The organism is Micrococcus sp. 63XJN7_6_ISO-PGPR-S23-444, assembly GCF_058072765.1.
The window spans coordinates 1,978,003-2,035,673 of sequence record NZ_CM176516.1 but is presented as its reverse complement, the minus strand read 5'-3'; the positions used below and the strand labels follow the sequence as shown (position 1 = coordinate 2,035,673).

General features: G+C 71.8%; 45 protein-coding genes and 2 riboswitches (2 of these 47 only partly in view). Of the genes, 24 read left to right on the top strand and 21 right to left on the bottom strand.

Annotation, left to right across the window (positions count from 1 at the left end):
* The 4 genes from AC3RJ9_RS09310 to AC3RJ9_RS09295 form a co-directional block, all read left to right on the top strand.
* Positions 1–1,037, top strand: the 3' portion of a protein-coding gene (locus AC3RJ9_RS09310) for a glycosyltransferase family protein (protein ID WP_489727649.1). Its footprint begins 76 nt before the window's first position; the window shows 1,037 of its 1,113 coding nt (coding positions 77–1,113); its start codon lies beyond the left edge, outside the window; it ends in the stop codon at positions 1,035–1,037.
* The gene (locus tag AC3RJ9_RS09305; RefSeq protein WP_489727648.1) at positions 1,034–2,413 is read left to right on the top strand and encodes a glycosyltransferase; all 1,380 of its coding nucleotides are present in this window, start codon (positions 1,034–1,036) and stop codon (positions 2,411–2,413) included. Before AC3RJ9_RS09310 ends, AC3RJ9_RS09305 begins: the two co-directional genes overlap by 4 nt.
* A 178-nt stretch (positions 2,414–2,591) precedes the next feature.
* The gene (locus AC3RJ9_RS09300) at positions 2,592–3,545 is read left to right on the top strand and encodes a WcbI family polysaccharide biosynthesis putative acetyltransferase (RefSeq protein WP_036313433.1); all 954 of its coding nucleotides are present in this window, start codon (positions 2,592–2,594) and stop codon (positions 3,543–3,545) included.
* A 112-nt stretch (positions 3,546–3,657) separates the two neighbouring features.
* The gene (locus tag AC3RJ9_RS09295) at positions 3,658–4,839 is read left to right on the top strand and encodes an NAD(P)/FAD-dependent oxidoreductase (protein WP_144919295.1); all 1,182 of its coding nucleotides are present in this window, start codon (positions 3,658–3,660) and stop codon (positions 4,837–4,839) included.
* 170 nt (positions 4,840–5,009) lie between these two features.
* Here the strand turns inward: AC3RJ9_RS09295 and AC3RJ9_RS09290 are convergent, their stop codons facing one another.
* On the bottom strand, positions 5,010–5,771 hold the full coding sequence (locus AC3RJ9_RS09290; RefSeq protein WP_170747984.1) for an OBAP family protein: 762 nt from the start codon (positions 5,769–5,771) through the stop codon (positions 5,010–5,012).
* A gap of 327 nt (positions 5,772–6,098) precedes the next feature.
* On the opposite strand from AC3RJ9_RS09290, the gene AC3RJ9_RS09285 reads away from it, so the two are divergent.
* A complete protein-coding gene (locus tag AC3RJ9_RS09285; RefSeq protein WP_020624892.1) occupies positions 6,099–6,374 on the top strand; it encodes a DUF1540 domain-containing protein in 276 nt (91 codons plus the stop codon).
* 9 nt (positions 6,375–6,383) lie between these two features.
* Here AC3RJ9_RS09285 and AC3RJ9_RS09280 read toward each other — a convergent pair whose 3' ends face one another.
* Positions 6,384–7,211: a hypothetical protein gene (locus AC3RJ9_RS09280; RefSeq protein WP_336647143.1), complete on the bottom strand. Its 828-nt coding sequence runs from the start codon at positions 7,209–7,211 to the stop codon at positions 6,384–6,386.
* 261 nt (positions 7,212–7,472) lie between these two features.
* Between AC3RJ9_RS09280 and AC3RJ9_RS09275 the strand changes: the two genes are divergently transcribed.
* A protein-coding gene (locus AC3RJ9_RS09275; protein ID WP_489727647.1) for an IS3 family transposase occupies positions 7,473–8,623 on the top strand; the annotation gives its coding sequence in 2 pieces (ribosomal slippage) (positions 7,473–7,743 and positions 7,743–8,623; 1,152 coding nt in all).
* Between the two features lie 211 nt (positions 8,624–8,834).
* Here the strand turns inward: AC3RJ9_RS09275 and AC3RJ9_RS09270 are convergent.
* Complete coding sequence (locus AC3RJ9_RS09270; RefSeq protein ID WP_134377537.1) at positions 8,835–12,344, bottom strand: AAA family ATPase; 3,510 nt, start codon at positions 12,342–12,344, stop codon at positions 8,835–8,837.
* A gap of 132 nt (positions 12,345–12,476) precedes the next feature.
* The gene (locus AC3RJ9_RS09265) at positions 12,477–13,379 is read right to left on the bottom strand and encodes a DUF3800 domain-containing protein (RefSeq protein WP_127435070.1); all 903 of its coding nucleotides are present in this window, start codon (positions 13,377–13,379) and stop codon (positions 12,477–12,479) included.
* 237 nt (positions 13,380–13,616) lie between these two features.
* Here AC3RJ9_RS09265 and AC3RJ9_RS09260 point away from each other — a divergent pair, with 237 nt between their 5' ends.
* From AC3RJ9_RS09260 to AC3RJ9_RS09225, 8 genes are all read left to right on the top strand, one after another.
* Positions 13,617–15,617: a type I restriction-modification system subunit M gene (locus AC3RJ9_RS09260; protein WP_216880420.1), complete on the top strand. Its 2,001-nt coding sequence runs from the start codon at positions 13,617–13,619 to the stop codon at positions 15,615–15,617.
* A complete protein-coding gene (locus AC3RJ9_RS09255) occupies positions 15,614–16,765 on the top strand; it encodes a restriction endonuclease subunit S (RefSeq protein ID WP_489727646.1) in 1,152 nt (383 codons plus the stop codon). Before AC3RJ9_RS09260 ends, AC3RJ9_RS09255 begins: the two co-directional genes overlap by 4 nt.
* A gap of 5 nt (positions 16,766–16,770) precedes the next feature.
* A complete protein-coding gene (locus AC3RJ9_RS09250) occupies positions 16,771–20,040 on the top strand; it encodes a type I restriction endonuclease subunit R (RefSeq protein ID WP_489727645.1) in 3,270 nt (1,089 codons plus the stop codon).
* Between the two features lies 1 nt (position 20,041).
* A complete protein-coding gene (locus AC3RJ9_RS09245; RefSeq protein ID WP_060973626.1) occupies positions 20,042–20,968 on the top strand; it encodes a GIY-YIG nuclease family protein in 927 nt (308 codons plus the stop codon).
* Between the two features lie 95 nt (positions 20,969–21,063).
* Entirely contained in the window at positions 21,064–22,509 is a 1,446-nt protein-coding gene (locus tag AC3RJ9_RS09240) for a DUF262 domain-containing protein (RefSeq protein ID WP_170748087.1), read from the top strand.
* A complete protein-coding gene (locus AC3RJ9_RS09235; RefSeq protein WP_170748086.1) occupies positions 22,499–24,556 on the top strand; it encodes a GmrSD restriction endonuclease domain-containing protein in 2,058 nt (685 codons plus the stop codon). Before AC3RJ9_RS09240 ends, AC3RJ9_RS09235 begins: the two co-directional genes overlap by 11 nt.
* Positions 24,557–24,602: 46 nt before the next feature.
* Positions 24,603–27,143 carry a GmrSD restriction endonuclease domain-containing protein gene (locus AC3RJ9_RS09230; RefSeq protein WP_170748085.1) on the top strand — a complete coding sequence of 847 codons (2,541 nt, stop codon included), beginning with the start codon at positions 24,603–24,605 and terminating at the stop codon, positions 27,141–27,143.
* A gap of 75 nt (positions 27,144–27,218) precedes the next feature.
* The gene (locus AC3RJ9_RS09225) at positions 27,219–27,428 is read left to right on the top strand and encodes a hypothetical protein (RefSeq protein WP_489727644.1); all 210 of its coding nucleotides are present in this window, start codon (positions 27,219–27,221) and stop codon (positions 27,426–27,428) included.
* A gap of 74 nt (positions 27,429–27,502) precedes the next feature.
* On the opposite strand, the gene AC3RJ9_RS09220 is transcribed toward AC3RJ9_RS09225, so the two are convergent.
* Positions 27,503–28,303, bottom strand: a complete 801-nt coding sequence (locus AC3RJ9_RS09220; protein WP_489727643.1) for an enoyl-CoA hydratase/isomerase family protein — start codon at positions 28,301–28,303, stop codon at positions 27,503–27,505.
* A gap of 21 nt (positions 28,304–28,324) precedes the next feature.
* Here AC3RJ9_RS09220 and AC3RJ9_RS09215 point away from each other — a divergent pair, with 21 nt between their 5' ends.
* Entirely contained in the window at positions 28,325–28,453 is a 129-nt protein-coding gene (locus AC3RJ9_RS09215) for a hypothetical protein (protein WP_255351296.1), read from the top strand.
* Positions 28,454–28,462: 9 nt separating this feature from the next.
* Here AC3RJ9_RS09215 and AC3RJ9_RS09210 read toward each other — a convergent pair whose 3' ends face one another.
* The gene (locus AC3RJ9_RS09210) at positions 28,463–29,005 is read right to left on the bottom strand and encodes a MarR family winged helix-turn-helix transcriptional regulator (RefSeq protein WP_002857975.1); all 543 of its coding nucleotides are present in this window, start codon (positions 29,003–29,005) and stop codon (positions 28,463–28,465) included.
* Positions 29,006–29,137: 132 nt separating this feature from the next.
* Here AC3RJ9_RS09210 and AC3RJ9_RS09205 point away from each other — a divergent pair, with 132 nt between their 5' ends.
* A complete protein-coding gene (locus tag AC3RJ9_RS09205; protein WP_170748082.1) occupies positions 29,138–29,524 on the top strand; it encodes a hypothetical protein in 387 nt (128 codons plus the stop codon).
* A gap of 9 nt (positions 29,525–29,533) precedes the next feature.
* On the opposite strand, the gene AC3RJ9_RS09200 is transcribed toward AC3RJ9_RS09205, so the two are convergent.
* From AC3RJ9_RS09200 to AC3RJ9_RS09190, 3 genes are read right to left on the bottom strand one after another with little or no spacing between them, the layout of a single operon-like run.
* Positions 29,534–30,736 carry an acyl-CoA dehydrogenase family protein gene (locus AC3RJ9_RS09200; RefSeq protein ID WP_135019279.1) on the bottom strand — a complete coding sequence of 401 codons (1,203 nt, stop codon included), beginning with the start codon at positions 30,734–30,736 and terminating at the stop codon, positions 29,534–29,536.
* The gene (locus AC3RJ9_RS09195) at positions 30,733–32,331 is read right to left on the bottom strand and encodes a fatty acyl-CoA synthetase (protein WP_489727642.1); all 1,599 of its coding nucleotides are present in this window, start codon (positions 32,329–32,331) and stop codon (positions 30,733–30,735) included. The genes AC3RJ9_RS09200 and AC3RJ9_RS09195 overlap by 4 nt, the downstream gene beginning before the upstream one ends.
* A 20-nt stretch (positions 32,332–32,351) precedes the next feature.
* On the bottom strand, positions 32,352–33,500 hold the full coding sequence (locus AC3RJ9_RS09190) for an acetyl-CoA C-acetyltransferase (protein ID WP_489727641.1): 1,149 nt from the start codon (positions 33,498–33,500) through the stop codon (positions 32,352–32,354).
* Between the two features lie 258 nt (positions 33,501–33,758).
* Here AC3RJ9_RS09190 and AC3RJ9_RS09185 point away from each other — a divergent pair, with 258 nt between their 5' ends.
* Complete coding sequence (locus tag AC3RJ9_RS09185) at positions 33,759–34,013, top strand: DUF6480 family protein (protein WP_010080161.1); 255 nt, start codon at positions 33,759–33,761, stop codon at positions 34,011–34,013.
* Between the two features lie 138 nt (positions 34,014–34,151).
* Here AC3RJ9_RS09185 and AC3RJ9_RS09180 read toward each other — a convergent pair whose 3' ends face one another.
* From AC3RJ9_RS09180 to AC3RJ9_RS09150, 7 genes are all read right to left on the bottom strand, one after another.
* Complete coding sequence (locus AC3RJ9_RS09180) at positions 34,152–34,547, bottom strand: hypothetical protein (RefSeq protein WP_119217967.1); 396 nt, start codon at positions 34,545–34,547, stop codon at positions 34,152–34,154.
* A gap of 190 nt (positions 34,548–34,737) precedes the next feature.
* On the bottom strand, positions 34,738–36,180 hold the full coding sequence (locus AC3RJ9_RS09175) for an alanine/glycine:cation symporter family protein (RefSeq protein ID WP_489727640.1): 1,443 nt from the start codon (positions 36,178–36,180) through the stop codon (positions 34,738–34,740).
* 61 nt (positions 36,181–36,241) lie between these two features.
* Positions 36,242–37,594: an RNase H family protein gene (locus AC3RJ9_RS09170; protein ID WP_113913859.1), complete on the bottom strand. Its 1,353-nt coding sequence runs from the start codon at positions 37,592–37,594 to the stop codon at positions 36,242–36,244.
* A 212-nt stretch (positions 37,595–37,806) separates the two neighbouring features.
* On the bottom strand, positions 37,807–38,313 hold the full coding sequence (locus AC3RJ9_RS09165; protein WP_002857997.1) for a TetR family transcriptional regulator: 507 nt from the start codon (positions 38,311–38,313) through the stop codon (positions 37,807–37,809).
* On the bottom strand, positions 38,310–39,011 hold the full coding sequence (locus tag AC3RJ9_RS09160) for an ABC transporter ATP-binding protein (RefSeq protein WP_036316162.1): 702 nt from the start codon (positions 39,009–39,011) through the stop codon (positions 38,310–38,312). The genes AC3RJ9_RS09165 and AC3RJ9_RS09160 overlap by 4 nt, the downstream gene beginning before the upstream one ends.
* On the bottom strand, positions 39,011–40,741 hold the full coding sequence (locus tag AC3RJ9_RS09155) for an ABC transporter permease (RefSeq protein WP_489727639.1): 1,731 nt from the start codon (positions 40,739–40,741) through the stop codon (positions 39,011–39,013). Before AC3RJ9_RS09155 ends, AC3RJ9_RS09160 begins: the two co-directional genes overlap by 1 nt.
* Positions 40,741–41,808, bottom strand: coding sequence for a thiamine ABC transporter substrate-binding protein (locus AC3RJ9_RS09150; protein ID WP_069941405.1), 1,068 nt, complete (start codon positions 41,806–41,808; stop codon positions 40,741–40,743). Before AC3RJ9_RS09150 ends, AC3RJ9_RS09155 begins: the two co-directional genes overlap by 1 nt.
* A gap of 66 nt (positions 41,809–41,874) precedes the next feature.
* Positions 41,875–41,980, bottom strand: a riboswitch (TPP riboswitch).
* A 46-nt stretch (positions 41,981–42,026) separates the two neighbouring features.
* Here AC3RJ9_RS09150 and AC3RJ9_RS09145 point away from each other — a divergent pair.
* Complete coding sequence (locus tag AC3RJ9_RS09145; RefSeq protein WP_489727638.1) at positions 42,027–43,313, top strand: AI-2E family transporter; 1,287 nt, start codon at positions 42,027–42,029, stop codon at positions 43,311–43,313.
* Here the strand turns inward: AC3RJ9_RS09145 and AC3RJ9_RS09140 are convergent.
* A complete protein-coding gene (locus AC3RJ9_RS09140) occupies positions 43,279–44,328 on the bottom strand; it encodes an agmatine deiminase family protein (RefSeq protein WP_166437459.1) in 1,050 nt (349 codons plus the stop codon). The two genes, AC3RJ9_RS09145 and AC3RJ9_RS09140, sit on opposite strands and share 35 nt — an antisense overlap.
* A 131-nt stretch (positions 44,329–44,459) precedes the next feature.
* On the opposite strand from AC3RJ9_RS09140, the gene AC3RJ9_RS09135 reads away from it, so the two are divergent.
* The 4 genes from AC3RJ9_RS09135 (at position 44,460) to AC3RJ9_RS09120 (ending at position 52,068) form a co-directional block, all read left to right on the top strand.
* Positions 44,460–48,104 carry a bifunctional proline dehydrogenase/L-glutamate gamma-semialdehyde dehydrogenase gene (locus AC3RJ9_RS09135; protein WP_123244319.1) on the top strand — a complete coding sequence of 1,215 codons (3,645 nt, stop codon included), beginning with the start codon at positions 44,460–44,462 and terminating at the stop codon, positions 48,102–48,104.
* Between the two features lie 19 nt (positions 48,105–48,123).
* The gene (locus AC3RJ9_RS09130) at positions 48,124–48,705 is read left to right on the top strand and encodes an acyl-CoA thioesterase (RefSeq protein WP_002858008.1); all 582 of its coding nucleotides are present in this window, start codon (positions 48,124–48,126) and stop codon (positions 48,703–48,705) included.
* Positions 48,706–48,736: 31 nt separating this feature from the next.
* A complete protein-coding gene (locus tag AC3RJ9_RS09125; RefSeq protein ID WP_199727634.1) occupies positions 48,737–50,731 on the top strand; it encodes an FMN-binding glutamate synthase family protein in 1,995 nt (664 codons plus the stop codon).
* A 116-nt stretch (positions 50,732–50,847) separates the two neighbouring features.
* Complete coding sequence (locus AC3RJ9_RS09120) at positions 50,848–52,068, top strand: MFS transporter (protein ID WP_123244317.1); 1,221 nt, start codon at positions 50,848–50,850, stop codon at positions 52,066–52,068.
* A gap of 210 nt (positions 52,069–52,278) precedes the next feature.
* Here the strand turns inward: AC3RJ9_RS09120 and AC3RJ9_RS09115 are convergent, their stop codons facing one another.
* Both AC3RJ9_RS09115 and AC3RJ9_RS09110 read right to left on the bottom strand, forming a co-directional pair.
* On the bottom strand, positions 52,279–52,482 hold the full coding sequence (locus AC3RJ9_RS09115; RefSeq protein WP_020628179.1) for a cold-shock protein: 204 nt from the start codon (positions 52,480–52,482) through the stop codon (positions 52,279–52,281).
* 238 nt (positions 52,483–52,720) lie between these two features.
* Positions 52,721–53,245 carry a flavin reductase family protein gene (locus tag AC3RJ9_RS09110; RefSeq protein WP_100058010.1) on the bottom strand — a complete coding sequence of 175 codons (525 nt, stop codon included), beginning with the start codon at positions 53,243–53,245 and terminating at the stop codon, positions 52,721–52,723.
* Between the two features lie 73 nt (positions 53,246–53,318).
* Positions 53,319–53,438: riboswitch (SAM riboswitch) on the bottom strand.
* Between the two features lie 193 nt (positions 53,439–53,631).
* Here AC3RJ9_RS09110 and AC3RJ9_RS09105 point away from each other — a divergent pair.
* Entirely contained in the window at positions 53,632–54,246 is a 615-nt protein-coding gene (locus AC3RJ9_RS09105) for a hypothetical protein (RefSeq protein WP_233569954.1), read from the top strand.
* A 47-nt stretch (positions 54,247–54,293) separates the two neighbouring features.
* Here AC3RJ9_RS09105 and AC3RJ9_RS09100 read toward each other — a convergent pair whose 3' ends face one another.
* Positions 54,294–54,662, bottom strand: coding sequence for an RNA-binding S4 domain-containing protein (locus AC3RJ9_RS09100; RefSeq protein WP_095347005.1), 369 nt, complete (start codon positions 54,660–54,662; stop codon positions 54,294–54,296).
* 10 nt (positions 54,663–54,672) lie between these two features.
* On the bottom strand, positions 54,673–55,989 hold the full coding sequence (gene hisD, locus AC3RJ9_RS09095; RefSeq protein WP_123244316.1) for a histidinol dehydrogenase: 1,317 nt from the start codon (positions 55,987–55,989) through the stop codon (positions 54,673–54,675).
* Positions 55,990–56,123: 134 nt separating this feature from the next.
* Here hisD and AC3RJ9_RS09090 point away from each other — a divergent pair, with 134 nt between their 5' ends.
* A protein-coding gene (locus tag AC3RJ9_RS09090) for a mechanosensitive ion channel family protein (protein WP_233569953.1) crosses the window boundary here: on the top strand, positions 56,124–57,671 show its 5' portion. 30 nt of this gene lie beyond the right edge of the window; the window shows 1,548 of its 1,578 coding nt (coding positions 1–1,548); the start codon lies at positions 56,124–56,126; its stop codon lies off the right edge, out of view.

Below are 57,671 nucleotides of genomic sequence, written 5' to 3'. Positions count from 1 at the left end.
GCGTGGTGCGCCATGGCCGGCAGACCGCCGCCGCCCTCCGTCGGGTGGGCGCCGAGGTGGAGCTGCTCACGGCGGAGGACGTCGCGGCGTTCCGGGGCCTCGTGCCCGTGCTGGAGGAGGCGCGCGCGCTGGGCGCCGCCGTGCACCTGGACGTCACGGACGCGCTGTTCGGCCCCACCGCGACCGCCGCCGCGGACCTGCTCGTCGACGTCCTGCCCGAGGGCACCACGCTCACCCTGCACGACATCCCGCAGCCCACCGAGGGCGACGGCCGCTACCGCCGCCGCGGCGAGGCATACGCGCGGCTCGCCCAGGCGGTGGACGGCGTCGTGGTCTCCTCGCAGCACGAGCGGGCGCTGCTGGCGGACCTGGTGGACGTGGCCGCGGACGTGGTCCCGCTGCCCGTGGAGGACCGCCGGGCCGCGGCCGCCCGCGCCGAGCCGGTGGTGCCGGAGAGCATGGCCGGCCTCGACCGGGACCTCGTGCTCTTCGGCTTCGTCTACCCGGGCAAGGGGCACGCCCTCGCCCTGGAGGCCCTCACCGAGCTGCACCGCCAGTGGGGCCCGGACTCCGGGGCGCCGCGCCGGCTGACGGCGCTCGGACCCGTCAGCGCCGGGCATGACGACCTCGTGGCGGAGCTGACCCGCGACGCCGAGGCGCGCGGCCTGGAGTTCCGCGTCACCGGGTTCGTGCCGGACGAGTTCGCGGACGCGGCCCTGCTCTCGGCGGGCATCCCGTTCGCGGCGCACCGCAACGTGTCCGCGTCCGGGTCCCTGGCGGCGTGGACCTCGGTGGGGCGGCGGGCGATCGCCTCCGCGGGCCGCTACACGGAGGAGATGGAGCGCCTGCGCCCGGGCACTCTGCGGCTCGTGCACCCGAACGGGTCGCCGGCCTTCGCGATGGCCGAGGCGATCGCCGAGGCGGTCGAGGACCCCGAGCGCACGTGGCTCGACCCCGCCGTGGACCTCTCGCCCGGGGCCGAGGACTGCGCGCGGATGCTCTTCGACGTGCTCCGCCGCGTGCACAGGTGGACGTGAGCGCCGCCGTCTCCGTGGTGGTGCCCTACTACCGGGCCCAGGCGGACCTCGACCGGCTCACGGCCGCGCTCGCGGCCCAGCGCGGCCTGACCGGCGGGCTGCAGCTCGTGGTGGCCGACGACGGCTCGCCCGTCCCGCCCCGGGTGGACCCGGGCCTGCCGTTCGACGTGGTGACCGTGCGCCAGCCGGACCGCGGGTTCCGCGCCTCGGCGGCCCGGGCGCTCGGGGCGGAGGCGGCCGACGGCGACGTGCTCGCCTTCCTCGACGGGGACATGCTCCCCGAGCCCGGGTACCTCGCCGCGGCCCTGGCGGCGGTGGCCGAGGCGCCCCGGGACGCCGCGGTGGTGGGTCGGCGGCGGCACCTGGCCGAGGCCTGGCTGGAACGGGCCTGGGCGCACGGATGGCAGCCCGGGCACGAGGTGCCCGCGGACGCCCGCCTGGCCGAGCCGGCCTGGCTGCGCGAGGGGTACCGCGCCACGGACGACCTGCGCCGCGCCGACTCCACCGGCTACCGGTACGTCATCTCGGCCGTGTTCACGGTGGCGCGCGAGGTCTACGAGGACGCCGGCGGCTTCGACCCCGCCTTCGTGGGCTACGGCGGGGAGGACTGGGAGCTGGCGCACCGGCTGTGGCGCGTGGGGGCGGCCCTGCGCCACGCGCCGGACGCCGTGGCGTGGCAGGCCGGCGCCGACTTCGGCGGACGCGGCGACGCCGCCGAGGCCGCCCGGGTGAAGGCCCGCGAGGCGCTCGTGCTGGCCTCCCGCATCCCCGCGACGACGGCCCGCGGCCACGGCCTGTCCCTGGCCGGCCCGCTGCGGGTCGAGGCGCGCGTGCGGGTGCCGGAGGGCGCGGACGGCGCGGCGGCGGCCGTGGTGGCGGTGGACGCCGTGCTGTGCGCGGCACCGGGGGCGCGGGTCGGCGTCGTGGGCGGCCTCGACGGGGCGGCGACGCGCGCGCTCGGCGACCCCCGCGTGCGGCTGCTGGGCGAGCCCGACGGCGGCCCGGCGGTGGCCGAGGACCTGCCGCCGACGCCGGCGCGCGGCGACCTCGACGCCGTGCGGTCGGTGCCCGACTGGTCCGTGGACGTGCGCGTGCCGCTGCGGCCCGCCGCGGCCGGAGCCCGGCCTGACGCGGACGCCGTCGCCGCGTGGCTGCTGCGCCTGGAACGGGCCGGCGTCGAGCGCGTGGAGGTGCTGGGTGAGCCGGGCGAGCGGGGCGAGCGGGCCGTGCTCGCCGTGCTGACGTGTGCGCGGGCGCGGTGGCGGCGTCGGCGGGGCGGGACGGCGCGGGTGTGGCGGGTGCCCGCCTCCCGGCTGGGCTGGGCGCCCGTGGCCGCCGTGCCGGACCTCGAGGCGTGGTGGGGCGGCTGGGGCTGAGCGGGCCGGTGCCCGCGGGGCTGGCACAATCGCGGACAGGACGGAACACGGGAGGGCCGATGAGCGAGCTGGACGAGCTGGACTTCGCGGCGCTCTCCGCGTTCCTGGCCTGGTGGTTCGGGAAGACGGGCGTCGACTGGATCCGGCGCGAGGACGGCTGAGGAGAGAGGACGCAGGCGTGCACGAGGACGAGGGACGACGCCGGCACTACGGCCACTTCTACGGGCTCGAGGACCTGCCCGAGGGCGACCTGCTGCTGGTGTGGGGCAACTGCCAGGGCGAGTCGTATCGGCGGCTGCTCGGCGGGGAGCCCGGCACACCGCTGCACGGGGCGGACCTGGTGAGCGTGCGCGTGCCGCCCGCCTTCGAGGCCCAGCCGGACGAGGTCGAGCACCTGGAGCGGCTGCTGCCGCGCGTGAAGGCGCTCGTCACCCAGCCGATCCCGCACGACTACCGGGGCATGCCCATCGGCACGGACCAGCTCGTGGCCCGGCTGCCCGAGGACGCCGCCGTGGTGCGGATCCCCGTGGTGTACGACGTCTCGCGCTTCCCCTGGCAGGTCACCCTCCGCAACTGGAAGTTCGCGCCCGGGGCGGCCGAGCGGCCGGGGGAGGACCCGCCCGTCGTGCCATACCACGACCTGCGCGTGCTGGCCGAGGCGGCGACGGGCCGTCGCCGGGAGGTGGCGCCCGCGGCGATCCGCGAGGCCGCGGCCGCGTCCGTGCAGGCGCTGCGGGCGCGGGAGGAGGCGAAGGGGACGCTGTCCATGGCGGATCTGGTGGCGGCGGAGCGGGGCGTCGGCTTCTACACCGTGAACCACCCGACCAACACGCTGCTGACCCGCGTGGCCGAGCGCGTGGCCGAGCGCCTGCCGGGCGACGTCGCCGTCCAGCCCGTGCCCGCCTCCCGCGTGCTCCTCGGCGGGGTGCGTGCGCCCCTCGAGGCGGTCGTGGTCGAGGCCCTCGACCTCGACGCCGAGCCGACCGAGGACTGGACCGTGGCCGGACAGACCGTCCCGGCCGAGCAGCTGCGACAGACCCACCTGGACTGGTACGCGCAGAACCCGCAGGCTATGGAGGTGGGGCTGCGCAAGTACGCCGACCAGCTGCGACTGCTGGGCCTTGCGGCCTAGCGCCAGCTCCGGCCCCCAGTGGAGGATAGGCGGCACGTCCCGTCCGCCGCGGAACACGTCTGCGGGGGCGGACGTACCGTTCCTTTGACCCCGTCACCCCACGGAGGACCACGTGACCGAGCAGTACGACATCCTGATCGTCGGCGGCGGCAACGCCGGCGTGTCCCTGGCCGCCGCACTGCGGCGGAAGCGGCAGGGGCGGTTCGCCATCGCCGACGGCCAACAGCTGCACCGCTACCGGCCGATGCTGAACTACGCGGCGGGCGGGCAGGCGGACATGGCCCGGTTCGAACGGCCGATGCGGGCCGTCATCCCGGACGGGGTCGAATGGATCCCGGACCACGTCGTGGCCGTGGACGCCGAGGAACGGACCGCGGTGACGACCACCGGGCTGACCGTGGGCTTCCGCCACCTCGTGCTCTGCCCGGGGCTGACCCCGTGGTGGGGTGCGATCGACGGGCTGCGTGAGGCCTACGCCGCCGGATGGGCGGCGAGTGCGCACGTGCCCGAGCACGTGGACGCCGCCCGGGCGCTGCTGTCGCGTGTGGCCGCGGGGGACCGTGTGGTGGCGAATGTGCCGGCTGAGCCCTCCTCGTGCGGCGGCACCGTGCTCAAGGCGCTGTTCCTGGCCTGCGCGGCGTGGGAGCGCACGGGGATCCTGCCGGACGTGGACGTCCACCTGGTGACCCCGTACGGCCGGATCCTGGACCGGCAGACCATCGACCCCGCTCTGGCCGAGGCCGTGGCGAGGTACGGCATCCATGTGCACGCCGGCGCAGAGGTGAACGCCGTGGACCACGAGGCCCGCGAGGTGGTGCTCAACACCGGTGAGCGGATCACCGACGTCGCGGCCGCGTACATCACGCCCGTGGTGCGGGCCCCGGAGTTCATCGCCGAGGCGGGCCTGGCGGACGACGGCGAGGCCGGCCTGGCGGCCGCGGATCCCGCGACCCTGCGGCATCCCGTGCACCCGCACGTGTGGGCGCTGGGCGACGCCGCCGCCCTGGGCACACGGCCCTCCGGCGGAGCCCTGCGCCGGCAGGTCAAGATCCTGACCCAGAACATCCAGGCCGCGGACGCGGGGAAGCCGCTCCAGAAGTACGACGGCTACACCGTGATCCCCGTGATGGTCAGCCGGGACGAGCTGGTCCTGGACGAGCACGTCCGCGACGGCTCCGAGGACCGGTCGATCCCCGGCGTGGACCTGACGAAGCCGCGGAAGAGCACGGCGGCCTTCGACCGCTTCGGCCAGCCCCGGATCTACTGGCACCGACTGCTCAAGGGCAAGGTCTGAGCCCAGCGTTCTCGCTGTCGCGACACGTGCGGCGGACGTGCTGTCCCTCGCGGGGCGCGCCCGCCCGATCCGGACGACGGCGCCGGCCCGCCGAGCGTTTTCGTTCGGGAAACGGCGGCGTGTCGCACCGCTGTCGTTTGGGAAACGGCGCCCTGCCGACGACGCCGCCCTCAGTCGTCGCGGCCCCGCACCGGGCGCTCCTCGAGCGTGGTCTGCACGACCCGCCCGCGCTCCCAGCTGTTCGCGCCCGGCACCACGTCCGGGACCGGGATGTCCGCGCGGTTGCGTCGCTTGGCCGCGGTGTCCACGCCCACGCGCTCGTCGCGGGCGCGCAGGAGGGCCTCGTCCACCTGGCCGTCGCCGGTGAGGCCCATCATCAGCTGGGGGATGCCGTACGGGAAGTCGTCCCGGTCGTACTGCCAGGTGTGGAACGTCTTCCCGTAGGTGTGGATGAGGTCTTCGAAGTAACTGTGCTCGGCCAGCTCGGGCACCCCGGGGGCCGTGAGGGCGCCGGAGCTCACCTCGTAGTGGTGGCTGTGCCACAGGCGCCGCTCCTCGTCGGGGAGGCTGCGGAACCGCTCCTCGCTGATGATGTACTCGATGCCGATCAGCCGTGCGTCCGGCGCGTTGCGGTCGAAGATCACGCACTGGTGCAGGTCGTGGCGCAGGTGGATGCAGAAGTGGCTGGCTTCGACCTGCCGGCCGAGGTCGTCGGCGTAGAAGTGCAGTCCGTTGAGGTAGGTGCTCATCGCGCCCATGGGGTACTTCGGCTGGACCAGGCCGGATGCCGCGTCCAGGAGGCGGTGCTTGAGCGGGTGGCCCTTCCCGACGGCGGCCATGAGGGCGATCCTGCGGGCTGCGGTGACAGCGGCCGCGGTGCCCAGTCCGGCGGCGAACCCGAGGGCGGTGGAGGACAGGCGATGGGTGCTCATGGCCTCACGCTAGGAGTGCGGGGCGGACTCGGCCAGAGTGCCGGGGCTGCCGGGGCTGCTCAGGAGGCGGGGACGGCGGATCGTCTGCGCATCTGACCCTTCTGAGTGGGCGCGTGGTCGCCAGAAGGGCCAGAGATGCAGAAGATTCCGGGCGGCCGGCGGGCACGACGTCGGTCCATACGACACGCGACAATGCGCAAAATACATTTGCGCTAATCGCCTATCGACTAAGGCTAGCCCCTCTTGTGCTATTCGCGGGCGGGAGTAATCTCGATTCCAGCAGCACCGCCCCGGCCCGGGGCGGGCCCGAACCGGGAGGATCACGCCATGACCACCGCCGTCCGCACCTGCGCCGCCAGTGCCTGCGCCTTCAATGCCGAGACGTCCTGCAACGCCCTGGCCATCACCGTCGCCGGCTCCGACCGCACGCCCGGCTGCGGCACCTTCGTCCAGCTGGACGTCCGCCGCCCGGTGACCGAGGGCGCCTCGACCGTCGGTGCGTGCCACCGCCTCGAGTGCACGTACAACGCCGACCTCGCCTGCACCGCCGAGGGCATCGAGGTCACGGACGTGGCCACCTGCGCCACCTACACGATCGACTGACGCCGCCCCTCAGGGGTGGGCGACCCGCGCCGGGATCGCGTCCAGCAGTCGCCGCCAGGCGTGTCGGGGGCTGTGATCGAGCCGGCCCGCACCGGGCAGGGCCACGTGCACCGCTGTGGCCTCGCCGTCGCGGACGCGCAGCAGGGTCACTCCAGCTTCGTCCGCGTCGAGGGCGTGGGCGGGCGACTCGGGCAGGGGCCCGGTGCCGACCTGCAACGGGGTGCTCTCGCCCGGCAACAGGCCCAGGGCGACGGCGTCGGCCAGGTCCGCGAGCACCTCGGGGGCGGTGCCCAGCACGTCGTCCGCCAGGTCTGCGAGCTCGGCCTGGTCGACGAGTCCGTGCGACGCGAGCGGCAGGGTGTGGCGGCAGAACACGGCGACGCCGTCGACGTCGTGCAGCAGGATCCGCTGGGTCTCGACGACGCCCACGCGCACCCGCGGGCCGACGTCGTCCACGAGGTCCGCGACGCGGCCGCGCAGCCCCAGCTCCGCGACCTCGGCCGAGTCCCGGCACCAGCGCAGGGTGCCGAGTAGATGCACGGACGCCAGGCGGGTGGGGACCGTGAGGTCCAGGGCGTCGCGCAGGACGTCCACGCGCACGTCCAGCGGCGCGGGCGTGTGGAACGCGCCGAGCGAACCGAGGAGGTTGGGGACGTGGGCGGCCACGAGGCGGCCGTCCGCGCTCACACCGTGGACGGCCGTGGTGAGCGTCTCGCCGGCGCGGAAGGCCGTGACCTCGACGGAGCCCTCGCCGCGGAGCAGTCGCTGGGCCAGCAGCAGGCGACGGGGCGCCACGGGCGGCAGCGGATGAGCGGGGTGCGTGGAGGCGTGGGCCATGGGGGTCCTTCCGGCGGGGGTCCGAGAACCAGTAAGGCACACCTCAGTGAGATACGCAAGGAGAGTGTTGTGTATTTGTCGTACGCGGGGCGGTGGGGGCGTGTGGTGCTGGGCTACGGTGACGGGACTCACATGCCGTCGTCGAGGGAGCCAGCCGATCATGACCTTCCGCCCCACCTGGGCTGACCCCGTTTCGTAGGTCCAGTCGTTATGAGAGTCGTCCTGTTGCCCGCGGTCGCGGGCAGGGAGACTGGTCAGATCATGACGAACAGCAGGAAGCGTCACACCCCCGAGCAGGTCGTCCGTAAGCTCGGGCAGGCCGACAGGATGCTCGCCGATGGTCAGGACGTCGCGGCGGTGTGCCGGGAGCTCGGGGTGTCCGAGCAGACGTACTACCGGTGGCGGAACCAGTACGGCGGCCTCAAGGCCGAGGACGCAAAGCGCCTGAAGGAGCTGGAGAAGCAGAACGCGACCCTGAAGCGTCTGCTCGCGGAAGCGGAGCTGGAGAAGGCCGCGCTCAAGGAGCTGGCTGAGGGAAACTTCTAAGCCCGGACAGGCGCCGCGCCGCCGTCGATCACCTCAAGCGCAAGTTGCGGGTGAGCGAACGGATGGCGTGCCGTCTGGTCGGGCTGAGCCGCTCCGCGTACCGGCGACCGCTCAAGGGCGACACGGTCGCGGACCCGGATCGGGCGCTCAGGGAGTGGCTGCGCGCCTGGGCGAAGGACCATCCCCGCTACGGGTATCGGCGGGCGTATCACGACGCCCGCGCCGAGGGGTGGGTGGTGAACCACAAGAAGATCCAACGCCTGTGGCGTGACGAAGGGCTCCGGGTCCCGCAGCGGCGTCGACGCAAGCGCGTCGGGTCCTCGACCGTCGACGCGCCGACGGCGGACGCGCCGAACGTGGTGTGGGCGGTGGACTTCCAGCTCGACGCCGACGAGCACGGACGACCGATCAAGATCTGCTCGATCGTCGACGAACACACCCGGGAGTGCATCGGCGGGCTCGTGGAGCGCTCGATTGCCGCCGGCCGACTCACCGCCCACCTCGGGGACCTCGTCGCCGCCCGGGGCGCCCCGGCGGTGCTCAGGTCGGACAACGGGCCGGAGTTCATCAGCGAGGCGGTGGCCGACTGGGCCGGCACCCGCACCGGCCTGTCCTACATCCCTCCGGGCTCGCCGTGGCGCAACGGGTACGTCGAGTCGTTCAACAGCCGGATCCGCGACGAGTGCCTCAACATCAACAGCTTCTACTCGCTGCTGCACGCACAGGTCATCATCGGCGACTGGAAGGACGAGTACAACCACCACCGCCGGCACTCCTCGCTCGGCTACCTAACCCCAGCCGAGTACGCTCGGCAGTGCACCCATCAAATGGAAACCGACGACTCACAGAACGTCCGGACCGAATGAAGGGGGCGGCTCAGTGGGTGCGCCGGACGCGCGAACTCCTGATGCTTTCGTTCGGGAAACGGCGCTCCCCAGCGCACTGTTGTTCAGAGAACGGCGCTGAGGACCGGGTCGCGTGGACGCGGTCGCGAGCCCCAGGCCCCCAGCATGTACTCCAGCTGCCGGGGCTCTCGCTCGACGATGCCCAGGTTGAACCCGTCGCAGGGCAGCGCGGTCACTGATCCTGGCCCGTAGGTTCCGCTGCAAGGACACCGATGATGGTCGCGTCTCTGATGTGCCGGATGTCGTCGCCGTCCGTCGATGACTCGGTGATCCAGGTCTTGTGCGCTTGGGAGATGGCGTCGGCGTAGTTGCGGGCCTGGCGAGCGTTGGCGCGGGACTCCGGCGGCAGTGCGGCGTATCCCTGCGCGACGGCGGACCGGAGCACGGTCTCGTCAAACGACCAGGTCCGACGCAGGGTGCGCACCACGATCTCCGCGATGTCGTCGGGGCTGTAGTCCGGGAACTCGATATTGTGCGGTACTCGGGATGCCAACCCCGGGTTGAGGGAGAGGAACTGCGCCATGCGGTCGGTGTACCCCGCGAAGATCGCGATGAAGGAATGACGATCGTCCTCCAGGCGTGTTATGAGGGTCTCCACGGCGACTTTGCCGAAGTCGTTCGAGCTGTCCGGCATGTCCAGCTGATAGGCCTCATCCACGAACAGCACACCACCGCGTGCCTCGTCCAGAAGGAGACCGGTGCGTTCTTCGGTGTGACCGATGTAGCGGCCGACCATTCGCTCCCGACTGGCTTCGACCACCTGGGGAGTAGACAGGATGCCGAGGCGATGGAAGAGCTTCCCGACCAGGCGGGCGACGGTCGTCTTGCCGGTTCCCGGGCTGCCGGCGAACACCATGTGATACGTGGGGCGCGGCAGGTCGACGCCGGCGTCCCGCAAGCGCTCGTCCGCCTCTGCTTGGGCCACCAGCCCGCGCACCCAGGCCTTGACGGTCTCGAGCCCAACCATCTCGTCCAGCTCCACCAGTAGGTGGTCGACGCCGGTGTCGTCTTCCGTAGATCGGCCCAGCAGAGCATGCAGGTCCGCTGGGTCGACTTGGGTGAGCCGTTCGTCTTCGACCCCCACCATGTCCTCGGCCGCTCCCGACTCGGCCATGACGCGATGGGCCATGTGCCGGACGAGTCTGTCGTTGAGATTACGGACCCAGCGGCCGTTGCTGCGATCCCCCGAGGACCGGTGCGCCTCCGCCACGGTGCGCCGGTAGGCGTCGGGATCCACGGTGAAGCCGTCGTCCGCCAGGGCGGCGAGGCCCATCTGGACGAGCTCGGCTGTGCTGTAGTCCTCGAAGTCGAAGCGCAAGGGCACACGCGAGCGCAGCCCCGGGTTGGCTTTGAAGAATGCGTGCATCTGCTCCGGATAGCCCGCGAGGATCACCATGAACTCGTCTCGGTGGTTCTCCATGAAGGCCAGCAGGGTTGCGATCGCCTCACGGCCAAAGTCCTGGGGCCCTCCTTCCGCGAGTGTGTAGGCCTCGTCGATGAAGAGGATGCCGCCCAAAGCGGACTCCAGGATCCTCCGGGTCTTCGGTCCAGTGCCGCCGATGTGCTCAGAGACCAGGTCCTCACGGGTGACCTCGACGAAGACGTCCGAGGACAGCACACCTGCCTGATGTAGTGCGCGGCCCAGCAGCCGGGCCACCGTGGTCTTGCCGGTGCCGGGGTTGCCGAGGAACTGGCTGTGCAGGGTCTGCCGCCGGACGGCGAAGCCGCGCTGTCGGCGTGCCTCGGCGAAGCGGACCTCCGCGATGAACGTCTGCACCTGGTTCTTGACGTCGGCCAGCCCGGTGAGGGCGCTCAGCTGAGCCATGGGGTCGCAGTTAGTGTCCGCCAGATCTGCCCCGTCGTGGCCACGCCCGGCGGAGGGTTCCCTGTCACCTGTGCTGTTCTCGCCTGGGTGCTCGACCAGGGTGGCATCCGCTGTGGCTGTCTGTGAGGGCTCCTCCGCCGTGGCGATGGCATCTTCGGGAATGCTGTGCAACGCCGTGTCGGTGGTGATGAGGTGAAGCGCGTGGGGTGCTGAGCTCACGTGGGCGATCTGAAGGGAGCCGGCGACGAACACCTCGCACGGTTCCTCGACGCACAGATCCGCGATGGTGCCGCGGCCGCCTTCCTCGACGGCGAGGGCGCGCAGGTGCGGGGTGGTCGGGGGGATACGGAGGGTGCCGAGGCTCAGGGCTTCACCGGATCCCAAGACATAGAGCTGGTTCGCCGTGCAATCGGTCAGGGTGGCGCGTGCGGAGGACTCAAGACGAACGATGCCGAAGGTGGAGTCCTCGGCCACGATCACGCCGCCCTGCGTGCCCAGCACGTCGGCAAGGTAGGACGTGGGTTCGGAGACGACCCGCACCTCGTTGAGTGTGAGCCGCCCACCGGAGGAGCACAGTGGAGAGAATACTTCCGCTTTGGTGGGGTCCACCAGGACACCAGTGAGCGTGGCGTTGCCGCCGGCGTGCACATTCACGGCGTTCCCGGTAGACGGTGTCACAAGTAGCATGTTCTCGAGGCGGACGGTGGCACCGTTCGGGATGCCGACAGCGCCGTGGAGGCGGATGCGGTCAGCGCGCCCCGTGCCGCGGATGTGGCAGTTCAGCATGATCGCAGGATCAGGGAGGTGGAAGTCCCCCTCCTCGAGCACCAGCGTGTCACCGGGGCGGAGCTGGTCCTGGACGGTTGTAAAGTCTGCGCCCTGGGCGGCCGTCCACATCACCGCCCGGGGCTTGGCTTCCTCCTGGCGGCGGGCCTCCGCCTGAGCTTCAGCGGCCGCCTGGCGTGCGGCTTCGCCTGTGGCAGCAGCCTCAGCAGCCGCTTCCTCGGCACGACGGCGGGCTGCCGCCTCCTCGCGCTGTCGACGTTCCGCGACCTCCTGTTCCGCCTTCTGCCGATCGATGTCGGTCACGCGCACAGTGTCCGGCGGTATCTGGACGTGCGACCCGCCTGAGGTCATCACGTGCACGTCGACATCGCTTGACGTGGAGACCTCGGCGACATCTAGAGCGCTGTCCTCGAGGGACAGCTCGAGGTACGTGATATCGGTGGTGAGCCGCTCGGCCTTCAGCACACTGAAGGCGGTCAAGACGAGCCCGCGCATGCCTTCTGCCGGGGCCAGGCACAGGGTGCCGCGGGCGTGGACCTTGCTGGCAGCGGAGAGATGGAAGGCCCCGTGGGTGGAATCAACGGTGGTCACTGTTGAAGCCACGGCGTTGACGGTGCCGGTGGTGGAGTCTTCGAAGGTCGCGGTGCCCTGTCCCTCCACGTAGAGGGCACAGCCCCCGGGACCCTGGTCGAGGGTCGAACGACGCACCGTCACCGCGCCACCCTCCGAGTACACGGCGGGAAACTGGCCGGTGGGCTCAGGCTGGATGGCGGTGTAGAGGAAGACGGCGGAGGCTGTGGGGCCGTGCAGACGTACGGCGTTGTGGAAGTGCGGCGCCTGCAGCGTCAGATTCTCTACGGAGATTTGGCCGTGCACATCCAGCTGGGTCACGAGGATGACGTCCTCGGGGCGAGATCCGGCCCCGATGATCCGTAGGTTTCCGACCGGAATGCTCTCGAACTCCGCGTAGGTTCCGGGGGTGAGCGCGATCGTCGCTCCGGGGGAGGCCTTGTCCAGCGCCTGCTGGAAGGTGAGACCGAAGAGTCCGTCATGGACGCGCAGAATGGACACCGGCACTCCTCGGATCTCAGGCGATGGATTCTCGGCTCAGCATAGCCGCTGGCTGGGCTGTGAAACCGGTATCAGTAGGGGAACCCGCGCAGCTGCAGGGCGGGGGGTTCTCTCCATCAGTGACCCCGGGTCTTAGCGTCCCGAGCGCCAGATCTTCGCCATCTTCTCCGCCGCCGCGGGGTCCACCGAGGCCCCCAGAAGCTGTCCATGCGGGGTCGGGGCAAGTCGCCGTTCGCGGTGGAACAGCTCAGAGTGGTTGATGTCCTGCACGCCGCGGTTCCACAGGTGCAGTTTGGACTCGTAGGTGAAGCTGCCCCTCATGGATGCCAGCCGCTGGGGGTCGGTGACCCAGGCGTACTTGGACGAGTCGTTGAGCTGGTGATCGACAGCGCGTGTGACGGCGGCGGCGACCCAGTCGGCGAACTGCACGTTGGAGCTCAGCGAACTGTCCACGTGCATGGGCGGTTCCACGATGCACCGCATCTCCGGAAAGTCGCCGGCTCGGCTGAAGATGTGGGCATACATCGATGCAACGCGTTCGACTCGCGTCTTCTCATTGATTTGATCGATGATCACCATGAGGTTATGTCCGTGATGGTGGGCATGGCGGGCCAGACGGTTCAGAGTCTCTCGCATGGCGTCGGCTTCGCGTTTCTCGACGTCGAGGCCGATCTGCTTGGGCGTCCCACGCTGCTTCTCGTCGGCGTAGTAGAACAGCTTGCCGGCGTGGTCGGCGACGACGGACCGCACGAGCGCATCGAACACGCGGAGCTGCTGCGGAAAGCGCGCGGGGGTATCCGGCCGGAACAGATTGGCCCCCTTGAACTCCCACCGTCCGGGGTGTTTCGCTCGGTCGATCTCCGAGGCGAACAGCTGACGCTTCAGTGCGGTGAACTTCGCTCCAAAGCCTCGTGCGGCAGACTCCGGCATGACGAATCCGGCATAACCGAAGGCTGGGCTTGTCCGGAAGCGAGGATGGTCCGGGCCGACGTAGGCGCCCGGCTCGCCGATCTCGTCGATGTACGCCAGCAGCATCTGACCATTGTGCAGGGCACAGCGGACACTGCAGACAAGCGCAGAGGCCCACGCAAGCGTGGGCCTCTCGAATTGGTGCTCGGGGCACTGTCTCAGCCCTAGCTACCACACGCGAGCGTACTCGCGCGCGCAGAGCATAGGCAAGTGTGGTTGTGTATGATCCGTCGCCCTGTCGGGTCGCTGCGGGGTCGGAATGGGTCCCGTCCAGCGGCCCGCCCCCACCATTCGAAGGACCCCATGACCACCCCCGCCACGCGCGGCGCTGCCTCGGCGCCCCACCGCTCTCCCCAGAACCTCTCGAACTTCGTGTGGGGGATCGCGGATCAGCTCCGGGGCGTATTCAAGCCGAACCAGTACGGCACCCTCGTCCTTCCGCTCACCATCCTGCGCCGCATGGAGGCGGTCATGGCCCCGCACCGGGAGTTCTTCGCTGAACTGGCGGCCAAGGGCCATCCAGACTTCATGCTGGACAACCTGGTGGAGTCGCGCACGGGCCTGACGTTCTACAACCTCAGCCCCTTCACCCTGGACCGCATCCTGCAGGAGCCGGACCTGCTCCGCACGAACCTGCTGGCCTACGTGGACGGCTTCTCCCAGAACGTGGCGGACCTGTTCACCTACTACGAGTTCGACAAGACGGTCGCCAAGCTGGACGAGCACGACCGCCTCTTCCTGGTCCTGCAGCAGTTCGCCTCCATCGACCTCTCCCCGGATGCCGTCTCCAACGCGGAGATGGGGACCCTCTTCGAGGACCTCATCCGCCGCTTCGCGGCCGCCTCCAACGAGACCGCCGGTGAGCACTTCACCCCGCGCGACGCGGTGAAGCTCCTCGTGGACCTGCTCACCGCCAACGACGACGACGTCCTCACCGGCTACCCGGTCCGCACCGTCTATGACCCCACGGCCGGCACCGGCGGCATGCTGTCCCTGCTGGACGAGCGCCTGCGCCGCATGAACCCGAACGCGGAGGTCCGCCTGTTCGGACAGGAGCTCAACGACCAGTCCTACGCCATCTGCAAGTCCGAGCTGCTCGGCAAGGGCCAGGACGCGGACGGCATCGCTCGCGGGGACACCCTCAAGAACGACGCCCACCTGACCGAGCGCTTCGACTACGTCCTCTCCAACCCGCCCTACGGCGGCGACTGGAAGGCCTCCCGCACCGCGGTGGAGAAGGAGATCGCCGCCGGTGGCGCCACGAACCGCTTCCCGGGTGGCACCCCCGCCATCAGCGACGGCCAGATGCTGTTCCTCCAGCTCGTGGCTTCGAAGCTCCGCCCGGTCTCGGAGGGTGGAGGTCGGGCCGGCATCGTCCTCAACGGCTCCCCGCTGTTCACGGGCGGGGCGGGCTCGGGCCCGTCCGAGATCCGCCGCTGGCTGCTGGAGTCGGACCTGGTGGATGCAATCGTCGCGCTGCCCACGGACATGTTCTACAACACCGGCATCGCCACCTACGTGTGGGTGCTGGACAACAACAAGTCGGAAGAGCGCCGCGGCAGGGTGCAGCTGATCGACGCCCGCACGTTCTTCACCAAGCTGCGCCGCAACGTGGGCTCGAAGAACAAGGAGCTGTCCAAGGCGGACCGCCAGCGCGTGCTGGACATCTACCGGGACTTCGACGCCCAGTCCGAGGCCAACGCCGAGTTCTCCAAGGTCCTCACCGCGCAGGACTTCGGCTACCGGGAGATCTCCGTGGAGCGCCCGCTGCAGCTGCGCTTCGAGGTGGAGGACGCCACCATCGCGGCGGCGCTCGCCACCAAGCCGGCGGACAAGCTTCCCGACGACGGCCGCTCGGCTCTCGGGGCCGCCCTCGCCTCCCTGCGTGGCCGGGTCTGGGACCACCAGCCCACTTTCGTGCTGGACCTGAAGAAGGCGCTGAAGGAGCACGGCGTGACCGCCGGCGCTCCACTGGTGAAGGCCCTGACCGGGGCGATCGGCGTGCACGACCCCGAGGCGGAGGTCGTGAAGAACACGAAGGGCGAGCCGGAGCCGGACACCTCGCTGCGCGACACCGAGCTCGTGCCCTTCGGGCGGGACATCCACGAATACTTCGAGGCCGAGGTGGCCCCGCACGTGCCCGGCGCCTGGATCGACGAGTCCAAGACGAAGATCGGCTACGAGATCCCCTTCACCCGACTGTTCTATACGTACGTGCCGCCCCGCCCGCTCGAGGAGATCGACGCCGAGCTCAAGCAGCTCACCGCCGAGATCATCGAGCTGTTGCAGGAGGTTGAGCGGTGACTATTCCGTTGAAGCGACTCGCTGAGTGCCGCGACGATCTGCGGCGGCCCGTCAATGCGACTGAGCGCGCGAAGATGCAGGGAGATATCCCGTATTGGGGTGCCAATCAGATTCAGGACTACGTGGATACGGCGCTCGTTGACGGGCAAACCGTTCTCATTGGTGAAGACGGGGCACCATTCTTCGACCGCAATCGAGACGTGGCCTTCTACGTGGATGAGCCTATTTGGCCGAACAACCACATCCACGTCCTGAAACCACTTCCACATGCCGATCCGCGGTGGCTTGCATACGCCCTGAACTCCGTCGATTTCAGCCGTTGGATCTCTGGTTCTACGCGAGACAAGCTCACTCAGGCCGACCTCATGCGCATCGAACTGCCCAGTTATTCATTGGGCCGACAGTCGAGCATTGCGGACTACCTCGACCGTGAGACCGCCACGATCGATGCCCTGATCGAGAAGCAGCACGATCTCGTCTCGGCCCTACGTGATCGTTCGTTGGCCGTGCGTGATGCGGTGTTTGGTCCTCGAGTCGGTCATGGGGAGCGACTGAAGTGGGCTATTCAGGAAATCGACGAACGTGCAGGAGAGGTGCGTCGTACTTGGGACGTGCTTTCGGTGTCGATCGCATGGGGAGTCAGCCGCAAGTCGGACCGAGGGATTCATCAGGCGTCTTCGGAGGACACCAGTCACTACAAGGTCGTGCGTCCTGGAGACGTCGTCATCAACCGTATGCGCGCGTTCCAAGGGGGACTCGGGTGTTCTGACTTTGAGGGTCTTACGAGCCCGGACTACGGCGTATTGCGAGTGCGCAACCTGAACGTTGATTCACGTTGGGTTGCGGCTGTGATGAAAACTGAGATTTTCGTCGGCGAGATGGTCAGCAGGCTTCGCGGCATCGGCACGGTCGATGGCTCCAGCGTCAGAACGCCGAGAGTTTCGCTATCCGACATCTGTGAGATTCGAGTTTTTGTCCCACCACTCGAAGTCCAGCGCGCCGACGTGACGCGCTTCGAGTACGAAAACGCACAGATCGACGCGCTCATCGCCAAGGCGGAGCGGTTCATCGAGCTCGCCCAGGAGCGCCGCGCGGCGCTGATCACCGCCGCCGTCACCGGCCAGATCGAGATCCCCACGGAGGACTGACCGCCATGGCCATCCACAACGAGAGCGAGCTCGAGACCTACATCTGCGAGTACCTGGAGCAGCACGACTGGCTCTACTCGCCCAACGATGCCGGCTACGACCGCAAGAACGCGATCTTCCCCGAGGACGTCCACGCCTGGCTGGCCGAGAACCAGCCGGAGGACTACGGGCGCATCGTGAAGGCCGATGCCCCGGCCTCCGCCCAGCAGGCGCAACGGGACCAGATCACCACCCGTCTGATCGACGTGCTGAACAAGCCGCAGGACACCGGCGTCGGCGGCACGCTCAACGTGCTTCGCAAGGGCTTCAAGGTCGGCACCTCCGCCACCCTGCGCATGGCAGAGCCGCGGCCGGCCACGAACCTGAACCCAGCCGCCGTAGCCTCCTACGAGCGCATGCGCCTGCGCGTGATGCGGCAGGTCCACTTCACCGGGGCGCACGAATCCGAGTCCGTGGACCTGGTGCTGTTCGTCAACGGCCTGCCCGTGGCGACAATCGAGCTGAAGACCGACTCCACCCAGTCCATCGGCCACGCGAAGAAGCAGTACCGCGAGCGCAACCCGAAGGCCACGCCGCTGTTCGGGTTCGGCACCCGCGCCGTGGTCCACTTCGCCGTCTCCAACCGCGAGGTCTGGATGACCACCAAGCTGGCCGGGAAGGACACCTTCTTCCTGCCCTTCAACCAGGGCGACGACGGCCACGCAGGCAACCCGCTCAACCCGAACGGCGGTTCCTCCACGGCCTACCTGTGGGAGCGGATTCTCCAGCGGGACACCTGGCTCGAGATCCTCCAGAAGTTCGTCTTTCTCAAGAAGGAGACCGTGGAGGACGAGTACGGCCGCTCGCGCCGGAAGTCGACGCTGATCTTCCCGCGCTTCCACCAGTGGGAGGCCGTCACCACGATGCTCGCCGCCGTCCGTGAGGAGGGCGCCGGGGCGTCCTACCTGATCGAGCACTCCGCGGGCTCCGGCAAGACCAACACCATCGCCTGGACCGCCCACCGGCTGCTCTCCACCTACGGGGCGGACGAGCAGCGGGTGTTCGACTCGGTCATCGTGGTCACCGACCGCACCGTGCTGGACGACCAGCTTCAGGAGGCCGTCCGGCAGATCGAGCGGACCTCCGGCACCGTGGTGGCCGTGGACCGCAAGAACCTCGGGGGAGAGGCCGCCAGCAAGTCCGCCCTGGTGAAGCAGACCCTGCTGCAGGGCAATCGGATCATCGTGGTGACGCTGCAGACCTTCCCCGCCGTGCTTGAGCTCCTCAAAGGTGACTCGACGCTTGCCGGCCGCACCTACGCGGTGATCGCGGACGAGGCGCACTCCTCCCAGACCGGCTCCGCCGCAGCCAAGCTCAAGCGCGTGCTCACCCCGGACGAGCAGGCCGACCTCGAAGACGGGGGAGAGGCGGATACCGAGTCCATCCTCGCCGCCGAGGTCGCCGCCACCGGACGCCCGGAGAACATCAGCTTCTTCGCCTTCACCGCCACCCCGAAGGACAAGACCCTGCAGATGTTCGGCCGCCCCTCCGGCGAATACGACGAGAAGGGCCAGGAGATCCCGGCCTCCTTCCATCGGTACACCATGCAGCAGGCCATCGAGGAGGAGTTCATCCTCGACGTGCTGAAGAACTTCACCAACTACGACACCGCCTTCAAGCTGGCCCTGGCCGGACAGCAGGGTGAGTTCCGTCCGGACGGCGACCGGGCCGCCGTCGGGAAGCCGACCACCGAAGTGGACCAGACCGAGGCGAGCAAGAAGCTCATGCGGTGGGTCAAGCTGCACCCGACGAACATCGCCCAGAAGGTCAAGATCATCGTGGAGCACTTCCGCGCCAACGTGGCCGGACTGCTCGACGGGCAGGCCAAGGCCATGGTGGTCACCGACTCCCGCGCCGCCGCCGTCCGGTACAAGCGCCAGATGGACCAGTACATCCAGGACATGGGGTACACGGACGTGGACACGTTGGTGGCCTTCTCCGGCGAGATCACCGACGACGAATTCGGGCTCGAGAAGGTCACCGAACGGTCCATGAACCCGTCCGTGACCGGTGACCTGGCGAAGGCGTTCGACGGGGACGGCTACCAGGTGATGATCGTGGCCAACAAGTACCAGACCGGCTTCGACCAGCCGAAGCTCTGCGCTCTGTACGTGGACAAGAAGCTCTCCGGCGTGCTCGCCGTGCAGACGCTGTCGCGCCTGAACCGCGCGGCGCCCGGCAAGGACACCACCTACGTGCTGGACTTCGTGAACTCCGAAGACGACATCCAGGCCGCCTTCGAGCCGTACTACGCCGGCGCGAAGCTGGAGACGGTGACGGACCCGAACCTGATCCACGACCTGGGGACGAAGCTCGACGCCGCGGGTGTGTACGACTGGGACGAGGTCGACGCGTTCGCCGAGGTGTGGGTCGCGTGGAAGCCGGGGAGCGGGCAGGAGGGCCTGCAGGCTGCGCTGGAGCCCGTGGCATACCGGTTCCGCAAGGAGCTGGCGCATGCGCGGATGAACCAGGACGAGTCGCGCGTGACTGAGCTCGTGCTGACGCGCAAGGACATGCGGTCCTTCGTCAGCCTCTACGACTTCCTCTCCCAGATCTACGAGTTCGGGGACACCGAGCACTACAAGCGGGCGCTGTTCCTGCGGCACCTGGTGCAGCTCGTGGGCGATCAGCCCGGCGGTGAGGAGCTGATCGACCTGAGCGATGTGCAACTGGTGAGCATCCGGCAGACGAAGACGTCCTCGGGGGACATCGGGCTGACCGGTGGGGCCGCGCTGAAGGGGACCACCGCCGTGGGAGGCGGGCAGGCGCGTGAGAAGCAGCGCGGGCCGTTGGAGGAAGTGATCGAGAAGATCAACGAGATCTTCGCCGGTGAAGGCGTGGATGCGTCCCCGTCCCAGCAGGAGGCGTGGGTCAGTGCCCTCGTGGCGCCGCTCATGGAGGACGAGAAGCTGCTGGGGCAGGCCGGAGCGAACTCGCTGGAGCAGTTCCTGGCGAGCCCGAACCTGGAACGGTCGGCGATGGGCGCCGTGTACGCGAACGAGGACACCTTCGCGAAGATGACGGACATCGTGGGCAGGGGTGGGGACCCGTCCAAGATGATCGTCGCTGCCATCGGGGAGTACCTGTACTGGAAGGTGCGGAGCGAGGGGGCTGGGCCGGTGGACGTTGCTCATGGACGGTCCGCCGTTTTCGCTGACGAAACGGCCCCTTCGCAGGGCACTTCCGTCGATGAGAGGGCGAGTGCGACGCCGTCGCGCGTTCGGAAGGGGAGCTGAGATGGCACATCCCAAGACACTGCAGGTCTTCCTGATGGACGGTGCACCCACCGGTCGGCTGAAGTGCACCCTCGACAACTGGACGGGCCTCGTGTACGTGGTGCCACGCACCAGTCTCAACGCGGACGGGCACCCCGAGGCGTTCGAAGGCACCGGTGTGTACCTGCTGCTGGGGCAGGACGCCGATTCCGGCGACGACGTCGTCTACGTCGGGCAGGCCGTCGGGCGGGCCAACGGCAACGGCATGGTGGGCAGGATCCGGGAGCACGTCCGGAAAGAGGCGCACGACTTCTGGAACCGGGCCATACTCCTCTCCACCCTCGGGGACACCTTCGGCCCCACGGAGGTGACCTACCTGGAGCACTACTTCCACCAGGCGGCCACCACGGCCGGGCGCTTCACCGTGGACAATGCGGTGGCACCCTCCCAGGGCAACGTCACGCAGGAGAAGAAGGCGGAGCTGGAGGAGTACGCCGACAAGGCCAAGCTCCTGATCAGCGCCCTGGGGCACCGCGTCTTCGAGAGCGCCGACGGCTCACATGCCGCGGCCGCGGCGGGCCGGGCCACCCAGGCGCCCGAAGCGGCGCCGAAGCGCACCCTGTTCACCATGACGGTCAACGGCGTCAGAGCCCAGGGACACCCCACGCCGGACGGGTTCGTCGTCCTGCGGGGCAGCGGCCTCATGGAGGGGTTGCGGCCCAGCGCACCCCCCGGTGTCCGGGCGGGCCGGGAGCGCTTCGCCGACCACATCGGTGCCGATGGGGTGCTGACCGAGGACGTCTCCTTCACCAGCTCCTCGGCCGCGGCCGGATTCGTGGCCGGCGGGAGCATGAGCGGGCCGTCCTCATGGCGGGCGCCGGATGGGCGCACCCTCGGCGAGGTCGAGGCCGCCTCGGCCGCGCCGGAGCCCATGGAAGACGACGCCTGATGAGGACGCGGCCGACCGCTTTGGATGCCGCCGTCGACCATCCGCGGGGTGCCCAGAGCGACGCCCAAGGACCGGGGACGGGGCGCTCCGGGTCGTTGACCGCGAACGTCCTGACCGTCGCGGACGCACTGCGCGACCCTCGTCTCCGTATCCCCGAGTACCAGCGGCCCTATACGTGGTCCACGACCAACACGGGGCAGCTCGTCGAGGACATCCGTCGCTTCCGTGCGGCCGCGTCCTACCGGATCGGCACCATGATCGTGCACCTCGAGGACGGCTGGCTGGACATCGTCGACGGCCAGCAGCGGTACATGACCTTCGCCCTGATCGCGCTCGCACTGCAGGAGGTCCTGGGCGACACCGCCGAGCGCGCCGAGCACCAGCGTGCGGCCCTGGACCGCGCGGCGGCCATCGAGCTGCCGCCGGGCCGCCGGGACGTGTCGGAGCGCCACATCGTCGAGAACCACCGCCTCATCCTGCAGACATTCCGGTCCTGGGACAGCACCGAGGTCGAGGACTTCGCGGACTACTTCCTGGACCGTTGCACGCTGGTGCGCCTGATCGTCAGCGACCTCGACGCGGCCTTCCAGATGTTCGACTCGCAGAACACCCGCGGCCGGGCGCTCCTGCCCACCGACCTACTGAAGGCATACCACCTCCGCGCCTATGCAGAGGCCACATCGGACCGGGCGGCGATCCTCGCGGCCGTGCGGGAGTGGGAAGCTACCCCGCCGTTCGAGATCCACCATCTCTTCTCGCGTCTGCTCTATCCGATCCTCCGCTGGAGCGCCGGTGAGTCCCTGCCGCGCGACGGCTTCACCGCGTCCCGGATCGGAGCGTTCAAGGGGATCTCCGCGGGGCCGACGGGCCTCGGCCGACTGCCCTGGGCGCACGGGCTTCTCATGGCCAAGGCCCACGTGGACGACTACAACGGGCGAAACGCCACGCTGATCGCGCACGGTGCCCTTCCTCCGCTGGAATTCCCGTTCCAGCTGACCCAGCCCGTCATCGACGGTGAGATGTTCTTCCGCCTCGTGCGCCACTACACCCGGCTCGCGAGGGACCTCGGCGTCTCCGCGACGGACGCGGAGCAGACCGCCGAGGACGACGCCCGTCGTGGGAGGGAGAACAGGCGATTCCAGACGATCACCCGGCTCGTCCGGGCCACCGGTACCGGCGCTGGCTACCGCTACACACAGGAGCTCTACGGAGCGCTGCTGCTGGCCTACGCGGACCGGTTCGGCGACCACGACATCGAGCGCGCCGCTCTCGTGCTCGCACGGCATGCCTTCGCATTGAGAACGCGGTTGACGCGGGTCTACCCGCGCTCCGTGGAACTTCACGCGCTGGGCCAGCACGGGGCGCCGGACCTGGAGGACCGGGTCAACCTGTTCCGCCTGATGAGGAGCAGCCTGGACCCCGCCGCCGTCACCGGGCGCGTGGCGGCCCTCCCCGGGCCGTACGTGGACGATGCCTCCCCGGTGGAGCGTCTCTACTCGGACACGCCCTGGGACACGGAGGAAGCCCACGATGCAGACTGAGAAGCACTCGCCTGAGGCGCTGACGATCGAGGAGGTCTTCACCGCCGCCCGGCACTACCGGGTGCCGGTCTACCAGCGGGCCTACGCCTGGACGCAGGTCGAGATCGCGACACTCCTCGAGGACGTGCGCCGCGCTCGCCTCCGCTCGGAAAAGCCGGATACGCAGGGAGCCTCGTCCGACTACTACCTCGGCTCGCTGGTGGTGAACCGAGCCACGACTCCCGAGGGCGTGCCGATCGACGAGGTGGTCGACGGGCAGCAGCGCCTGACCACGCTGACGGTGCTGGCAGCCGTCGCGGAGCGTGTCATCCGTGCCGGTGTCCTCGACCCCCGGGCGTTGGCCGTCCTGGATTACGAAGGGCGCCCCGAGGCCGGGGAGGACCTCGCGACCCTCCGTCGTCGGGGCGCCCCCGCCGGGACGTCGTTCCAGGTGGACGCCATCGGGGTGGCCGTCGAGACGATCGCTGCGGCCTGCCGGCGGGCCTTGGAACGGCAAACCCCGGCAGACGATCAGGAGGTGATGTTCGACGGCGACGACCTCGCGTACCTCTGGAAGCATGTCCGGTTGCTGCGCACCGAACTTCCGAAGGGCACGGACCTCAACCACTATTTCGAGGTGATGAACACCCGCGGTGAGCAGCTCGCCAAGCACGAGATCCTGAAGGCCACATTGATGCGGCCTCTCCAGGACGCCACGGACCGGAAGGTGTTCGCGCACGTCTGGGACGCCTGCGCCGTTCTGGACCGCCACATCCAGCTCCAGTTCTCGACGGAGCGGCCGAAGGATGGCGGTGAGGCGGCAAGAGACGCCGTCTTCGGCGGGTCCTGGTCGGCCCTCCTCACGCGGGATTTCGCGTCGCTGCGGGCAGCTCTCGCGCCGAGCCAGACCGCGATGGCGTCGGGCGCCCGCACCATCATTGGGGTTCTGCTGGCCGCCGGGCAGACCGCCGTGGAGTCCGGGCCCTCGTCCGACCAATGCCAGGACGACGCCGATACTGGCGCCTACGGGACCATCGTCGACTTCCCGAACTTGCTGCTGCATGTGCTGCGCGTGATGCAGGAGAAGGGTGAGGGGGCCGAGCCAGGCCTGCCACGGTGGGGCCAGGACTCGACGGGGGCCGTGCGGCTCGAGGACGGCTCCCTGCTGGAGCAGTTCGCCCAGCACGGCCAAGGCGACGCGGCCTGGTCTCAGCGGTTCCTCGTGACGCTGCTCCGTATGCGCCTTCTGCTGGACACCTATGTGATCAGGACTCTGGCGACGACGGGAACACAGGCGGACGAGGAGAACTGGGTGCTCAGCCGAGCTCAGAAGCTCGAGACGGAGGCCGGCGAGCGCTCTCCGCGCCGACGGCTGGGTGTGAAGAACACCTTCCAGGATCCGCAGGTCCAGGACGCCGTCCGGAACCTTCAGGCCATGTTCCAGGTCACCGACACGCGCCGCACGTCCAAGTACTTCCTGTACCGCATCCTGCGATGGCTGGATGCGCAGCCGGTGGACCGCGTGGACGGCGAGGCCTTCCAGCGCATGCTGGAGGACCTGGCCCGCGAGCGGCTTCGCGCCTACGACGCGGACGAGGGATTGGACCTCGGGGTCAAGGTCCCGAATTTCGTGTTCAACGTGCTGGATTACATCCTCTGGGATCTCGGACGCAATCCGGCCACCGAAGCGGGGCCGCTCTGGGCTGCACTCGGCGACGTCGAACGGAGTGTCCTGTCCCAACGTGCAGGCTCATTCCGCTTCCGGTACCGGACTTCGGTGGAGCACTTCTATCCCGTGGTTCCTGGCGAAGGACAGAAGGTCCTGACATCAACGGAGGTGGACCGTTTCGGGAACCTGTGCATCATGAGCCGACGCGAGAACTCCCAGCGGAACAACCTGATGCCAGTCTCCAAGGTGAAGCAGTACTCCTCGGACGAGCAGAGCCTCAAGTTCCAGCTCATGGCCGGCATCCTTGACGTCGAGGGCGACTGGGACAGCCCCCAGATCAGGAAACACGGGAACAGCATGCGGCGGGTGATCCACGAGTGGCAGGGCAGGCGGCCCTGACACCTCGGGACGTTCTGGCCCCAGAGGCCCCCGTTAAGCTCGTCACATGGTCACCGCGCGTGAAGTCACCCTTCAGGAACTCCTCGGGGGCTCCTACCAGTACACGGTCCCGCTCTATCAGCGGACGTACTCCTGGGGCCGCCCGCAGTGGCAGCGACTGTGGGAGGACGTCGTGGACGTCGCCGACCACCGGCGGGACAACCCTTCGGCGACCCACTTCCTCGGTTCGCTCGTTCTCGCCGGCTTCCGAGACAACGGGCCCGGTGGCGTCCAGCGGTGGCTCGTGGTGGACGGGCAGCAGCGGCTGACGACGCTGACGCTCCTCCTCGCCGCTGTCCGTGACCACCGGGCTGAGCACGAAGGCCCCATGCACGCCGATCGGGTCAACGAGAAGTACCTGGTCAACAAGTGGGAGGACGGCGATCTCCGCTACAAGGTCCTGCCCACCCAGGCCGACCGCGGCGCCTACCGCGGACGGATCGAGCACGCCCCGGACGCTGCCGAGGGCTCCAGGATCAGCGAAGCCCATCAGTTCTTCCTGACGAAGCTGCTCGGGTTGAGTCAGCCGTCTGCTGACGGTGAAGAGGAGCCGCTGACCTTGGCGGAGGTCGAGTCCGCCGTCGTCGCCGGCCTGTCGATCGTGTCCGTGACCACCGGGGAGAACGACAATGCCCACCGCATCTTCGAGTCGCTGAACAACACCGGCCTCAAGCTCACCCAGGGCGACCTGCTCAGGAACTACCTGTTCATGCAGCTGCCCACACGGGCGGATGAGGTCTACACCACCCTGTGGCTCCCGTTGCAGAACCTGCTCTCCAATGAGGAACTGGAGACCCTGTTCTGGCTCGACCTGGTGCAACAGGATCCCAAGATCCGCCAGACGGAGATCTACGCGGGGCAGCAGCGTCGCATGCGTGACCTGCAGGACGAGTCGCAGGTCAGGGCGGAAGTCGAGCGGTTCCTGGCGTTGGGGCGTCTCTACGACGTGATGCTCCGTCCGGAGAAGGAGCGGGACGACGCAGTGCGCTTCCGCTTGGCACGCCTGCGCGCCTGGCGCACGACGACGACGTTCCCGATCACACTGCACCTGATGGAGCGCCGGTCGTTGGGGGACATCGACTCGGACGAACTGGCCCGTGCGCTCCTCTACCTCGAGTCGTACCTGGTCCGACGCCTCGTCTTCGGCCGCTATTCCGACGGTCTCAACAGCACTCTGCTCGCGGCGACGGCGGACATCCAGGGTCAGGACGACCCGGCGGATGCCCTGCACCGCTTCCTCTCCAGCGGGCGGAAGCACTTCGCCTCCGACGACCAGGTCCGCCAGGCCGTGATGACGGCACCCTTCTACACGACGGGCCGAGCGGCCCACCGAAAGCTGATCCTCCGGTGGATCGAGGAGTCCTACGGCAGCAAGGAGCCGGTGGGCCTCGACAGCGCGACCATCGAGCACGTCATGCCGCAGACCCTCACGGAGGAGTGGGAGCGCGCTCTGGCCGACCAGCTCGAGGCGCACCAGGATCTTCGAGAGGTGCACACCGAACTCCTCCACACCTTGGGCAACCTCACCCTCACCGGGTACAACAGCGAGCTGAGCAACGGGCCCTTCGCGGTCAAGCGTGCGGAGCTGGCCAAGAGCGGCATCCGCATGAACCAGGAGATCTCCGCTGAGCCGGTATGGGGTCCCGCGCAGATCCGTGCTCGCGCCGAGCGGCTGGCGGACCGGATCGTCGGCATCTGGCCGGGACCCTCAGCAGAGGCCGCCTCCGGGGTCGCTCACACGGCCTGGCAGATGCTGACGGATGCCGTCGCGGCCATTCCTGCCGGGTTCTGGACCTCCTACGGCGAACTGACACGGCTGATCGGAAGCCACCCGGTCCCCGTGGGGACCTATCTCGCACGGACGGCGCTGCCTCACGCTCATCGTGTACTGCAAGCAGGAGGCACCGTCTCTCCGTCCTTCCGGTGGACCGACGTCCACCGCACGGACGATCCGCACGACGTCCTCGCAGCCGAAGGAGTGCGCTTCTCCGAGGACGGGCGTGCCGACGGCGGCCAGCGGCTGTTGGCGGAGCAGCTCGCCGAGCTCATCGACGTCGACGTCGACCTGACCGATCCCCGGTCGCTCGCAGCCCCGGGCAACGACCCTGCGCTGCGGGACCGCTGGGTCGACCGACTGCACGACCACAACGATCCCGAATCGGCCCGCGCACTGATCGAGGTCCAACGAGGCTGGGTCGAGCGCGGTGGCCGGGCGGAATTCGCGGACAATGCCGCCGGTGGTTGTTTCCTGGTCGTCCCGCGCACGTCAGCACGCCCCATCTGGCCGGTGATCCTGTACCCGACGTACGGCGTCGAGGTCGTCTTCTATCATCTGGCGAAGTGGCCTCCCTTCACGGACGAGGCGCTTCTCGACGAATTCCGGGGACGTCTGAATCTCATCCCCGGGCTGGAATTCGGCCCCGAGTCTCTCCGCCGGCGCCCGAGCATCAAGCCGCAGACCCTTCGGCCGGCCGCGGCGCAGGAGGCGTTCCTCGACGCGCTGGAGTGGTTCCTGCGCACCGTCCAGGAGGACGACAGAATTGCCTGATAGCCCTGCCAGGGGCAGGTCCTCGCGAGGTGCTGACCCCCTCACCCCGTCCACCCCACCCAGTACGCTCGCCCCATGAAGATCGGTCTCCGCAAGCCCAGCCTGAAGAAGTCCATCAAGGCCCGCACCACGGGCCGCGCCAAGCGTGCGATCAAGCGCAAGGTCATCCCCGGCTACGGCCGCAAGGGGATGGGCTGGCTGCGCGATCCGAAGCGCGCCGCCTACAACGTCGTCTACCGGCGCACCACGGTCGGCCTGGGCGACGTCCTGAAGATGTTCAAGTGACCTCCACGCCCTCGCGGACCTGACCGGGTCGGCCCGGCGGAGGCGTGGCGCCGGCCTGGGCTGCAGCCCGCCCCTCATCGGCCCGCGAACGCCTCCACCCGCCGCACGGCCTCCGGGTGCTCGGACGCCGCCGCGATCGACGCCGCCTCCTGCCGCACGTGTGCGCGCAGAGCCTCGACGTCGGCCCCGCGCGCCAGCGCCTTGGTCGGCCCATAGGTGTGCGCCGGACCGGCCACCAGCTCGTCCTCGAGCTCCGTCAGACGTGCAGCGAACGCGTCGCCGGCCACCGCCTCGGTCGCCAGGCCCCACTCGACGGCCTCGGCCCCGTTCAGGCGCCGCCCGCCGAGCAGCAGCTGCGTCGCACGCACCGGCCCGAGCACCCGCGGCAGCCAGTAGGACACGCCCGTGTCCGGTGTCATCCCGAGCGCGGAGAACGCCGTCACCAGCTGTGCGTCCTCGCGCACCAGCACGACGTCGCCGCCCAGCATGAGCCCGAGCCCCGCCCCGGCGGCCGTCCCGTTGACGCCGGCCAGCACCAGCAGGCGTGAGCCCGTCAGCGCCACCGCGACCTCGCCCGCCGCCTCGCCGAGTTCCTGGATCATCGCGCGCCGCTCCGGCCCGGCGCGCGAGGCGGCCATGGCCTGGACGTCCCCGCCGCCGCAGAAGATCCGCCCGGCGCCGGTCAGCGTGAGCACGTGCACGGACTCGTCCGCCTCGGCCGCGGCGATCGCCGCGAGCACCTCGCGCGCCATCGTCAGTCCGAGCGCGTTGCCCTTCGCGGGCCGGTTCAGCGTCAGCCGCACGACGCCGGGCCGCGTCTCGACGAGGACGGCCGGGGCGTCGTCGGGGGAAGAAGGGGTGGGTGCGGTGCTCATGTCAGCTCCTGGGGTTGGCGGGTGCGGTGCACGGGTGCCGGCCGCGAGGACGGCCGGCCGGGCATGGGGTGGGTGCGCGATCCGAAGCGCGCCGCCTACAACGCGGTCTACAAGCGCACCACGTTCAGCGTCTGGGACCTGTTCCGCTGAGTCTGTTCCTCACGCGGGCTGGTCCGCCTCGTCCTCGTCATGCTCCTCCACGCTGCGGATCAGGGCCCGCAGGAACGCGGCCGCGCCGGCGAGCTCGGCCGGGGTGAGGCCCTCCACCGCGGCGAGCATACTGCGGTGCATGGCGCCCAGGGTGGCGCGGACCTCGTGGTCCGTCTTGGCCGTCGGCTCCACCACCACGGATCGGCGGTCCTGTGGGTGGGGCGCCCGTCGGGCGTAGCCGTCTCGGACCAGTCGGTCCACCAGGGCGCTGGCGGAGGCCGGGGTGATCTCCAGGGCGCTGGCCAGATCCCGCTGACGGACCTTGTGGCCGCGTCGGTCGGCCCGCAGCAGGTAACGCAGGGCTGACAGGTGGGTCTCTCCCATCCCCATGCTGTCCCGGGTGCGGGCGCGCATGCGCCGTTCGGCCTCCCGGTAGCGTCGCAGCAGGTTGAGCACGTCCACAGGTTCGATCTCGCGGGCGCCGCGGGTGTACCAGTAGCCCGACGTCGGTTCGCCATCCGTGCTGGTCAGCGTGGTGTGCTCCTCACCCATGCGCTCTTGAACCTCCCTGTTCACGTCACCCCGAAAATTTGGTTAGTCTTCCTAACGCATAGTTAGACTAACATTTTCCAGGTCACGGCGATCTCTGTGAGGGGGCGCCCGGGCCGCGGCGAGAGGAATGTCATGACAGCAACGCTGGAGGCCCCCCAGGCCATGGGGCGGACCCTGTCCGCCGTCCCGCCCGTCCTCGAGTCCCCGGCGCCGCAGCTCGCCGCCTTCCGTCAGCGCTGCGCCCGCCTGGCCATGAGTGCCGCGCGGGCCGTCACCGTGTTCCCCGAGGTCGCCGAGGCCAGGTTCGCCATCACCGGCACCCCCTCCGCCCCCGCGCTGGAGGTGGACTGCATCCTGCGGGACGGAGAGGACACCGCGGCGGTCATCGAGACCATCACGGTGCACCTCGTCGAGGACCTCGAGGAGCTGCTCGGCGCACGGTTCCACGAACGTCGGCTGGAGCTGGTCGTGGACCGCAGCCTGCCCCGGGTGGGCGTGGGGGTCGTCTCCGCGCCCTGAGGGAGGCGCTCACGCGAACGCGCTCATCCCGGTCAGGTCCCGGCCGAGGATCAACGCCTGCACGGACTCGGTGCCCTCGTAGGTGTGCAGCGCCTCGACGTCGGCGAAGTGCCGCATCACCCGGTGTTCCAGGAGGATGCCGTTGCCGCCGAGCATGTCCCGGGCGATCTGCGCCACCCGCCGCGCACCCCGGGTGCAGGCGTACTTCAGCAGGGAGGCCTGCTCGTCACGCAGCCGCCCCGCCGCCTGCAGGCGGGCCACGGCCACGCAGCGGGTCTGCATCGCGGTCACCTCGTCCAGCATCTGCGCGAGCCGTTCCTGCACCATCTGGTGCGCTCCCAGCGGCTTGCCGAACTGCTCGCGCTGCCGGGCGTAGGCGAGCGCGGCCTCGAACATCGCCGTGGCGTGGCCCAGCGCGGACCAGCCCACGTTCACGCGGGTGGCCACCAGCACGCGCGCGGCGTCCTTGAACGTCGCCACGTCCGGCAGCCGGGCGTCGTCGCCGACCCGCACGTCGGTCAGCGTGATCTCCGCCTGGTGGATGGCCCGCAGCGCGCCCTTGCCCGTGATCACCTCGGCCTCGTAGCCGGGCGTGGACTGCTCCACCACGAACCCCTTGACCTGGCCGTCCTCGGTGTCGCGCGCCCACACGATCGTGATGCCCCCGGCGGCCCCGTTGCCGATCCACTTCTTGGCGCCGTTCAGCACCCAGCCGCCGGCGCCGTCGGGCCGCGCGGACGTCTCGAGGGACACCGAGTCCGAACCGTGCAGCGGCTCCGTGAGCGCGAACCCGCCCGGCAGCGTGCCGCGCGCCACCGGCTCGAGGTACCGCTCCTTCTGCTCCGGGCCGGCGCAGTGCACCAGGGCGCGCAGCACGAGCCCGCCCTGCACGGCCGCAGCCGCGGCCATCGACCCGTCCGCCCGGGAGATCTCCATCGCCACCAGGCCCGCGGCCAACGGCGACATCACCGGGTGCCCCGGCACCTCCAGCCCGTCGGTGAGCAGGTCCAGCTCGCCCGCCCGCGCCACCAGGTCCAACGGGTACTCCGCCCGGTCCCAGTGCCCGTCGATCCGCTCGAGCACCTCCCGGCCGTAGGCACGGGCGCGGTCCCAGTGCGCGCGGTCCTCGTCCGTGGCCTCCCCGAACGCGTCCAGGTAGTCGACGTCCAGGGGCGTGACGACGTCGTAGGTCGGCTTCTGCGTGCGCGTCACCGGGCCTCCTGCGTCCGCTCGGCGCGCAGCGCGCGCTTGAGGAGCTTGCCCGACTGGTTCCGCGGCAGCTCCGCCACGAAGTCCACGCGCTTGGGCACCTTGAAGCCCGCCAGCCGCTCCTTCACGTGGGCGCGCACGGTCTCCGCGGTCAGCTCGGCGCCCTCCTTGAGCACGACGACGGCGGTCACCGCCTCGATCCAGCGCTCGTCCGGCAGGCCGATGACGGCGACCTCGGCCACCTCGTCGAGCTCGTAGATCGCGTCCTCGACCTCCCGCGGGGCGACCAGCACGCCGCCCGTGTTGATGACGTCCTTGATGCGGTCCACCACCTGGATGTAGCCGGCCGCGTCCTGGGTGACCTGGTCGCCGGAGCGGAACCATCCGTCGTCGGTGAAGGCGTCCGCGGTGGCATCCGGGCGGTTCCAGTAGCCGGAGAGCAGCTGCGGAGAGCGGTACTGGATCTCGCCGGGCTCGCCGGGCGCGGCGGGGACGCCGTCGGCCGTCATCACCCGGGCCTCCACGTGGAACACGGGGCGGCCGCACGAGGCCGGCCGCGCGTCGTGCTCCTCGGGGCGCAGCACGGTGCACAGCGGGCCCAGCTCGGACTGGCCGAAGCAGTTGTAGAAGCCGATGCCCGGCTGGCTCTGGCGCAGGCGTTGCAGCACGGTCACCGGCATGATCGAGGCGCCGTACTGGGCCTTGCGCAGCGAGGAGAGGTCGCGCGTGGCCAGGTCCGGATGGTTCGCCAGCGGCACCCAGACGGTGGGCGCCAGGAACAGGGAGCCGATGTGCTCGGTCTCCACCAGCTCGAGCATCCGGGGGATGTCCGGGGCGGCCAGCAGGCGCACCGTGGCGCCGAGGCTCAGGTAGGGGAGCAGGAACACGTGCATCGCGGCCGAGTGGTACAGCGGCATGGCCACGAGGGGGCGGTCCTCGGCCGTGAAGTCCAGTGCGATGATCGAGGAGAGGTACTCCGCCACGAGCGCCCGGTGGGACATCATGGCGCCCTTGGGAGTGGAGGTGGTGCCGGAGGTGTAGAGCAGCTGGGCCAGGTCGGTGGCCGACACCTCCGCCTCCGGGGCGGCGGCGTCCAACGTCTCGTCCCGGGCGGTCTCCAGCACGGAGGGCTCGGCGTGGCCGGCGGGGAGCATGGTCCACACGTGCCGCAGAGCCGACGCGCGGCCCTCGGCCCGGACCTGGTCGACCCGCTCGAGCATGCCGGCGTCGGCCACGAGCAGCTCCGCGCCGGAGTCCTCGAGGGCGTGCGCGAGCTCGCCGCCCTTGAGCGCGAAGTTCACGGGCACGTGCACGTAGCCGGCCGTGACGCAGGCCAGGAAGAGCAGCGCGTAGGCGTCCGAGTTGGTGGCGTAGGCGGCCACCCGGGTGCCGGCCGGCAGGCCGGTGTCCTGGAGGCGGCGGGCCACGCGGTGCGCTCCGTCCCGGAGCTGGGCGTAGGTCCAGTCGCGGTCCTCGAAGCGCAGGGCGACGGCTTGCGGGGAGCGGGCGACCGCGCGCGCGAACACGCGGCCGATCGTGTCCTCCGGGGCGGGGGAGGGGTGGGCGGCGGCGGTGGGGTGGGTGATCTGGTCGGGCATGGAAACCTCCGGGGGATGGGTCAGAGACGTTCGATCACGGTGACGTTGGCCTGGCCGCCGCCCTCGCACATGGTCTGCAGGCCGTAGCGGCCGCCGCTGCGCTCGAGCTCGTGCAGCAGCGAGGTCATCAGGCGGGCGCCGGTGGCGCCGATGGGGTGGCCCAGGGCGATCGCCCCGCCGTTGACGTTGACCTTCGCCGGGTCCGCGCCGGTCTCGGTCAGCCAGGCCAGCACGACGGCGGCGAACGCCTCGTTGATCTCCACGAGGTCCATGTCGTCGATGGTCAGGCCCATGCGGTCGAGCGCGTACGCCGTCGCCGGGATCGGGGCGGAGAGCATCATGACGGGGTCGGCGCCGCGGGCGGAGAGGTGGTGGATCCGGGCTCGCGGGGTGAGGCCGTGGCGGCGCACGGCCTCCTCCGAGGCGAGCAGGAGGGCGGCCGCGCCGTCGGACATCTGCGACGCCGACGCCGCCGTGTGCAGCCCGCCGGGGACGATCGGGTCGAGCGAGGCGATCTTCGCGGCGTCCGGGGTGCGGGGGCCCTCGTCCGCGGTGAGGCCGGCGAGCGGGATGATCTCGCGGTCGAAGCGACCGTCGGCCTGGGCGGCGAGCGCGCGCTCGTGGGAGCGCACCGCGAACTCCTCCAGGGTGTCCCGGTCCAGGTTCCAGTGCCGGGCCATCATCTCGGCCCCGCGGAATTGGGAGATCTCCTCGTCCCCGTAGCGGGCGGCCCAAGACTCGGAGCCGGTGTACGGGTCGGGGAAGCCGAAGTCGGCGGCCGCGCTGTTGGACCGGGAGAGCGGGATCGCGGACATGGACTGGACGCCACCGGCGACGACGAGGTCCGCCGTCCCGCTCATGACGGCCTGTGCGGCGTAGTGGACCGCCTGCTGGCCGGAGCCGCACTGGCGTTCGACCGTGGTGCCGGGGACGTCCTCGGAGAGCCCGGCCGCGAGCCAGGCGTTGCGCGCCACGTCCATGGCCTGCGGGCCGAGCTGGTCGATGCAGCCGAGGATGACCTCGTCGTATTCGGCTGAGTCGATGTCCTGGCGGGCGACGAGCTCGCGCAGCGGCGCGGCCGCCAGATCGAGGGGATGCACGCCGGCGAGCCCCTTCCCTCGGCGACCCACGGGGGTGCGGACGGCGTCGATGATGTAGGCCTCGGGCATGGGGGCTCCTCCGGACGGCGGGAACGTGACGCCGATCACGCTATTGCTTGGACATCCAACGATCAAGAGTGTGACGGGATCCGTCGCGGCGGCCTGGAGGAGCGCCGTTTCGTTAACGAAAGCGGCTCGGGGCGCGCCGTTTCGGCCACGAAAGCGCTGGGGCGGGCGTCGCCTCGCCCTGGTCAGGACCCCCTGCCCCGGGCCTACCGTGAGGGCCAGCGGCGCGCACCCGTGCCGCTGAGACGAGAGGAGCCGGCCATGGCCACCCCGCACACCCCCGACCCCCAGGACGCCCGGCGCGCACGCGAGGCGACGGACGAGACCTCCGGCGTCGCGTTCGACGGCGACACGCCCCCAGCCGAGGGCGCGGGCGTCGGCCCGGACAACCCGGGCATGGACGTGGAGCAGACCGGCGAGCGCTCGGCCGGCAAGATCGTCCTTGGGCTGATCATCGCCCTCGTGGTCATCGGCGTCCTGCTGTTCATCCTGGGCCGCGTCGCCGGCCTCGGCTGAGCCGCGGCGCAGACCCCTCGGGCACGCCACCGGCCCACCACGACCACGGGGCGGGCACCGATCCGTCGGTGCCCGCCCCGTGGTCGTGTCCGCTCCGCGGTGATGCCGTTCAGCGGCGACGCCGCGCCGTCGCAGCAGTCAGAAGCCACCGCCCACGGTCCGGCGGCCGCCCGCCGCGCGTCGGCCGGCGGCACCGGACCGGCCGCGGGAGGCGAGGGCCCCGCCGAGCAGCCCGCCCAGCAGGCCGGTGCCGAGGCCGCCCGTGGACCGGGCCGAGGGCCCGAAGCCGCCGCGGTACGCACCGGAGCTGCGCCCGCGCGTCGTGCCCCCGGTGCCGCGGCGCGAGAGCTCACGCAGCGCCAGACCGCCGAGCGTGCCCACGAGGGCACCGCCCAGGCCGCTGGAGCGGCGTTGCTGAGAGCGGGCCTGCCGGCCGAAGCCGGGGGACCGGCCGACGTACGCACCGATGGTGGGTCGGCTGGAGCGGCGGCCACCGCCGCCGAGAGTGCGGGTGAGGCTGGAGAGGATGCCCATGGTGTCCTCCTCGGACGTCGTGCCGGCCACTCGTGCGTGGCCGGTCGGGTGCGCCTCAACCTAGGCGCCGACCCCCGCACGGTGTCCAGACCGGGCCTCCTCATGCATCGAGGCGGGATATCCACCCCACGGCCGCCCGCGGCAGCCGGATGGGGTCGATATCCCGCCTCGAAACGCGCGGGCGGGGGCGTCAGTCCTCGAGCGGGGAGGTCTTCGGCTCGTCCCGCCAGAGGGCCACGTTCCGCGCCTCGGGCAGGTCGGAGATGTGGAAGCCCGGATCCATGCCCGCCTTGAGCTTGCGCTCGTAGTCCCGGAGCAGCTTCACGGCCAGCCCGCCCAGCGGGATGATCGCCACGAGGTTGATGGTCGCCATGAGGGCCGCGAACGTGTCCGCGAGGTTCCACACCAGCGCCACGGAGCCGAGCGCGCCGCCGACCACGCACACCAGCACGAGCACGCGGAACACGGTGATGGCCGGGCCCGCGTGGCGGCCGGCCAGGTACCGGATGTTGGCCTCGCCGTAGTAGGTGTTGCCCAGCACGGAGGACCAGGCCAGGAAGAAGATGATGACGGTCAGCGCCGGGCCGGCCCACGCGCCCACGGCCTGCTGGAGCGCACCCTGGGTCACCTGCATGCCGAGCGCCTCCCCGCGTCCGTAGGCCGGGTTGGAGAGCAGGATGACGAACGCGGTGGCCGAGCACACGATCAGGGTGTCGAAGTAGACGCCCAGGGACTGCACGAAGCCCTGCTTGGCCGGGTGGGAGACGGCCGCGGTGGCGGCGGCGTTCGGGGCGGAGCCCATGCCGGCCTCGTTGGAGAACATGCCGCGGCGCACGCCCTGCATCACCATCGTCATGCCGACGGCGGCGCCCGCGACCTCGCGCAGGCCGAAGGCGTGGCCCACGATCAGCGCGATCATGCCCGGGACCTCGGTGATGTTGACGACCATCACGATCAGGGCCAGGAAGATGTAGAACGTGGCCATCACGGGGACCAGCACGTTGGTCACGGCCGAGAGCCGGCGCACGCCGCCGAAGATCACGAGGCCGGTGAGGGCGGCCAGGCCCAGGCCCACGATCCACGCGGTGGTGGAGGACGCGCCCCAGTTGGCCTGCACGGACTCGGAGATCGAGTTGGACTGCACGGCGTTGAACACGAAGCCGTAGGTCACGGTGATGGCGACGGCGAACACGGCCGCCAGCCACTTCGCGCCCAGACCGTCGCGGATGTAGTACGCGGGCCCGCCGAAGTAGCCGTCCGCGCCCTTCTGCTTGTACAGCTGGGCCAGCGTGGACTCGACGAACGCGGTGGCGCCGCCGATGATCGCCAGCAGCCACATCCAGAACACGGCGCCCGGGCCGCCGATCACGATCGCGATCGCCACGCCGGCCACGTTGCCGGTGCCCACGCGCGAGGCCGCCGAGATGGTGAAGGCGCGGAACGGGCTCACGCCGTCGTTCTCGAACCCGGTCTGGGACTTGCCCGTCACCGACCGCAGCATCTCCGGGAGCATGCGCACCTGCACGCCCACGGTCCGGATGGTGAACCACACCCCGGCCACGAAGAGCAGCGCCATCACGACGTACCAGTACTTGTCGTTCAGGGCCGTGATGGCCGCTGTGATCTGTTCCACTGTCGCTTCCACAGCCCCACCCTAGAGGCTGGGGCGGAGGACGGGGAATCGGGGGCCGGGGTCAGCCGGCGGCGTCGTCCTCGACGCGGAGCTGGATCAGCTGCCCCATCCGCTCGGGCAGGTCCCCCTCGGGGGTGCCGACGCTGGCGTGGCGGGCGGCGGCCCGGGCGAGGTCGTCGGCCAGTTCGTTGCCGTGCACGCCCACGTGGCCCTTGACCCACGTGGTGTCCACCTGGACGTCCGCGGCCTGCGCCAGGTCGACGGCGGCCAGCAGGCGCCGCAGGGTGCGGCGGATGCGCTCGCCCCGGGCGCCGCCGAGGGTGAGCCGCTCGCGGCGGGCGGCGTTGAGCAGGGCCAGCGCGGCGCGCGAGTCCGAGTGGATGGTGACCCGGCCGCCGGGGGTGCCCGCCCACGCGCAGATCACGTGCCCCAGCACGAGCGCCTCGAGTTCCACCTCGAGCGGCATCGTGGCCCCGGCCACGGCCTGCACGGCCCACATGCTCGGCCCGGCGACGGCGGCCGCCCCGCCGATGCGGGAGCCGCGCAGCACGGAGCCGTCCACGTACACGTCCGTCACGTCCGCCTCGTCCGCGAACGTGAGGCTGTGGGTCACCCCGGGCAGGTTGCGGCGCAGGAAGCGGTCCGTGCGGCGGCGGGAGAGGAAGACGCCGGAGGAGCGGCGCAGCGCGTCCTCCTCCTCCTGGGCGGCCTCGATGGCCTCGAGCGGGATCCGGGCCGCGCCCGTCTGGGCGACCGTCTCCGGGTCCACGTCCGGCAGCAGGTAGCTGGAGCGCTGCGTGCCCACGGGGGACTCGTCGAGCCGGTAGGAGACCACGCGCGTGTCCACGGGGGCGAGGACCTCGAGCAGGGAGAGCAGCTCGGCGTCCCGGTCCGAGCGCAGCCGCACGATCACCGGGCGCTCCGGTGGCAGGTCGACGGTGACGGTGGACCAGAAGGCGCTCAGATGCGCCGTGCCGACCATCCCGGTGTAGACGTGGCCGCGGACGTCGTCGCCGAGCTCGCGCAGCTCGAGCTCGCGGGCCACGTAGACGATGCCCCCCGTCGTCGGGTGCAGGTCCAGGCGGAGGGCGGGGCCGTGGTCCACGCCGGGCAGCATGGCCAGCGGGCTGGCCACCACGCGGACGCCGTCCCGGCGGATCCGGGTGCGCGGCGGGGAGGGGCGGGGGACGACGGGGCCGGTGCGCGTGAGGTCGACGCCGTTCCGGTCCCGCGGGGTGCCCCGAGGCCGGCGGGCCCGGACCACGCGCAGCGGGCGGTGCTGCTCCTCCGCCTTGGCGCCCGGGCCACGGAAGTCCCAGCCCACGTCGACGAGCGCCGCGGGGTGTGCGGGCTCGACGTCGTGATGCAGCGTCCGGTCCACGACCGTCCGCGGGTGGTTGATCCGTGCTCCCATGGCTTCGCCGGCTGTGTCGAAGGGGACCGCGCCGGAACTGTGAGCCGGGTCCGGCGGGCCATGCTGGTCCTGCGGCGGTCGGGCGGGATCGCCGTGGACGAAGGGGACGACCCGTCCCGACCTGTTCTGCTCTGGGCGACCTTACCGAGCGCACCTGTGAGGAGGCAGGTCTCCTCTCCTCGGCCTCCCGCGCGGCCGCGTCGGACGAGGCGTCAGAGCGGGTCCGTGCGGTGCCGCTGCACGTCCGGGCCGGTCGGCACGCCGAGCGCCTGCGCCTGCGCGCGCTGCTGCCGCAGGGACACGGTGCCCAGCAGCAGCGCCAGGGCCCGCTCCCCGTCCTCCGGGGTGTCCGCCGCCTCGGTGAGCAGACGGTGCAGGCCGAGGCCGCCCAGCCCGAGCGCGAGGGCGGAGAGCACCACGTCCGCCCCGTCCCGGTGCCGCAGCAGGGCGGCCTCCGCGGCCTCGGCGCGGCCCGCCAGGTCCGTGACGCGGCGGGCGCGCACGGTCTCCTCCGCCTCGGCGACGATCCGGTCCGCCACCCGCGCCAGCAGCGACTGCTTGTCCGGCACGTGCCAGTACAGCGCGGAGGCCTGCACGCCCAGCACCCCGGCCACGCGCCGCATGGACAGGTCGCCCATGCCGAAGTCCTGCAGGATCCCGACGGCGGCGTCCACCACGTCCTGGGCGGTCAGCCGGGGGCGGGGTGCGGGCGGGGTCATGCCTGAGAGGCTACCGCCGGGCCGTCCTCCTCCGCCGCGATGCGTCCCCCCGCGCCCAGGCGCACGGTGCGGTCGGCCATCACGGCGGCCTCCGCGAGGTCGTGGGTGACGACGACGCCGGTCGTCCCCGCCGCCCGCAGCACCGCCCGGATGTCCTCGGCCAGGCGCCGGCGCAGGTCCGCGTCGAGCGCGGACAGCGGCTCGTCCAGCAGGAGCACCCGCGGGGCCGGGGCCAGCGACCGGGCGAGCGCCACGCGCTGGGCCTGCCCACCGGAGAGTCGCTGCACGGGCCGGTCCGTGAGCTCGGTCAGGCCCACCAGGTCCAGCAGCTCGGCCACGCGTGCCCGCCGCCGGGCCCGGTCCCAGCCGGCGGACTCGAGGCCGTACGCCACGTTCCGGCCCACGGTCCGGTGCGGGAACAGCTGCCCGTCCTGGAACACCATCCCCACGCCCCGGCGGTGCGTCGGCACCGCCGCCACGTCCCGCCCGTCGAGCTCCACCGTGCCCGCCACGACGTCCTCGAGCCCGGCGATCCCGCGCAGGATGGTGGACTTGCCCGAGCCGGAGGCGCCCACGAGCGCCACGATCTCCCCGGCGGCCACGTCCAGGTCCGTCCCCCGCACGGGGGTGGAGCCGTCCGGATAGCGGATCGCCACGTCCCGGAGCCGGAGGGAGGCCCCCGTCGTCGTCGGCGTCATCACAGACCTCCCGCCCCGGCCGGGCCCCGGGGGCGCAGCCGCTCGCACACCAGCATGATCCCGGCGCTCAGCACGGCCAGCACCGTGGCCGCCGCGAGCGCCATCCCGTAGTTGTCCGCGCCCGGCCGGCCCAGCAGCCGGGCGATCAGCACCGGCAGGGTGGGCGCGGACGGGCTCGCCAGGAAGCTCGTGGCCCCGAACTCACCCAGGGACACCGCGAACGCGAAGCCCGCGGCCACACCCACGCCGCGCGCGAGGAACGGGCCGTCCACCGTGGCCAGCACCCGCCACGGGCCCGCCCCGAGGGTGCGCGCGGCCTCTCGCAGCCGGGGGTCCACCGCCGCGAGCACGGGCACGAGCGCCCGCACCGCGAGCGGCAGCGCCACCACCGCCTGGGCCAGCGGCACGAGCACGCCCGAGGCCGCCAGCTCCGGGAACGTGGCCCGCAGGGACACGACGAAGCCGAAGCCCACGGTCACCGCGGACACCCCGAGCGGCAGGAGCAGGGCGCCGTCGAGGGCCCGCTGGGCCACCAGCGCCGCGCGTGAGCGGAAGGGCCGGGTCAGCAGCAGGGCCAGCGGCACGGCCACCACGAGCGTCACGAGCGTGGCGTCCACGGCCACCCGCAGGGACTGCTCCAGCGCCTGGGCCGGCGTCGACCCGCCCACGAACCCGCTGCCCGCGCTCGTGGACAGCAGCCGATAGTTGCCCAGCCCCCAGCCGTGGCGGGTGTGGAAGGAGCGCACCACGAGCGTCAGGATCGGCGCCACCACGAGCGCCACCACCGCGAGCATCACGGCCACCGGGACCGCGTCCGCGCGCGTGAGCCGGGCCGGCGGCGTCTCCCGCAGGCGCAGCGCCCGCTGGGTGCGCGCCGCCGTCACGCCGGAGACCACGACGGCGGCCAGCACCACCGCGAACTGCAGCACGGAGAACACCGCCGCGGTCCGCAGGTCCAGGTAGACGGAGGTCTGCACCCAGATCTCCGACTCGAGCGTGCCGTAGCCGGGCCGGCCGAGCGTCTGGACGATGCCGAACGCGGACGCGCAGAACAGGAACACCAGCGCCGCGCTCGCGGCGATCGCCGGGGCGAGCTGGGGCAGCGTCACGGTGCGGAACGCCCGCCACGGCGAGGCGCCCAGGGTGCGGGCGGCCTCGGTCTGGCGCGGGTCCAGCGCGTTCCACAGCGCGCCCACCTGGCGCACCACCACGGACACGTTGAAGAAGACCATGGCCAGCACGACGGCGGTGGTCGTCTGGTCCAGCCCGGTGAAGCCGAGCGGTCCGCCGGGGGCGAGCAGGGCGCGGAACGCGACGCCGACCACCACCGTGGGCAGCACGAACGGCACGAGCACGAGGGCGCGGAGCACGGCCCGCCCCGGGATGCGACGCCGGTGCAGCACGAACGCGGTCGGCAGGCCGAGCGCCACCGAGACCACCGTGCCGGCGGCGGCCATGCCGAGCGTCTGGCCGAGGATGCGCCACGTGCGCTCGCGGGCGAGGGTCTCCCCGAAGGCGGTGAGGTCCACGGCGCCGGTGAACGCGTCGGCGTCGCCGCCGATCCCGCGCCAGAGCATGGCCGCCACGGGCCACGCGAAGAAGACGAGCAGGAAGGCGACCGGCAGGACGGCGGCCACCAGCCACCACGGGCCGAGCCCGTCCCCCCGGCCGCGGGCCCGCCGGCGCGGCAGGTCCGTGCCGGGGGCCGCGACCTCGGTGAGCGCGGACATCAGCGCCGGGAGGCCTCGGACAGGGCGGTCCACTCCTTCAGCAGGTCCTCGCGGCGCTCGTCGATGCGGGCGGGGTCCGGGGTGATGGCGTCCTCGACGAGCGGCGCGTTCTGCGCCCACTCCTCGGGCAGCTGCACCGACTCGTCGATCGGGTACATGTACATCGACTCGGGCAGGGCGGACTGGACCTCCTCGGTGAGCATGAAGTCCACGAACGCCTGCGCGCCCTCGGGGTTCTTCGCGCCCTCGAGCACGCCGGCGTACTCGACCTGCGGGGTGCAGGAGTCCTCGATCACCTCGGTCTCGGGGGCGAACGCGGGGGAGGAGGAGTAGGAGAGCACCACCGGGAACTGACCCTTGCCCTCGCCGCCGGAGAAGTCCGAGTTGTAGGCGTCGGACCAGCTGTCGGCGACCTTGCCGCCGTTCTCCATCAGGCCCCGCCACCAGTCCTGCCAGCCGTCGTCGCCGTACTTCTCCGTGGTGGCCGCGAGCAGCGCCAGGCCGGGGGAGGAGGCCACGGGGGAGGTGGCGACCGTCAGCTTCGCGTACTCGGGGTCGTCGAGCTGGTCGATCGAGGTGGGGGCCTCGACGTCGTGGGCGGTGAACCACGCCGGATCCGTGTTGAAGCACACCTGGCCCTGGTCCACCGGGGTCATGCGGTCCTCCACCATCCGGTCCTGCGCGGAGGCGGGCAGGTCCTGCGGGGTGTATTCGGCGACGACGCCCTCGCGGACGAGGCGGTGCGCCGAGTGGTCCTCCACGCCGTAGACGCCGTCCACGGTGGGCTCGTCCTTGGCCAGCAGGAGCTGGTTCACCACGCTGCCGGCGTCGCCGGGGGCCGTGGTCTTCAGGGTGTAGCCGGACTCCTGCTCGAACTTCTGGACGAGCTCCTCGGGCAGGTTGAACGAGTCGTGCGTCATGATCGTCACGGTCGTCGACTCGCCGCCGCCGGCCCCGGAGGCGGACGACGACGCCCCGTCGCCGGACGAGCCGGACACCGAACAGCCGGTGAGGGCGAGGGCGGCCACCGAGAGGGCGGCGAGGGCGCGGTGCGGGGTGCGGGACATGGCGGTTCTCCTCTGGGACGGCAGAGGGGCCGGGACGAGGCCGCCACCGGAATCCCGGGACGACGTCGACCGGGAGACTCGACTTCCTTCGCCGGTGCGGACCGGAGCAGGTTCGAGGGTCTGCGGCGGACCGCACTCTCAGCGCCGCGCGGGCGCTCCCCTGTCGATGTGGACTGGTCCCGACCCTACCCCGTCCGGCCCGCGCATAGACTGCCCGCGTGAGCGCCGCACAGCCCGCGGGGGTGACCCCGCCGCCCGCCTCGTCCAGCCCCGCCTCCGACTGGGACATCCGCCGCCCCCACCGCATGTGGCCGCGCATGCTGGTGATCGTCCTGACGCTCGCGGGCCTGGTGCTGGTGGTGCAGTTCTTCCAGGGGATCGCCTCCATCGCGGCGCCCGTCTTCCTGGGGCTGAACCTCGTGATCGTGGTCTATCCCCTGCAGGCCTGGCTCATCCGCCGGGGCCTGCACCCCGTGCTCGGGGCCGCCACCACCGTCCTGCTGGTCGTCGCGGTGATGGCCGTGTTCGGGGGCATGATGGTGTGGTCCGGCCTCGAGCTGGTGGCGGAGCTGCCGAAGTACGCGGACCGCTTCCAGCAGATCGTCCTGGACGTCTCGCACTGGCTCAACGAGCGCGGCGTGACCCCGGACATGGTGTCCCAGCAGCTGGCCTCGATCGACATGAGCACCGTGACCGGGACGGCCGTCAGCGCCATCACGAAGATCGCCACGAACGTCTACGCGGTCTTCGGCCTGCTCGTCACCGTGATCATGGGCATGTTCTTCCTCGCGATGGACTCGATGGACGTCGAACGCCGCGTCCGCCTGCTCAGCACCGCCCGCCACGAGTTCGGCCACGCCCTGGTCGAGTTCGCCCAGGGCGTGCGCCGCTACTGGGTGGTCACCACGGTGTTCGGCCTGATCGTGGCGGTGCTGGACGTGATCGCCCTCATGCTGATCGGCGTTCCGCTCGCGCTCGTGTGGGGCGTGCTCAGCTTCCTCACCAACTACGTCCCGAACATCGGCTTCATCATCGGCCTGCTGCCGCCGGCCGTCCTGGGCCTGGCGGCGGGCGGCTGGTCCGACTTCCTGTGGGTGGTGGTCAGCTACTCGGTGCTGAACTTCGTGCTGCAGTCCGTGATCCAGCCCAAGGTGGCCGGCGACGCGATCGGCGTGATCCCCACCGTCAGCTTCCTCTCCCTGCTCTTCTGGGCCTGGGTCCTCGGGCCGCTCGGCGCCATCCTCGCGCTGCCCTGCACGCTGCTGGCCAAGGCCGTGCTGATCGACGCCGACCCGAACGCCCGCTGGATCAACGCGCTCATCGCCTCCGACCTGAAGGGCATGGAGCGCCGTCAGTCCTCGCTCCTGGAACGGCTGCGCCCGGCGGCCTGGCGATCCGACGCGCACGGGGGAGACGAGGACCGCGCCTCGGCGGACGGCGGGGACGACGAGGGCCCCGCGGCGGACGAGGTCACGGGCGAGGCTGGAGCAGCACCAGGTCGTTGAGCGCGCCGGCCAGCCGCAGCAGCGGCGGGGCGGGGAACGACAGCTGGGCCAGCCCCGGGTGCAGTGCCGCGCACGCGGCGGCCGCGGCCTCCTCGCCCGCGGCGTCCTCGAACGCCGGCCGCAGCACCGCCGCGCCCAGCGGCAGCGTGTCCAGGAGGGAGCGGGGGCCCCGCTCGGCCGGGTCGTACGCGGCGGGCTGCGCCGCCCCGGTCACCGTGCGCACGCGCAGGGGCCGGCCGGCGGCGTCGTCGGCGCCCTGCAGGAAGCGCAGCGCCGCCGCCGCGTAGGGGTGCTCGGGGTGGAACCGGTCGCCGCGCCAGTGCACGGCGGCCTCGCCGTCGCCCCCCAGCCGCACCCACGAGGCCAGGTGGCCGGGCCCGCCCCACGGCCCGGTGTCCGGCCGCGGTGCCGGCGGCACCCACAGCACCCGGGTGATCCCCAGCAGGGCGGCGAACTCGGCGGCCACCTGGCCGGGGGTCCACGCGCCGTTGATCCGCCCGTCCAGCACGGGGTCCGCGGCCACCACGGCCGTCCCCTCGCCGTCGCTCACCCAGGCCCCGCGCGGGGCGCACAGCAGGGGGGTGAGCAGCGGCAGTCCCGCCGCCTCCGCCACGGCCGTCGCGGCCGCGCCGTCGAGCGGCCCGGTCCCGGTCAGTCCCGCGGCGCTGCGCCAGGCGACGGCGGCCAGGCCCTCGGGGCGGCGGACGAAGCTCGGCCCGGTGCGGCCCAGCAGCGGTGAGCCCACGGGCGCGCGCAGCAGGTCCACCTCCGGGGGCACCAGCCGCGCCGCCCCGGCGTCGCGCGGGTGGGCGAGCACGGTGACCGGCAGCACGGCGGCGAGCGTCTCGGCCAGGCCCACGACGGCGTCCCGCGTCTCCCCCAGCAGCGTCGGCACCGGGTGGCGGTGGGGCAGGACGAGCCAGGCCCGCTCGGGCGGGTCCTCGGGTCCGGACACGGGCACGACGACGTCCCGGCGCTCCCGCGCGTCGGTGGGGACGGGGTCGGCGGCGGCCATGGCGGACGGGCTCCTGGGAAGACGGCGGCGACGCGCGGGCGCGCGGCGAGGGGATGTCCATCGAGCATAGGCGTCGGACAGGAAGCCGCGGCGGTTTGACCTGTGACCCGGCACACGTGCAGAGTGCGGCCATGACCGCGATGTTCTCCGCCCAGGACCACGACGATCTCGACCGGGTCCTCGGCGTGACCGGCAGGATCCCCGACCCCGCCGACCTGCACGCCCTCGCCGACGACGCCGTCGCGCAGGTGCGGCGCTGGCTCGCCGAGTCCCGGGACCACGAGGCCGACTTCGCGGCCCGCCAGCTGGCGGGCGCCCTGAAGGAGCCGGGCGGCCTCGACTTCATCGTGCGCTTCGTGGACCACGTGGTCCGCCCCGAGGACCCCGCGATCGCCGCCCGGGCGCTGCGGGAGCTCGCCGGCCGCGCCCCCGGCTTCCTGCCCCCGGCACTGCGCGCCGTCCTCGGCGTCGGCGGCCGCGCCGCCCCGCTCGTGCCGCGCATCGCCGTCCCCACGGCCCGCCGCGTGCTGCGGCACATGGTCTCCCACCTGATCGTCGACGCGCGGGACCGACAGCTCGGCAAGGCCATCGCGGCCCTGCGCGACGAGCACACCCGGCTGAACATCAACCTGCTGGGCGAGGCGATCCTCGGCCAGGGCGAGGCGGACCGCCGGCTCGAGGGCATCGCCGCGCTGATCCGCCGCGACGACGTCGACTACGTGTCCGTGAAGGTCTCCGCCGCCACCGCGCCGCACGCGCCCTACGCGTTCGACGAGGCCGTCGCGGACATCACCGAGCGGCTCACCCCGCTGTTCGAGCTCGCCCGGGATCGGGACACCTTCATCAACCTGGACATGGAGGAGTACCGCGACCTCGACCTCACGCTCCACGTGTTCACCGCCCTGCTCGAGCAGCCGGGCCTGCGCGACTACGAGGCCGGCATCGTGCTGCAGGCCTACCTGCCGGACGCGCTCGCGGCCATGGTGCGCCTGCAGGAGTGGGCCGCGCGCCGCGTCGCCGCCGGCGGCGCCCCGGTCAAGGTGCGCGTGGTCAAGGGCGCCAACCTGCCCATGGAGCGGATGCAGGCCTCCCTGACGGGCTGGCCGCTGGCCACGGTGGGCTCGAAGCAGGAGGCGGACACCAACTACAAGCGCGTGCTCAACTACGCGCTCACCCCGGAGCATCTGGCCCACGTGCGCATCGGCGTGGCCGGGCACAACCTCTTCGACGTCGCCCTGGCCCACCGGCTGATCGAGCGCCGCGGCCTCGACCCGGCCGCGGTGGAGTTCGAGATGCTGCTCGGCATGGCCACCGGCCAGGCCGCCGCCGTCCGGGCGGACGTCGGCGCCCTGCTGCTCTACACGCCCGTGGTGCGGCCCGAGGAGTTCGACGTGGCGATCTCCTATCTCGTGCGCCGCCTCGAGGAGGGCGCCTCCCCGGAGAACTTCATGTCCGCCGTGTTCGACCTGGACGCGGACGCGGACCTGTTCGCCCGCGAGGAGGAGCGCTTCCGCGCCTCGCTGCGCCACCTGGACGCGGCCGTGCCCCGTCCGAACCGCCTCCAGGACCGGTCCCGCGGGGAGGACGGGCCGACCCCCGCCCCCGTGGACGGCTTCGCCAACACCCCGGACACGGACCCCGCGCTGCCCGGCAACCGGGAGTGGGCCCGCCGGATCCTCGCGGCCGTCCCGGGCTCGGCCCTCGGGGCGGACACCGTCCGCGCCCACCGCGCCACCACGGCCGACGACGCCCGTGCCGCCATCGCCGCCACCGCCGACCCCGGCGCCCGCTGGGGCGCGCTCACCGGCCACGAGCGCGCCGACGCGCTAGACGCCGTCGGACGGGCCCTGCACGCCGGCCGGGCCCGCCTGCTGGAGGTGGCCGCCGCCGAGACCGGCAAGACCCTGGACCAGGGCGACCCCGAGGTCTCCGAGGCCGTGGACTTCGCGCACTACTACGCGCGCCTGGCCCGCGGCCTGGACGCGGTGGAGGGCGCCCGCGCCGTGCCCGTCCGCCTGACCCTGGTGATCCCGCCGTGGAACTTCCCCGTGGCCATCCCGGTCGGGGGCGTCCTTGCCGCGCTCGGCGCCGGCTCGCCCGTGGTGTTCAAGCCGGCCCCGCAGTCCGAGCGGACGGGCGCGGTCGCGTGGGAGCTGATCGTGGCCGGGCTGCGGGACTCGGGCCTGTTCGACGACGGCGGCCCGCTCGCCGGGCACGACCCCGCGGACCTCGTGCGCCTGGTGACGCTGGCGGACGAGGACGAGGCGGAGGTCGGCGCGGCGCTCGTGACCGACCCGGCCGTCGAGCGACTCATCCTCACCGGCAGCTGGGACACCGCACGGCTGTTCAAGGGGATGCGCCCCGACCTGCACCTGCTCGCCGAGACCTCCGGCAAGAACGCCGTGATCGTGACCCCGTCCGCGGATCTGGACCTGGCCACGAAGGACGTGGTCCAGTCCGCGTTCGGTCACGCCGGCCAGAAGTGCTCGGCGTCCTCCCTCGTGGTGCTCGTCGGCTCCGTGGGCACCTCCGAGCGCTTCCACCGGCAGCTGCTGGACGCCGCCTCGTCCCTGCACGTGGCGCACCCCGCGGACCCGCGCGCCGAGATGGGCCCCGTGATCGAGGCCCCCGGCGAGAAGCTGCGCCGCGGGCTCACCGAGCTCGGCCCGGGGGAGCGGTGGGCCCTGCGCCCGCGGCAGCTGGACGAGACGGGTCGCCTGTGGAGCCCGGGCATCCGCACCGGCGTACGCCCCGGCGCCGACGCCCACCTCACCGAGTACTTCGGCCCCGTGCTGGCCGTGATGACGGCCGAGACGCTCGAGGAGGCCATCGGGATCGTGAACGCCGTGGACTACGGCCTCACCTCCGGGCTGCACTCGCTGGACCGGGAGGAGATCGACGTGTGGCTGCGCGGCGTGCGCGCCGGCAACCTCTACGTGAACCGCGGCATCACCGGGGCCATCGTGCGCCGCCAGCCCTTCGGCGGCTGGAAGCGTTCCGTCGTCGGCCCCACCACGAAGGCCGGTGGGCCGCACTACCTGCACGGCCTCGTGGACTGGGAGGACGCGCGCACGTGGGCCGGCGGAGAGGGACGGCCCGGGGCCGAGGCCGACGGCGCGGGTGCGTCCTGGCTCGAGACCGCCCGCGCCCTCGACACCCACGCGTGGACCACCGTGTTCGGGGTGGCCACGGACGTCTCCGCGCTCGAGGCCGAGCGGAACGTGCTGCGTCACGTCCCCACCCCGGTCCTCGTGCGCCGGCACTCGGGGCCCGCCGACCACCTGCTGCGCATCGTCTCCGCCGGCCTGCGCGCCGGGGCGCCCATGACCGTGAGCCTGCGCCCGACCCCCACCGCGGAGGGGCCCGACGCGGACGGGCTCTCGGCCGAGGCCGTGCGCGGCCGGGTGGAGGAGTTGGTCCGGTCCGTCCGCACGGAGGGTGCCGGCACGGCCGCGCCGGTGGACGTCGTCGTCGAGGATGACGCCGCGTTCCACGACCGCGCCCGGCGGCTGGCCCTGGTCCCGCCCGCAGCGGAGGGCGGCGGCGACGCACGGATCCGGCTCGTCGCCGACTGGGCCGGCGACCGGGAGGCGGCCGAGGCGGCGCGGCGCGCGCTCCACGCGGCGCTCGGCGACACCCCCGACGTGGCGGTCTACGCTGGCCCCGTGGTGAGCGCCGGCGAGGTGGAGCTGCTGCCGTTCCTGCACGAACAGGCCGTGTCCGTGACCGCCCACCGGTTCGGCACGCCGGACCATCTGACCGAGGGGGTCCTGTGACCCCGAGGAGGAACCTCTGATGCATCTGATCCCCCGCACGATCTGGGTCGTCGCCCGCGCCCGCCGCCGCCCGCGCGCCGGACTCTGGGAGCCGACGACGTTGCCGATGCGCGCCCTGCCCACGGACGTGGACATGGCCCTGCACGTCAACAACGGCCAGTACTTCGGGCTGTTCGACCTCGGCCGCTTCGACGCGATGGTCCGCACCGGCCTGTGGGACGAGATCCGCCGTCGCGGCTGGACGCCCGTGGTGCAGGCCGAGCAGATCGCGTTCCGCCGCTCGGTGACCCTGGGGCAGCGGTTCGACGTGGAGACGCGGATGATCGGCCTGGATGAGCGCGCGGTGTGGTTCGAGCAGCGCGTGGTGGTCGACGGCGACGTCGCGGTGCGCGCGTACATCTGCACGCGCCTGCGCAAGAAGGACGGCCGCCCCGTAGAGAACGACGAGGTCCGGGCGATCGCGGCGGCGGCCGGCCACGACCTCGCGGGGGAGCCGACGCTGCCGGAGTGGCTGCACGAGTGGCGGCGCAGCGTGGCCCTGCCGTCGGCCCGGACGCCCCTGCCCCACACGTGGGACTTCGACACAGTGCAGCGAGGATGAACGTTCGAGTGATATAGGGCACGATGGTCGGGTGAACAACAGACTCCTGATCGTCGCGACCCTCTCGCTGGCCGCGCTCGTCGTCGTGCTGGTGGCCGCCATCGGCGGCGGCGCGTGGTGGGTGCTGGCGGTCCTCCTGGTGGCGCTGCTCGTGCTCGCCGTGTGGGACATGACCCAGAAGCGGCACGCGATCCTCCGCAACTACCCCGTGCTCGGCCACATGCGGTACCTGCTGGAGTCGATCCGCCCCGAGATCCAGCAGTACTTCATCGAGCGCAACTTCGACGGCAAGCCGTTCGACCGGGACACCCGCTCGATCGTCTACGCCCGTGCGAAGGGACTGGACAGCCACAAGGCGTTCGGCACCGAGCGGGACACCTCGGAGATCGGCTACGAGTTCCTGTTGCACTCCACCGCCCCGGTCAACCCGCCGGAGGAGCCCCCCACGGTGCGGATCGGCGGCCCGGACTGCCGCCGGCCCGTGGACATCTCGCTGATGAACATCTCGTCCATGTCCTTCGGCTCCCTCTCCGCCAACGCCGTGATCGCCATGAACAAGGGCGCCGGCCTGGGCGGGTTCATCCACGAGACCGGCGAGGGCGGCCTCACCAAGTACCACCGCGGCAACGGCGCGGACCTGTTCTGGGAGATCGGCTCCGGCTACTTCGGCTGCCGCAACGAGGACGGCACCTTCAGCCCGGAGAAGTTCGCCGAGAAGGCGCTGCTGCCCGAGGTCAAGGGCATCACCATCAAGATCTCCCAGGGCGCGAAGCCCGGCCTGGGCGGCATGCTGCCCAAGGAGAAGATCTCCCCCGAGATCGCCGAGGCCCGCGAGATCCCGATGGACAAGGACTGCCTGTCCCCGGCGTCCCACTCCGCGTTCCGCACCCCGCGCGAGATGGTCAGGTTCGTCGAGCAGCTCCGTGAGCTCTCGGACGGCAAGCCGATCGGCATCAAGTTCTGCGTGGGCTCCCGCGTGGACGTGCTGGCCATGACCAAGGCCATCTGGGAGGAGCGGATCGCCCCCGACTTCATCATCGTGGACGGCTCCGAGGGCGGCACCGGCGCCGCCCCGCTCGAGTACTCGGACCGCGTGGGCACCCCGCTGACCGAGGGCCTCATGCTCGTGCACAACGCGCTCGTGGGCACCGGCCTGCGCCACATGATCAAGCTCGGCGCGGCCGGCAAGGTCGCCACCGGTTCGGACATCGTCAGGCGTCTGATCCAGGGCGCGGACTTCACCATGTCCGCCCGCGCGATGATGATGGCCACCGGGTGCATCCAGGCGCAGAAGTGCCACACGAACGAGTGCCCCGTGGGGGTGGCCACGCAGGACCCGCGTCTGATGCGCGCCCTCGACGTGGAGGACAAGGGCAACCGCGTCTTCAACTACCACCGCCTGACCGTGCGCGAGGCCGTGCAGATCATGGCGTCCATGGGTCTGACGCATCCGTCCCAGCTGAACACCCGCATGCTGCGCCGACGCGTGGACCACCTGAGCACCCGCTCGTACGCGTCCATCTACCACTGGCTGCGCACGGACGAGCTGCTCAACGACCCGCCCGCCGGCTGGGCCATGGACTGGGAGGAGGCGGACGCGGACCACTTCGGCGAGCACGCCCGCGTGGACTACCTCACCGAGCGCGACCCCGAGTGGCGCTCCGAGCTGCTGATCCCGGGCCGCGAGGCGGGCGGCGCCCCCGTGCAGGGCTCCCCCATCTCCGGGACGGGCTCCACGCTGGTCGACGCCCGGCAGACCGAGTCCGTGCCGCTGACGACGTCGCCGATGCCGCGCGTCAGCTCGTTGGGTGAGGGTGAGTCGCTGTCCCCGCACGGCGGCCGTCGTCGGGCCCCGCAGGATCCGGCACCCGCCGCCACCGCCGGCGAGACGCCCACCGACGAGAACGAGGGCCTGCCGGCGGAGGCCGGCGAGCGGCCCGAGCGCCAGGACGGCGAGGAGGTCACCCAGCGGGGGACCACCGGCCGCGTCGAGGGCGAGCACCGCGGCGAGGGCCGCGTCGGCTGACCCACCCCCGCAGTCACCCCCGCTTTCGAGGCGGGAAATCCACCTCACACGACGCCCCCGGGCGCCCATGAGATAGATTTCCCGCCTCGTCGCGTGAGGGGTCGTAGCCTGGGGCCGTGACCCTGCCCGCCCCCGCCGCTCGCCGCCCCTCCGCGGCCCTGCTGTGGGTGCTGCTGGCGGCGATGGGCGCCGGGCCCCTGTTCAACTACGGCGTCTCCGCCTCCTCCACGGTCGTGATGGAGCGGCTCGACGTCACCTCGGGCCAGCTCGGCACCGTGATGACGGTCGTGTTCGCGGCGGCCGCCGTCACCTCGCTCGGCCTCGGCCGGGCCGCCGACCGCCTGTCCGCCCGCGCACAGCTGAGCATCATCTTCGGCGGCACCGCCGCGGCGCTCGTGCTCGGCGCCGTCGCCCCGTCCCTGCCCGTGCTGTACGCGGCGGCCGCCGTGGCGGGCGTCACGCAGGCCATCTCCAACCCCACCACGAACCGGATCATCCGGACCGTGGTGCCGCCGGAGAGGCGCATCGGGTGGGTCGGGGTGAAGCAGTCCGGCGTGCAGGCGGCCCAGCTGGTCGGCGGCCTGTTCTTCCCGGCCGCGTCCCTCGCCCTCGGCTGGACGGGCGCCGCGCTGGGGGCCGCGGTGCTCATCGGGGCGCTCTGGGTGCTCGCCCTGGTCGCCGCCCCGCCGCTGCCCGGGGCGCCGCCGCCGGCCACCGGCCCCGTCGGCGGGCGACGACGGCGGGACACCTCGCCCCTGCCGGCCACGGTCTGGTTCTTCGCGGCGATCGCGTTCCTCACCGGCCTGGGCATGCAGGCCACGAACACCTACCTGCCGCTTTTCGCGGTCGAGACGCTGGGAATGACGCTCGTGGCCGGCGGCGCCGCGGCGGCCGTGTCCGGGGTGGTGGGGGTGCTCTCCCGGATCGGGTGGAGCCGGCGGATGAGCTCCGGAGACCGGCCCACCACCCTGCTGGCCGTGATCTGCCTGGGTGCGGTGGCCGGCGTCGCGGTGTTCCTCGCCGCGGACCTGCTGGACCTGCCGGCCCTGCTGTGGGTGGGCGCCGCGGTGCACGGCCTGACGGTGCTGGGCGCCAACGTGGTGATCAACGCGGGCCTGTTGAGCGAGGTGCCGGCCGAGCGGCTGGGCCGTGCGACCGGGGCGAACTCGATGGGCATGTACGCCGGCTTCGCCCTGGGCCCGCTGCTGATGGGCCTGCTGCGCGACGTCACGGGCGACTACCGGGCCGGCTTCGCGGTCGTCGCGGCCGGGTATCTGCTGGCCCTGGGCGTGGTGCTGCTGCTGCGTCGCCACGTGGGCCGGCGGGGCGTGGCCTGACGCGCAGGGCCAGGACGAGGCCCACCCCGGAGGACCGCGCCTCAGCGACATCACCGCAGTGCAGCCCTGCGGTGATGTCGCAGCGCCGCGGTCGAACGGGCGTACGGCGGAGTGCGGCGCAGTGCGCGGCGGGGCGTGGACGCCTGACACACGACGACGCCCCCGGTCCGTGCGGACCGGGGGCGTCGGAAGCCGTGCGTCAGGCGAAGATCAGAGCTTCGTCACGTTGGCGGCCTGGAGGCCCTTGGGGCCGTCCTGGGTCTCGAACTCGACGCGGTCGTTCTCCTGGAGCTCCTTGAAGCCCCCGCCCTGGATGGCGGAGAAGTGCACGAACACGTCCGCGGAGTTGTCCTCGGGGGCGATGAAGCCGTAGCCCTTCTCAGCGTTGAACCACTTGACAGTACCGACAGCCATGATGGTGTCCTTTCGATGTGCCCCCGCGGTGCGGTGGCGGTGTTGGACCGCGGCCCGGATGTGGGACGCGGGTGAAGCGGCGAGACTGAACCGCTTGCCCAACACTCATCGACGCCGGCGATGCCGGGCTGACGAGCAGTGAAGATGGCGGGATACAGCTTGATCAACTTCAGGCTCCATCATTGCACGGATCTCGCCGACCGGGAACCAGGGGCCCGATTGTTCACCTGGAGTTCGCTCAGAGCGCGCGCAGGCCGTGGAAGAGATTGCGGTGCAGGGCGGCCGGGGGAGCGGCGTCCGTGTGATCCGCCAAGGCCGTCACCTCCAGCAGCACCACCGTGTGGTCGCCCGCCGGGACCTCGGCGTGCACCCGCGTCTCGAGCCAGAGCGAGGAGCCCCCGATCAGCAGGGCGTCGTGCGGGCTGCGGTGCACGTCGAGACCGGCGAAGCGGTCGCCCTCGCGGGAGGCCAGCTGGCGGCACAGCGGCGTCTGGTCCGCCGCGAGCAGGGAGACGCCGATCGCCCCGGCCCGGCGCAGGCGCGGCCAGGTGCGGGAGCTGTTCTGCGCGGAGAAGGACACGAGGGCCGGCTCCCAGGAGATGCCCACGCCGAAGGAGGAGGAGACCATCACCTCGGGGACGCCGTCGGCGAGGCCTGCCAGCGCGACGACCCCGGTGGGGAAGGCCGAGAGGCCGGAACGGAGGTTGCCGAGGGACAGGTCGGTGTCCCACGCGGCGGTGTGGGGTTCGTGGGTCAGGGTCATGGCGCGCGTCCTCTTCCGATGACTGACGCGGCTCCGCAGACGGCGGGAACGCGGATCGCCCGGATCCGCGGAGGCGCGGTACTTGCCCGCCGGGGTGTCCGAGGGGCCGAATCATCACCTGGAGCACCCCACTACTGCGTGAGAGGGTTGCCGTCCCGCCGGCCAGGGCCGTGAATGACGGGAACTCGTGATTCTGGGGCCAGCCTACGGAGGGGTCCGTGGGGTGGTCAAAGCGCGGCAGTCGCGCGGCGTCATCCGAGCTGCCCGATGTGATGCTTGACACACCGCGCATCGCCGGCCAGGATCAAGCCACTCGAGAGGGGGGAGCTCGAGACCGCGGCCTCCGGCCCCGCAGTCGGTTCTCCGAGAGGGACCGGATCATGCGGATGGACATCGAGAAGAAGCTCGCGGCATTGTCGACCGCCGTGGTCGTCGCGGCTCTCCTCGGTACCGCCATTTCGGGATGCTCCGCTTCCCAGGGCAGCGTCTCCTCCACCGCGAATGCTTCCACCGCTGCGGCGTCCTCCGTCACCCCGACGTCAGCGGCCCCCTCGGCAACCGGGTCGGCCTCCGCCACCGGTTCGTCCGCGTCGTCGCCCGCCGGTGAAGAAGCACTCCCCGCCGCGCTGTTCGAGGAGGACGGGATGACGTTGGTCGAGTACACGCGCCGGCATCCGGATGCGGACCATCTCGACCCGGAGAAGGAGTCCGTCCTGGAGGAGGCGGTCGGGACGGGCACACAGCAGATCACCGTGGACGCTCAACAGGGTGCGGTCCTTCGGGTCATCGTGTTGTGTCCTTCGGATGCCACCGGTGAGACGGAGATCCTGACCTCACGGGGTGGCGGGGGAACGAAGACCTGGATGGCCGGATCGGAGGCGCTGTGCGGCGGCTGGTCGGCGGCGACTCCCCCCGTGGATGAGGCGGGGCCGATGACGTTCACCGTCACGGTGGACAATGACAAGCCGTTCCGGATGGTGCTGACCGCACCCTCCGCATGAGGCCGCCATCACGACGGCGGATGACGGCGCGGGGAGGACTGAGACGCTCAGCGTCGGTCGCGGCCGCGCAGCGCGTCCAGCTGCCGGCGGTCCCGCTTGGTGGGCCGGCCCGCGCCCCGCTCGCGGTACGGCACCGCGAGCAGCTCACGCGGCACGGGCGGCGGGGAGTGGTCCACGTACTGCTGCCGGGCCACGGGGGCGCCCACCCGCTTGGCGATCAGCCCCGTGACCTCGAGGATCCGCTCGCCTCCGTCCTGGCGCACCCGCACCCGGTTCCCGACGACGACGGGCGTCGCCGCCTTCACGGGCTCGCCGTCGATGCGCACGTGGCCTGCGCGCACGGCCGCAGTGGCCGCGGACCGGGTCTTGTACAGCCGCACGGCCCACAGCCACGCGTCGATGCGGACGCCGCTCACGCCCGCCCCCTCACGCGAAGCGGGCGCGGATCGCGGCGCCGTGCGCGGGCAGGCGCTCGTCCTCGGCCAGCACGCCGATCCCGTCCGCGACCTCCTCGAGCCCGGTCTCCGTGTAGCGGATGCGCTGCTGCAGGCGCAGGAACGTCACGGTGTTCAGACCGGAGGAGTGCCGGGCCGTCCCCGAGGTGGGGAGCACATGGTTGGACCCGGCCGAGTAGTCGCCCAGCGGCACGGGGGCGTACGGGCCCACGAACACGGCGCCAGCGTTGCGGATGCGCCCCACGAGGGCCTCGGGGTCGCGCGTCTGGATCTCGAGGTGCTCGGTGGCGTAGCGGTCGGAGACCTCCACGGCCTGGTCCATGTCCCGCACCAGCAGCACGCCGGACTGGGGGCCGGTGAGGGCCTCGCGGATCTGATCCTCGTGGAACGCCCCGGGCACCTGCGCCTCGATCGCCGCCAGCACGTCCCGGAGCAGGTCCTCGGAGTCCGTGATGAGCACGGAGGCGGCTAGCGGGTCGTGCTCGGACTGGCTGATCAGGTCCGCGGCCACCCAGTCGGCGCGGGCGGTGCCGTCCGCGATCACGGCGATCTCGCTCGGCCCGGCCTCGGCGTCCACGCCGATCACGCCCTGCAGGGCGCGCTTCGCGGCGGCCACGTACACGTTGCCGGGCCCCGTCACCAGGTCGACGGGCGCGCAGAGCCACCCGCCGTCGTCGTCCTGGACGCCGTGCGCCAGCATGGCCACGGCCTGGGCGCCGCCGGCCGCGTAGACCTCGTCCACGCCCAGCAGCGCGCACGCGGCGAGCACGGTGGGGTGGGGCAGGCCGCCGTGGTCCCGCTGCGGGGGCGAGGTCACCGCGAGGCTCCCCACGCCGGCCGCCTGCGCGGGCACCACGTTCATCACCACCGAGGAGGGGTACACGGCGCGGCCGCCGGGCACGTACAGGCCCACGCGGCCCACGGGGAGCCAGTGGTTCTCGACGACGGCGCCCTCGCCGAGCTCGACCGTCGAGTCCTGGGGGTGCTGGGCGGCGTGCACGAGCCGGGCCCGGCGGATCGACTCCTCCAGCGCCGCGCGCACCCGCGGGTCGAGCCCGGCCAGGGCGGCCTCGCGCGCCTCCGCGGGCACGCGCAGGGCGGGCGGACGGACGCCGTCGAACCGCTCGGCCAGCTCCAGCAGGGTCTGCTCGCCACCGTGGCGGACCTGCTCGATGATCGGGGCGACCACCGGCACCACGGAGGACACGTCCACGTTCGCCCGCGGGATGATGCGGGACAGGTCCGCGGTGGCGGTGTCGAGCGGGCGCAGGTCGGTGACGGAGAGCATGGATTCCTCCAGAGGGGCGGCGGCGGGCCGGCGGGACGGGGCGCGACGACGGCCGGGCCCGGACCGCGCGGACGGTCAGGCTCCATTGTGCTCTTCTCCGGGGTGCGTCCGGGGGCGGGTGTCAGACTGTCGTCATGGTCCTCCTCACCCTGCCCGCCCTCGCGACCCCGCCCCTGCTGACCGCCCTGGACCGCCTCCTGGCGGGCGAGACCGTGCCGTCCGGGGTGGAGGGGGACATCCAGGACGGGGCGGCCGCCACCACGCGGGCCTTCGGCGTGGAATGGGGGACGCTGCTGACCGTGCTGATGGCGTTCGCCATCGGCGCGGCGGTCGTGTACCTGGCCCTGCAGGTGGCACGCGTCGTGCTCGTGCGCCGCCCCGCATTCCAGCAGGGCGCCGCGCGGCTGAGCCTGCCGGCCGCCGTCGCCGCCGGCCTGCTGGCCTCCCGGATCTGGCTCGGGGTCATGGCCGAGGAGCAGACCTGGTACCGGCCGGCGTCGTTCCTGATGCTCATCGCCGTGGCCGCGGCGGGCGCATGGGCCGCGTGGCGCCTGGTCGGCGTGATCGAGAAGGGGATCCTCGGCCGCTACCAGGAGACCAGCGTCGAGCACCGCCGCGAGCGACGCATCCGGACGCAGACCATCCTGATCCGGCGCATCCTCAACGCGGTGATCGTGGTGGTGGCCGTCGCCGTGGTCCTGCTGGGGGTGCCCGAGGTGCGCTCGCTCGGGGCCGGTCTGCTCGCCTCCGCCGGTGTGATCTCGGTGATCGCCGGCCTGGCCGTGCAGTCCACGTTGACCAACGTGTTCGCCGGCTTCCAGCTCGCCTTCACGGACGCGATCCGGGTGGGCGACGTGGTGGACATGGAGGGCGCGTTCGGCACCGTCGAGGAGATCACCCTGTCCAACGTGGTGGTCAAGCTCTGGGACGGGCGACGTGTGGTCTACCCGTCCTCGCACTTCACCACGCAGCCGTTCGAGAACTGGACGCGCGTGGGCACCGAGGTCTCCGGCGTCGTGGAGCTGGACGTGGACTGGCGGGTGCCGATGGACGCGCTGCGCGCACGGCTCGCGCAGCTGCTCGAGTCCACGGACCTGTGGGACGGGCGCGAGCACGCGCTGCAGGTGACCGACGCGACCGGCGGCGTCGTGCGCATCCGCGCCGTGGTCTCCGCCCGCAACTCCGGCGACCTCTGGGACCTGCGCTGCCTCGTGCGCGAGGACCTCGTGGCCTTCCTGCGCCACGAGCACCCCGAGGGCATCGTGGTGCAGCGCATGGTGGTCCGGCACCCCGCCCACGACGACGCGGCGCCCGCCTCCGAAGGCTCCGACGCGGGGGCCCGCGGTGGCGACCGGACGGGTGAGCCGGGCCCGGACGGCTCCGGGGTGGCGGCCCGCGAGCCGCGCCCGCGCACCGCGCCGCTGCCGCGCGTCGACGGCGCCGATCCGCGCCCGCACACCCTCACCACACCGCTGACCCGCGTGGGCGACCACTCCGGCCTGTACACCGGCTCGATGACGGCGGTGCAGCGCAACCGCGAACTCGCCGGCCCGGGCGAGGAGGCGTTCGCCGAGCGGCGCGCCCAGCAGGCCAAGCAGGCGGCGGAGGCCGCGGCGGCGGACGAGGCCGGGCGGCGCAGCGGCGCCGGCTCCCACGCGGACGGCCCCCTCGACGACGCCGTC

Excerpts from the sequence above, each read along its gene's own strand:
- hisD (WP_123244316.1), bottom strand. The coding sequence starts at position 55,989 with ATGCTCTCCGTCACCGACCTGCGCCCGCTCGACACCGCCACCGCGGAC.
- AC3RJ9_RS09285 (WP_020624892.1), top strand. The coding sequence starts at position 6,099 with ATGACCACCGCCGTCCGCACCTGCGCCGCCAGTGCCTGCGCCTTCAAT.
- AC3RJ9_RS09140 (WP_166437459.1), bottom strand. The coding sequence starts at position 44,328 with ATGGCCGCCGCCGACCCCGTCCCCACCGACGCGCGGGAGCGCCGGGAC.
- AC3RJ9_RS09135 (WP_123244319.1), top strand. The coding sequence starts at position 44,460 with ATGACCGCGATGTTCTCCGCCCAGGACCACGACGATCTCGACCGGGTC.
- AC3RJ9_RS09150 (WP_069941405.1), bottom strand. The coding sequence starts at position 41,808 with ATGTCCCGCACCCCGCACCGCGCCCTCGCCGCCCTCTCGGTGGCCGCC.
- AC3RJ9_RS09260 (WP_216880420.1), top strand. The coding sequence starts at position 13,617 with ATGACCACCCCCGCCACGCGCGGCGCTGCCTCGGCGCCCCACCGCTCT.
- AC3RJ9_RS09170 (WP_113913859.1), bottom strand. The coding sequence starts at position 37,594 with ATGGGAGCACGGATCAACCACCCGCGGACGGTCGTGGACCGGACGCTG.
- AC3RJ9_RS09245 (WP_060973626.1), top strand. The coding sequence starts at position 20,042 with ATGGCACATCCCAAGACACTGCAGGTCTTCCTGATGGACGGTGCACCC.
- AC3RJ9_RS09205 (WP_170748082.1), top strand. The coding sequence starts at position 29,138 with ATGACAGCAACGCTGGAGGCCCCCCAGGCCATGGGGCGGACCCTGTCC.
- AC3RJ9_RS09165 (WP_002857997.1), bottom strand. The coding sequence starts at position 38,313 with ATGACCCCGCCCGCACCCCGCCCCCGGCTGACCGCCCAGGACGTGGTG.
- AC3RJ9_RS09225 (WP_489727644.1), top strand. The coding sequence starts at position 27,219 with ATGAAGATCGGTCTCCGCAAGCCCAGCCTGAAGAAGTCCATCAAGGCC.
- AC3RJ9_RS09210 (WP_002857975.1), bottom strand. The coding sequence starts at position 29,005 with ATGGGTGAGGAGCACACCACGCTGACCAGCACGGATGGCGAACCGACG.
- AC3RJ9_RS09290 (WP_170747984.1), bottom strand. The coding sequence starts at position 5,771 with ATGAGCACCCATCGCCTGTCCTCCACCGCCCTCGGGTTCGCCGCCGGA.
- AC3RJ9_RS09115 (WP_020628179.1), bottom strand. The coding sequence starts at position 52,482 with ATGGCTGTCGGTACTGTCAAGTGGTTCAACGCTGAGAAGGGCTACGGC.
- AC3RJ9_RS09235 (WP_170748086.1), top strand. The coding sequence starts at position 22,499 with ATGCAGACTGAGAAGCACTCGCCTGAGGCGCTGACGATCGAGGAGGTC.
- AC3RJ9_RS09265 (WP_127435070.1), bottom strand. The coding sequence starts at position 13,379 with ATGCTGCTGGCGTACATCGACGAGATCGGCGAGCCGGGCGCCTACGTC.
- AC3RJ9_RS09280 (WP_336647143.1), bottom strand. The coding sequence starts at position 7,211 with ATGGCCCACGCCTCCACGCACCCCGCTCATCCGCTGCCGCCCGTGGCG.
- AC3RJ9_RS09190 (WP_489727641.1), bottom strand. The coding sequence starts at position 33,500 with ATGCCCGAGGCCTACATCATCGACGCCGTCCGCACCCCCGTGGGTCGC.
- AC3RJ9_RS09155 (WP_489727639.1), bottom strand. The coding sequence starts at position 40,741 with ATGTCCGCGCTCACCGAGGTCGCGGCCCCCGGCACGGACCTGCCGCGC.
- AC3RJ9_RS09195 (WP_489727642.1), bottom strand. The coding sequence starts at position 32,331 with ATGCCCGACCAGATCACCCACCCCACCGCCGCCGCCCACCCCTCCCCC.
- AC3RJ9_RS09130 (WP_002858008.1), top strand. The coding sequence starts at position 48,124 with ATGCATCTGATCCCCCGCACGATCTGGGTCGTCGCCCGCGCCCGCCGC.
- AC3RJ9_RS09220 (WP_489727643.1), bottom strand. The coding sequence starts at position 28,303 with ATGAGCACCGCACCCACCCCTTCTTCCCCCGACGACGCCCCGGCCGTC.
- AC3RJ9_RS09185 (WP_010080161.1), top strand. The coding sequence starts at position 33,759 with ATGGCCACCCCGCACACCCCCGACCCCCAGGACGCCCGGCGCGCACGC.
- AC3RJ9_RS09110 (WP_100058010.1), bottom strand. The coding sequence starts at position 53,245 with ATGACCCTGACCCACGAACCCCACACCGCCGCGTGGGACACCGACCTG.
- AC3RJ9_RS09105 (WP_233569954.1), top strand. The coding sequence starts at position 53,632 with ATGGACATCGAGAAGAAGCTCGCGGCATTGTCGACCGCCGTGGTCGTC.
- AC3RJ9_RS09180 (WP_119217967.1), bottom strand. The coding sequence starts at position 34,547 with ATGGGCATCCTCTCCAGCCTCACCCGCACTCTCGGCGGCGGTGGCCGC.
- AC3RJ9_RS09230 (WP_170748085.1), top strand. The coding sequence starts at position 24,603 with ATGGTCACCGCGCGTGAAGTCACCCTTCAGGAACTCCTCGGGGGCTCC.
- AC3RJ9_RS09160 (WP_036316162.1), bottom strand. The coding sequence starts at position 39,011 with ATGACGCCGACGACGACGGGGGCCTCCCTCCGGCTCCGGGACGTGGCG.
- AC3RJ9_RS09250 (WP_489727645.1), top strand. The coding sequence starts at position 16,771 with ATGGCCATCCACAACGAGAGCGAGCTCGAGACCTACATCTGCGAGTAC.